This is a genomic window from uncultured Maribacter sp. (assembly GCF_947495965.1).
Classification (GTDB): Bacteria; Bacteroidota; Bacteroidia; order Flavobacteriales; family Flavobacteriaceae; genus Maribacter_B.
On sequence record NZ_CANMBB010000005.1, the window covers coordinates 115,344 to 173,014 of the forward strand.

Annotated in this window: 51 protein-coding genes and 2 tRNA genes (2 of these 53 cut by a window edge); 23 read left to right on the forward strand and 30 right to left on the reverse strand. The window is 32.6% G+C overall.

All coding sequences use genetic code 11. The features are described from left to right. The 3 genes in view from Q0820_RS11460 to Q0820_RS11470 are tightly spaced (at most 14 nt apart) and all read right to left on the reverse strand, a layout consistent with a single transcriptional unit that may run on beyond the window. A protein-coding gene (locus tag Q0820_RS11460; RefSeq protein ID WP_298487776.1) for a family 43 glycosylhydrolase crosses the window boundary here: on the reverse strand, positions 1–380 show its start. The gene continues 886 nt to the left of window position 1, outside the view; 380 of the gene's 1,266 nt are visible here — the first part of the coding sequence; the start codon lies at positions 378–380; its stop codon lies off the left edge, out of view. Between the two features lie 14 nt (positions 381–394). Next, a complete protein-coding gene (locus Q0820_RS11465; RefSeq protein ID WP_298487777.1) occupies positions 395–2,662 on the reverse strand; it encodes a family 43 glycosylhydrolase in 2,268 nt (755 codons plus the stop codon). 3 nt (positions 2,663–2,665) lie between these two features. Continuing rightward, entirely contained in the window at positions 2,666–4,429 is a 1,764-nt protein-coding gene (locus Q0820_RS11470) for an arylsulfatase (RefSeq protein WP_298487778.1), read from the reverse strand. 452 nt (positions 4,430–4,881) lie between these two features. Between Q0820_RS11470 and Q0820_RS11475 the strand changes: the two genes are divergently transcribed. From Q0820_RS11475 to Q0820_RS11490, 4 genes are all read left to right on the forward strand, one after another. Continuing rightward, positions 4,882–6,501, forward strand: coding sequence for a hypothetical protein (locus tag Q0820_RS11475; protein WP_298487779.1), 1,620 nt, complete (start codon positions 4,882–4,884; stop codon positions 6,499–6,501). Between the two features lie 299 nt (positions 6,502–6,800). Beyond that, positions 6,801–7,022 carry a hypothetical protein gene (locus tag Q0820_RS11480; protein WP_298487780.1) on the forward strand — a complete coding sequence of 74 codons (222 nt, stop codon included), beginning with the start codon at positions 6,801–6,803 and terminating at the stop codon, positions 7,020–7,022. Between the two features lie 105 nt (positions 7,023–7,127). After that, positions 7,128–7,685, forward strand: a complete 558-nt coding sequence (locus Q0820_RS11485; RefSeq protein ID WP_298487781.1) for a YeeE/YedE thiosulfate transporter family protein — start codon at positions 7,128–7,130, stop codon at positions 7,683–7,685. A gap of 3 nt (positions 7,686–7,688) precedes the next feature. Beyond that, positions 7,689–8,102, forward strand: a complete 414-nt coding sequence (locus tag Q0820_RS11490) for a DUF6691 family protein (protein WP_298487782.1) — start codon at positions 7,689–7,691, stop codon at positions 8,100–8,102. Positions 8,103–8,153: 51 nt separating this feature from the next. Here the strand turns inward: Q0820_RS11490 and bglX are convergent, their stop codons facing one another. The 12 genes from bglX to Q0820_RS11550 all read right to left on the reverse strand — a co-directional run bounded on the left by bglX (position 8,154) and on the right by Q0820_RS11550 (position 26,072). After that, a complete protein-coding gene (gene bglX, locus Q0820_RS11495; RefSeq protein WP_298487783.1) occupies positions 8,154–10,442 on the reverse strand; it encodes a beta-glucosidase BglX in 2,289 nt (762 codons plus the stop codon). A gap of 100 nt (positions 10,443–10,542) precedes the next feature. After that, the gene (locus tag Q0820_RS11500; protein ID WP_298487784.1) at positions 10,543–12,168 is read right to left on the reverse strand and encodes a glycoside hydrolase family 16 protein; all 1,626 of its coding nucleotides are present in this window, start codon (positions 12,166–12,168) and stop codon (positions 10,543–10,545) included. An 11-nt stretch (positions 12,169–12,179) separates the two neighbouring features. After that, entirely contained in the window at positions 12,180–14,273 is a 2,094-nt protein-coding gene (locus Q0820_RS11505) for a hypothetical protein (protein WP_298487785.1), read from the reverse strand. Positions 14,274–14,292: 19 nt separating this feature from the next. Continuing rightward, positions 14,293–15,762 carry a RagB/SusD family nutrient uptake outer membrane protein gene (locus Q0820_RS11510; RefSeq protein WP_298487786.1) on the reverse strand — a complete coding sequence of 490 codons (1,470 nt, stop codon included), beginning with the start codon at positions 15,760–15,762 and terminating at the stop codon, positions 14,293–14,295. Positions 15,763–15,773: 11 nt separating this feature from the next. Further along, on the reverse strand, positions 15,774–18,857 hold the full coding sequence (locus Q0820_RS11515) for a TonB-dependent receptor (protein WP_298487787.1): 3,084 nt from the start codon (positions 18,855–18,857) through the stop codon (positions 15,774–15,776). A 239-nt stretch (positions 18,858–19,096) separates the two neighbouring features. Continuing rightward, positions 19,097–21,901 carry a triple tyrosine motif-containing protein gene (locus Q0820_RS11520; RefSeq protein ID WP_298487788.1) on the reverse strand — a complete coding sequence of 935 codons (2,805 nt, stop codon included), beginning with the start codon at positions 21,899–21,901 and terminating at the stop codon, positions 19,097–19,099. Positions 21,902–21,956: 55 nt separating this feature from the next. Then, positions 21,957–22,232, reverse strand: a complete 276-nt coding sequence (locus Q0820_RS11525; RefSeq protein WP_298487789.1) for an ATP-dependent Clp protease adaptor ClpS — start codon at positions 22,230–22,232, stop codon at positions 21,957–21,959. A 21-nt stretch (positions 22,233–22,253) separates the two neighbouring features. Further along, a complete protein-coding gene (gene prmA, locus Q0820_RS11530) occupies positions 22,254–23,090 on the reverse strand; it encodes a 50S ribosomal protein L11 methyltransferase (RefSeq protein ID WP_298487790.1) in 837 nt (278 codons plus the stop codon). 78 nt (positions 23,091–23,168) lie between these two features. Continuing rightward, positions 23,169–23,918 carry a triose-phosphate isomerase gene (gene tpiA / locus Q0820_RS11535; protein ID WP_298487791.1) on the reverse strand — a complete coding sequence of 250 codons (750 nt, stop codon included), beginning with the start codon at positions 23,916–23,918 and terminating at the stop codon, positions 23,169–23,171. Positions 23,919–23,923: 5 nt separating this feature from the next. Then, entirely contained in the window at positions 23,924–24,418 is a 495-nt protein-coding gene (locus Q0820_RS11540) for a TlpA disulfide reductase family protein (protein WP_298487792.1), read from the reverse strand. A 6-nt stretch (positions 24,419–24,424) separates the two neighbouring features. Then, on the reverse strand, positions 24,425–25,522 hold the full coding sequence (locus Q0820_RS11545; RefSeq protein WP_298487793.1) for a BT_3928 family protein: 1,098 nt from the start codon (positions 25,520–25,522) through the stop codon (positions 24,425–24,427). A gap of 1 nt (position 25,523) precedes the next feature. Further along, on the reverse strand, positions 25,524–26,072 hold the full coding sequence (locus Q0820_RS11550; protein WP_298487794.1) for a DUF1599 domain-containing protein: 549 nt from the start codon (positions 26,070–26,072) through the stop codon (positions 25,524–25,526). Between the two features lie 102 nt (positions 26,073–26,174). Here Q0820_RS11550 and folP point away from each other — a divergent pair, with 102 nt between their 5' ends. Continuing rightward, the gene (gene folP / locus Q0820_RS11555; protein ID WP_298487795.1) at positions 26,175–27,002 is read left to right on the forward strand and encodes a dihydropteroate synthase; all 828 of its coding nucleotides are present in this window, start codon (positions 26,175–26,177) and stop codon (positions 27,000–27,002) included. A gap of 7 nt (positions 27,003–27,009) precedes the next feature. Here the strand turns inward: folP and Q0820_RS11560 are convergent, their stop codons facing one another. The 3 genes from Q0820_RS11560 to Q0820_RS11570 are packed head-to-tail and all read right to left on the reverse strand — an operon-like array spanning position 27,010 to position 28,850. Next, on the reverse strand, positions 27,010–27,423 hold the full coding sequence (locus tag Q0820_RS11560) for a VOC family protein (RefSeq protein ID WP_298487796.1): 414 nt from the start codon (positions 27,421–27,423) through the stop codon (positions 27,010–27,012). Between the two features lie 2 nt (positions 27,424–27,425). Further along, positions 27,426–28,355: a glyoxylate/hydroxypyruvate reductase A gene (locus Q0820_RS11565; protein ID WP_298487797.1), complete on the reverse strand. Its 930-nt coding sequence runs from the start codon at positions 28,353–28,355 to the stop codon at positions 27,426–27,428. Positions 28,356–28,394: 39 nt separating this feature from the next. Further along, positions 28,395–28,850 (reverse strand): GNAT family N-acetyltransferase, encoded by a 456-nt coding sequence (locus Q0820_RS11570; protein WP_298487798.1) that lies wholly within the window; start codon positions 28,848–28,850, stop codon positions 28,395–28,397. Positions 28,851–28,978: 128 nt separating this feature from the next. Here Q0820_RS11570 and Q0820_RS11575 point away from each other — a divergent pair, with 128 nt between their 5' ends. Next, complete coding sequence (locus Q0820_RS11575; protein WP_298487799.1) at positions 28,979–29,389, forward strand: Lrp/AsnC family transcriptional regulator; 411 nt, start codon at positions 28,979–28,981, stop codon at positions 29,387–29,389. 83 nt (positions 29,390–29,472) lie between these two features. Beyond that, positions 29,473–30,258, forward strand: coding sequence for a diadenylate cyclase (locus Q0820_RS11580; RefSeq protein ID WP_298487800.1), 786 nt, complete (start codon positions 29,473–29,475; stop codon positions 30,256–30,258). Positions 30,259–30,261: 3 nt separating this feature from the next. Here Q0820_RS11580 and Q0820_RS11585 read toward each other — a convergent pair whose 3' ends face one another. Beyond that, the gene (locus Q0820_RS11585) at positions 30,262–32,028 is read right to left on the reverse strand and encodes an ABC transporter ATP-binding protein (protein WP_298487801.1); all 1,767 of its coding nucleotides are present in this window, start codon (positions 32,026–32,028) and stop codon (positions 30,262–30,264) included. Between the two features lies 1 nt (position 32,029). Then, entirely contained in the window at positions 32,030–32,770 is a 741-nt protein-coding gene (gene truA / locus Q0820_RS11590) for a tRNA pseudouridine(38-40) synthase TruA (protein ID WP_298487802.1), read from the reverse strand. A gap of 79 nt (positions 32,771–32,849) precedes the next feature. Here truA and Q0820_RS11595 point away from each other — a divergent pair, with 79 nt between their 5' ends. The 3 genes from Q0820_RS11595 to Q0820_RS11605 all read left to right on the forward strand — a co-directional run bounded on the left by Q0820_RS11595 (position 32,850) and on the right by Q0820_RS11605 (position 35,807). Continuing rightward, positions 32,850–33,344 (forward strand): metallophosphoesterase family protein, encoded by a 495-nt coding sequence (locus tag Q0820_RS11595; RefSeq protein ID WP_298487803.1) that lies wholly within the window; start codon positions 32,850–32,852, stop codon positions 33,342–33,344. Positions 33,345–33,734: 390 nt separating this feature from the next. Beyond that, on the forward strand, positions 33,735–35,336 hold the full coding sequence (locus Q0820_RS11600) for a PIN-like domain-containing protein (protein ID WP_298487804.1): 1,602 nt from the start codon (positions 33,735–33,737) through the stop codon (positions 35,334–35,336). Between the two features lie 87 nt (positions 35,337–35,423). Further along, the gene (locus Q0820_RS11605; protein ID WP_298487805.1) at positions 35,424–35,807 is read left to right on the forward strand and encodes a hypothetical protein; all 384 of its coding nucleotides are present in this window, start codon (positions 35,424–35,426) and stop codon (positions 35,805–35,807) included. Between the two features lie 221 nt (positions 35,808–36,028). Here the strand turns inward: Q0820_RS11605 and Q0820_RS11610 are convergent, their stop codons facing one another. Continuing rightward, positions 36,029–37,468, reverse strand: coding sequence for an IS1182 family transposase (locus Q0820_RS11610; protein ID WP_298487806.1), 1,440 nt, complete (start codon positions 37,466–37,468; stop codon positions 36,029–36,031). Positions 37,469–37,745: 277 nt separating this feature from the next. Here Q0820_RS11610 and Q0820_RS11615 point away from each other — a divergent pair, with 277 nt between their 5' ends. The 3 genes from Q0820_RS11615 to Q0820_RS11625 all read left to right on the forward strand — a co-directional run bounded on the left by Q0820_RS11615 (position 37,746) and on the right by Q0820_RS11625 (position 39,656). Continuing rightward, complete coding sequence (locus tag Q0820_RS11615) at positions 37,746–38,246, forward strand: hypothetical protein (protein WP_298487807.1); 501 nt, start codon at positions 37,746–37,748, stop codon at positions 38,244–38,246. A gap of 24 nt (positions 38,247–38,270) precedes the next feature. Further along, entirely contained in the window at positions 38,271–39,086 is an 816-nt protein-coding gene (locus tag Q0820_RS11620; protein WP_298487808.1) for a helix-turn-helix domain-containing protein, read from the forward strand. 75 nt (positions 39,087–39,161) lie between these two features. Beyond that, positions 39,162–39,656, forward strand: a complete 495-nt coding sequence (locus Q0820_RS11625; RefSeq protein WP_298487809.1) for a VOC family protein — start codon at positions 39,162–39,164, stop codon at positions 39,654–39,656. 117 nt (positions 39,657–39,773) lie between these two features. Here the strand turns inward: Q0820_RS11625 and Q0820_RS11630 are convergent, their stop codons facing one another. After that, positions 39,774–40,184: a DUF4293 domain-containing protein gene (locus Q0820_RS11630; RefSeq protein WP_298487810.1), complete on the reverse strand. Its 411-nt coding sequence runs from the start codon at positions 40,182–40,184 to the stop codon at positions 39,774–39,776. Positions 40,185–40,387: 203 nt separating this feature from the next. Between Q0820_RS11630 and rho the strand changes: the two genes are divergently transcribed. Further along, a complete protein-coding gene (gene rho / locus Q0820_RS11635; RefSeq protein WP_298487811.1) occupies positions 40,388–42,076 on the forward strand; it encodes a transcription termination factor Rho in 1,689 nt (562 codons plus the stop codon). A gap of 85 nt (positions 42,077–42,161) precedes the next feature. Here the strand turns inward: rho and Q0820_RS11640 are convergent, their stop codons facing one another. The 5 genes from Q0820_RS11640 to proS all read right to left on the reverse strand — a co-directional run bounded on the left by Q0820_RS11640 (position 42,162) and on the right by proS (position 45,349). Beyond that, positions 42,162–43,145 carry a hypothetical protein gene (locus tag Q0820_RS11640; protein WP_298487812.1) on the reverse strand — a complete coding sequence of 328 codons (984 nt, stop codon included), beginning with the start codon at positions 43,143–43,145 and terminating at the stop codon, positions 42,162–42,164. Between the two features lie 170 nt (positions 43,146–43,315). Beyond that, a complete protein-coding gene (gene rpsT / locus Q0820_RS11645) occupies positions 43,316–43,567 on the reverse strand; it encodes a 30S ribosomal protein S20 (protein WP_298487813.1) in 252 nt (83 codons plus the stop codon). 47 nt (positions 43,568–43,614) lie between these two features. Further along, positions 43,615–43,686, reverse strand: a tRNA-Glu gene (locus Q0820_RS11650). 38 nt (positions 43,687–43,724) lie between these two features. Further along, a tRNA-Glu gene (locus Q0820_RS11655) sits at positions 43,725–43,796 on the reverse strand. Positions 43,797–43,873: 77 nt separating this feature from the next. Further along, positions 43,874–45,349, reverse strand: coding sequence for a proline--tRNA ligase (gene proS / locus Q0820_RS11660; protein WP_298487814.1), 1,476 nt, complete (start codon positions 45,347–45,349; stop codon positions 43,874–43,876). A 96-nt stretch (positions 45,350–45,445) separates the two neighbouring features. Between proS and Q0820_RS11665 the strand changes: the two genes are divergently transcribed. Next, positions 45,446–46,738 carry a hypothetical protein gene (locus Q0820_RS11665; protein WP_298487815.1) on the forward strand — a complete coding sequence of 431 codons (1,293 nt, stop codon included), beginning with the start codon at positions 45,446–45,448 and terminating at the stop codon, positions 46,736–46,738. A 34-nt stretch (positions 46,739–46,772) separates the two neighbouring features. Further along, positions 46,773–48,275, forward strand: coding sequence for an aromatic hydrocarbon degradation protein (locus Q0820_RS11670; protein ID WP_298487816.1), 1,503 nt, complete (start codon positions 46,773–46,775; stop codon positions 48,273–48,275). Between the two features lie 50 nt (positions 48,276–48,325). Here Q0820_RS11670 and Q0820_RS11675 read toward each other — a convergent pair whose 3' ends face one another. Both Q0820_RS11675 and Q0820_RS11680 read right to left on the reverse strand, forming a co-directional pair. Further along, entirely contained in the window at positions 48,326–49,792 is a 1,467-nt protein-coding gene (locus tag Q0820_RS11675; RefSeq protein ID WP_298487817.1) for a T9SS type B sorting domain-containing protein, read from the reverse strand. Positions 49,793–49,904: 112 nt separating this feature from the next. Continuing rightward, positions 49,905–51,710, reverse strand: a complete 1,806-nt coding sequence (locus tag Q0820_RS11680; protein ID WP_298487818.1) for a T9SS type B sorting domain-containing protein — start codon at positions 51,708–51,710, stop codon at positions 49,905–49,907. 137 nt (positions 51,711–51,847) lie between these two features. Here Q0820_RS11680 and folE point away from each other — a divergent pair, with 137 nt between their 5' ends. The 7 genes from folE to Q0820_RS11715 all read left to right on the forward strand — a co-directional run bounded on the left by folE (position 51,848) and on the right by Q0820_RS11715 (position 57,576). Further along, a complete protein-coding gene (gene folE / locus Q0820_RS11685) occupies positions 51,848–52,528 on the forward strand; it encodes a GTP cyclohydrolase I FolE (protein ID WP_298487819.1) in 681 nt (226 codons plus the stop codon). A gap of 18 nt (positions 52,529–52,546) precedes the next feature. After that, the gene (cysS, locus tag Q0820_RS11690) at positions 52,547–54,028 is read left to right on the forward strand and encodes a cysteine--tRNA ligase (protein WP_298487820.1); all 1,482 of its coding nucleotides are present in this window, start codon (positions 52,547–52,549) and stop codon (positions 54,026–54,028) included. Between the two features lie 8 nt (positions 54,029–54,036). Then, on the forward strand, positions 54,037–54,261 hold the full coding sequence (gene yidD / locus Q0820_RS11695) for a membrane protein insertion efficiency factor YidD (RefSeq protein ID WP_298487821.1): 225 nt from the start codon (positions 54,037–54,039) through the stop codon (positions 54,259–54,261). A gap of 85 nt (positions 54,262–54,346) precedes the next feature. Next, the gene (gene lgt / locus Q0820_RS11700; protein ID WP_298487822.1) at positions 54,347–55,312 is read left to right on the forward strand and encodes a prolipoprotein diacylglyceryl transferase; all 966 of its coding nucleotides are present in this window, start codon (positions 54,347–54,349) and stop codon (positions 55,310–55,312) included. Positions 55,313–55,320: 8 nt separating this feature from the next. After that, positions 55,321–55,812: a DUF192 domain-containing protein gene (locus tag Q0820_RS11705; protein WP_298487823.1), complete on the forward strand. Its 492-nt coding sequence runs from the start codon at positions 55,321–55,323 to the stop codon at positions 55,810–55,812. Between the two features lie 4 nt (positions 55,813–55,816). Then, positions 55,817–56,335, forward strand: coding sequence for a GNAT family N-acetyltransferase (locus Q0820_RS11710; RefSeq protein ID WP_298487824.1), 519 nt, complete (start codon positions 55,817–55,819; stop codon positions 56,333–56,335). After that, positions 56,332–57,576, forward strand: a complete 1,245-nt coding sequence (locus Q0820_RS11715) for an ATP-binding cassette domain-containing protein (protein ID WP_298487825.1) — start codon at positions 56,332–56,334, stop codon at positions 57,574–57,576. The genes Q0820_RS11710 and Q0820_RS11715 overlap by 4 nt, the downstream gene beginning before the upstream one ends. A gap of 67 nt (positions 57,577–57,643) precedes the next feature. Here Q0820_RS11715 and secDF read toward each other — a convergent pair whose 3' ends face one another. Next, positions 57,644–57,671, reverse strand: the 3' end of a protein-coding gene (gene secDF, locus Q0820_RS11720) for a protein translocase subunit SecDF (protein WP_298487826.1). It continues 2,969 nt past the right edge of the window; 28 of the gene's 2,997 nt are visible here — the last part of the coding sequence; its start codon lies beyond the right edge, outside the window; its stop codon occupies positions 57,644–57,646.

Consider the following 57,671-nt stretch of genomic DNA (forward strand, 5'->3'; position numbering starts at 1 on the left):
TCTGTAGATTTTTCTGCTCCTTGCGGTGGTGTTGGTGTATTTCTATACGTATACCACACGTAATACTTTCCGTTGTGAAAAATTATCTTTGATGGGTCTCTACGAGAAATAGTTCCATCATGATTGTTATAATCAAAACCTTTTAACTCTGTATATTTAAATTGACTAAAAAGCTCATTATGATTAGGTTGTGGCGCTTCATAGTCTGTATATATACGTTCCATGGCAGCACTCATTTTTCTATTGGGCTTTTCCTTTGGAAGCACAAAAGGAAATCCTCCTTGGTTTTTAGGTTGCTCAGTCGTTTCTGTTTCTTTTGTACCTTGTTGGCAAGCAACTAGTGCTAACGCTCCAACAATAGCTAAAAGTTTTAGTTTCATATTTTAATGTTTAGTTATTTAATAATTATTTCATCTATTTCCCAAGTACCATTATACGTGTTCACTGCTGGCTGAATTGCTAATTGCATCAACTTTTCGTTAACCGCTTTAAATTTTGATAATGGGATTGTGTAGGTTTTAAAATCGCCATCGTTTGAAGAGATAGGTATAGCTACCCAATCTTGGGTATTCCAGTCTACAACCGTAGCAGCATCTCTCCAAAAATTTTTATTATTAGTTTTATTTATAGTGAACAATGCAATTCTTAATAAACTAGCATGACTATTATTTTTTATTTTAATGATTACCTTAGAGGCTCCTTTTGTATTTGTAAATAACGATGGAGAGCTTTGAACAATAGCCTTTGGTTCTTGTATATTTCCTACTAAGGTACCATTGCTCATATAAATGTTAGTGCCGTTTAAAGCCTTCCAACCCATGGTACTATTTTCAAATTTAAATGGACGCCCTGGGCCAGGGTACCAACGATCGCTTTTAGGAATTCTAACACTACCATTTTCATTAAAAAATACAGGTTTTAAACTGGCGCCTCGATAAAAGGCACTAATATCATGGTTTTCTTGAAGCACATATTTTTGACCATGCCAATCAAAAAAGCTGGTATGCCCGCCATCTAAGAATTTACCTTTAAAATAATAAGGTCCGTAAAGGCTATTTGACATAGCATAACGGGATCCAAAAACAAGATAGTACTTCCCATTTTGTTTAAATAATGTGGGTTTATCTTCAGCGTGAAATGACTTCCCATTTTCATCTAAAAGTTGTAATACTTTTGGCTCTGATTTAAGTGATTTCATGTCCTCAGCAAGCGTTGCTATGTAATAAACGCCTGCTCCAAAAATGATGTAGTATTCTCCATCTTCAGCCTCAAAAATTTCTGGATCATAAGGGTGTCCTGGAATAATGTCTTTAGGTAATAGCGGTTTACCTAACAGGTCTTTATAATTGCCATTAATTTTATCTGCAACCGCTACACCTGTATTTATGTTCCTATTAGAAAAGAACCAATAATACTTTCCGTTTCGTTTTGTAATATCTCCTGCCCAACAGTTTGGTTTGTCTCCAATATAGAGGTCTTTTGGATGAATGCTATTATGGTATTTAAATGTTCTAAGATCAGTTGAAGACCAAATTTCCCAACGATCCATTGGGAAAGAACCCTCGGGTTCCCAACTTTTGTCATGACCTGCTATGAACCATAGCGTATCGTTTTCCACCCAAGCATGAGGGTCTGCCATACCATGCTCTGGAACCATTATATCTACTTTAATGGCATTAGGATTATACCCAGCAGCTGCATTAGATCGCCTTAATAGTTCATTACGCATATCTTTAGCACGAAGTGCAAAAGCTTTTTCGTTTTTTTCTTCTGTCTCAGGAAAGTTGAGCCCGTTGTTCGATATGTCAGTTAAGTTCACTCCATAATTTCCTAATAAAGCCCAATAGCAAGCACTATCTGAATCGTCTACACGGTTTTTATTAAATTTACCCTCTCTGAAAATAGCCCCTAAATTACTCTCATAAAATTGATTAAAATAGGCCTTTCCTTTTTGGCCGCCTTCAACAATACCATATTGCCCTATTCCTCCACATTCATAGAATTTGAAATCGCCATTTAGTGCCATTTTCTTTATATAATCGCAGGCAATTGGATCTCCTAAACAATTGTGAGTGTGTTCTGGGTTTTTAAGGGTTCCAACATGGAAGTTAGAACTTGTCCAGTGACTAATAAACCTTATTTTATCCAACAAATCAATGCGTCCTAAACGTTTGCAATAACTTACTAAAATGGCTTGTTCTGTAAGTGGCCCATAACATAGGATGTTTAAGGTACCTTTGGTTTTTTCTAACTCTTTATAGAGCGCAAGAATACTTGGGTAGTCTTTTAGGTTATAGTTTTCCTGCAACTGAAAATTTTCACCCATGCCTTTAACAGAAGATTCCATAAACCGGAAGCTTTTTTGATATCCTCCAATGTATTTATTAAGGTTTGGAAGATCTTTAGCATAGGCCTTTCCATAAGTTTCTTGTGCCCATTTACCTTGACTTGGTGTGTTCTTGTTCCATGGGTGCACTGTACTTGCCATTACAATAGCACGGGTATCAAAATGATTAGACATTAAGATATAACTTGCTACTGCAGAAATATCATCCGGATCGTTTATGTTATCTCCTCCATCACTTATTAACCATACTTTAGGTTTTTGTGCCATTGCAATTACAAAACCAAATAAAAAAAAAGTAATTATATTTTTTTTCATTACTTATTTTATAAGTTTTATATAAGTATAATACACTCCATATTTTTCTTTTCCTTCCATAAAATCATTGATTAAAAAAGTTTTTCCTTTTTCTAAATGAACATCAAAACTTATCTCTTCATCTTCATTAGTTATTTCTTTTTCTAAAATTTGATTTGCAATACTAATTCGTACTTTCTCAGGCGAAATTGCCTTATATGTAAACCAATTTTTAGGGTTAACTTGAGGAACACCTAGAATAGGACCGGAACATTCTACAGGCCATCTTCTACAAGATATTCTATATACTCCCTTTTTTTCTACTTTTAGAGCATGAGTATTGTTCTTACTCTTTAATCCCTCGGCTACTTGCTCGCTTTTCCAAAATCCGCCATGTTCCCCTATTGCATGTTGTATAGTTAGCTTTATATTTTTTTGATTATCATTTCCAATTATTGCAGTAGGAAATTCAAAGTATTCTGAATTAGTTTTAGATGCTTTTAAAAACGTAGCGTTGTCTTGTAACATTTGTTTCACTATAGCTGGGTATTTATTAGCCACATCATTTTCTTGCATTCTATCCTTCTCTATATCATATAATTCTGTACCATTTATAAGCCTCCATTTATCATTTATAATACAGGTGTTTTCTATATCTGTAGGGGGCCTCCAGTCTTGACGATTGTGTACAAAAATTGTTCTGTTTATTAATTTTTCCTCTTCTTTTAATAATAAAGATGAAACGTCTACACCATCTAAAATAGTAGTTTCAGGAATCTTAATATTACACAATTTTGCTAGTGTAGGCATAACATCTACATGCGCTGTGGTTACATTAATATCCCAGCCCCCTTTAATCTTACCATCTTTCCATCGAATAAAAAATGGCACTCTATGACCACCTTCAACTCTATCTCCTTTTCTTCCTCTAAGTCCCATATTATAACCCATTTTCTCATCTCTACTAATGCCACCAGTAGCGCCATTATCTGTCATGAAAATTAAAATGGTATTATCTGCTAATTTATTTTTCTTTAAAAATTTTTCTAGTTTTCCAAAATTCTCATCAATATTTGCCACCATTCCAAAATACTTTGCATTAGGAAACTCGATTCCTTCCAAAGCCTTATATGGTTGCGCATACTTATCTTCTACATAATGAGGACTATGAGGGGCATTGGTAGGCAAATACACAAAAAAAGGGTTATCTTTATTTTCAGCAATAAAGTGCATTGCTTCTTGAAACCAAACATCGGTACAATACCCTTTAAAAGGTTTAGGTTTATTATTTACATAATACGTATCATTAAAATAATTATTACCCCAATAATCTGATAATTCTCCAACACCACCAGCTTTATGATGTATTGCAACATCAAAACCAAAATCTGTAGCCCTTACAGGGTAATTATCTCCTAAATGCCATTTTCCAAAAATACCTGTTGTATAACCATTTTCTCTAAACAACTTAGCAATACTATTTGTTCCTTCAGAAAGAGCATCTCTACCTTTATATGTTGCCCAAGCACCATTATTTATAGGATATTTCCCTGTCATTAATGCACTTCTTGTTGGCGTACATACTGGACTTACATGAAAATCTGTAAAGCGAACAGCTTGCTTATAAAATTTATCAATATTTGGTGTCTTAAGCCAAGGGTTACCATGGCATCCTAAATCTCCAATACCTTGGTCATCTGTAAGTACTAAAATTATATTTGGTTGCTTTTGCGCGTAACAAAAACCTATTACACTAATAAATAGTATATATAATAATTTAATTTTCATTTTATTTTCAATGCTCATTTATTGTAATATTATTTAATGATTTCACTTATAAAAACACAACACCCATAACTAAATTCTATTTTATTTTCTATTGCGCAACTACTATTTTAAAAAAATAACACATAGAAATGACACAATAAAAGCCCTCAATATTTATACAATAATATTGATCTAATTTGCTGTATTAATGACTCTAGTATTAATTTTTCGCTGTTGACAAAAGATGGAAATACTGAGAATAAGTCTTCAATTATTACAAAAAACTACAACTAAAATTTGAGTATTTAATACCTCTCTCGCCTTTAAAAAATTAAAAAAATATTCCTACAAATTTACCTATAGTAACACAAGTATTTAAAAAAATAAACTATACAAATTATATACAAATCGTGAAAAACAATTAATTAATTATAAATTTATGATTCTGCAAAAACTAACACCAAACAACTACAATGAAACTAAAAAATAAGATATTATTTATTAATCTTCTTATACTAAGTTCCTATAACTTATATGCGAGTCCTATTTTTTTTCAAAAAAAACACCAAAAGGATTCTACAAAATATTATACAAGGCAAATAAAAAAAGTATTTGGAAAGGAATATACAAACTTGCAAGAATCGCAACGCATTTTAAAAGAAAGCCTTGCATTCTTTAACGCTAAAAAGGACACAAATAAAATAATTCAATGTTATTTACTATTATCTAACCTACAAACAAAAAAAGGAAATTATAGCAAGTCTTTTGATTATTTATGGGATGCCAAAAACATGAGTTCTAATAATAGTAAAACACTACAGGTAAATTCTAGATTAATGCTGGCAAGACTCTATGATGAATTTAATATGACCAAACTAGCTTTAGCAAATACAGAGGAAGCTTTAAAAATTTCAAAATCTTCTTCAAATTATAATACTACAATTTCTAGTTATATGTATTTAGCGGTTAGGCAACGTACATCAGGTAACTACAAAAAAGCACTAAAATATTTAGACTCTTGCCTAACTGTAAATTCAAAATCCTCAACGAAAAACTTTGAAATGCCTTTTTGGGATGCAGAGCATGGTATTCTACTTCAAAAACTTGGTCAATATAAGGAATCTCAAAGATATTTACATAAAGCAAGAAACGCTACAAAACACCTAAATATAGATTACAGACCTTATATTTCTATGTATTTAGGCGATTTAAAGCAAAGTCAAAAACAACTAGATAGTGCTGCTCTATACTACAAAGAAAGTTTAAAATTAATTCACAACCTTGGCTTAAAAAATGATAAAGAAATTTACACTTTAGATAAATTAGCACAAGTTTATAAGAAAAGAGGCAACATAAGAGTAGCATACAATTACATGGAAGAAGCCAGAACTTTAGAAAGTAAAAAAATAGCTATAAAAAACCGCACCATTAGTGAATTGTTTGAGATTAAAAGTACGTATCTAAAAGACATATTTGAAAAAGACGCAAAATTAGAGCAACAAAATTTACTAATTGAAAAAAATGAACAAATACAGTTTCGTCTTAAAGTAATTTTAGGACTATTAATTCTTCTTAGTATTGTTTCTTATACTTTTATACAAATGCGCTTAAAACTAAAAAAAACCTTATTAGATAAAAAAGAAGCCCAAATAAAAGCGGAGAGTATTAAGAAAAAGAGTGAGAATGAAATAGAATTAAAAAGTAAAGAGCTTACATCTTATGCACTACAATTAGTAGATAAAGATTCTGCTATTGATGAACTTTTAGATGTATTAAAAACAGAAACTTCTCAAAAATATAAAAACCTTTATTACAAATATAAAAAAGGATCTAAAGATTTATGGGACGATTTTAATATGCAATTTACAAGTATTAACTCTGCCTTTTACAATAAGTTAGAAACTTTACACCCAAAATTAAGTGTTACAGAACAAAAACACTGCGCTCTTATAAAACTAAATTTAGGCACAAAAGAAATGGCCAGGATTTTAAATATTGAAGCGCATAGTGTACACGTATCTCGCTCCAGAATACGTAAAAAAATTGGATTACAACGTTCAGAAAATTTAGAAAAATATATTGCTTCCCTTTAAAAAAACTCAATAAACGCAAAAAAACCTATTTTTTAATCATTTCTTAACGCAAAACTCTTTCCTATAAAATAGAAAAATCTTTTATCAACATCTATTGTTTATAACAAAAAAGAATGCAAAAAACACCCCAAAAAATACATAAACAACTAAAAAACAGTAAATTAAAATCAAATTCACACAACTGCAATACCCTTAAAAAAACCTTAAATATAAAAACCTAATAGCTTTATAAGAAGTAACAATTACAATGATATTTGGAAATGTTCTATATTATATTAACTTTAGCAAAAATTTAATTTATGGATTTAACGGAAAGAGCTCTTGAGTTTGAAACCAGAAAAATGAGCAACATGTCTACTAGTGACCGTGTTGAAGCATCAAGAGAGGCAAAGGCTTTAATATTAGAAATTAACGAAATTTATAAGGAAACTAAAGATTCTGAGTTAATGGATATGATGAAGCGTTTAACAGAAAAGAAAAAGAAAATAGAGAAACGCCTTAAAGGTGCGCCTTTAGTATAACACATTAAAACAATTATTTTATTTTTACATTGAAATGTAAAATATAAAAGGTGTATAGTTTAAACTATACACCTTTTATATTTTAAGATAAACCCTAGTAAAATTATGGAGTATATATTAAATCCTTGGCCATGGTATATTTCTGGACCTTTAATTACTCTTGTAATGGTAATTCTAATTCTCTTTGGAAAGAATTTTGGAATGTCATCTAACCTAAGAACACTTTGTACTATTGGTGGTGCAGATAAATATGCCGATTTTTTTAAAATAGACTGGAAATCTTACAGCTGGAATTTAGTAGTTGTATTAGGAGCAATTATTGGTGGCTTTATTGCTACGCAATTTTTATCTAACGGAGCACCAATAGATTTAAGCATAGAAACAATAAAAGACTTAAATACATTAGGATTTTCTAACGCTGGGGAAACTTTATTACCACCAGAAATATATAGCTGGGATGCCATTTTATCTTTAAAAGGTATGAGCATTTTAATTATAGGAGGTTTTTTAGTTGGTTTTGGAGCTCGCTACGCGGGAGGGTGCACATCTGGACACGCCATTAGCGGACTTAGTAATCTACAAATCCCTTCTTTAATTGCTGTAATTGGATTTTTTATTGGTGGATTGGTAATGACACATTTTATTTTACCCTTAATTTTTTAAAATATGAATTTTTTAAAATTTTTATTTGTTGGAATTCTTTTTGGAATAATTTTAGTAAAGTCTGAAGCCGTTTCTTGGTATAGAATTTTTGAAATGTTTAAATTTCAATCCTTTCATATGTATGGCATTATTGGTTCAGCAGTAGGTTTGGGCATTGTATCTGTTTACCTTATTAAAAAATATAAAATTAAAAGCATAGAAGGGCAGAAAATAAACATACTTGCTAAGAACAAAAGTTTTATAAATTACTTGCTAGGAGGTACTATATTTGGATTAGGATGGGCTTTAGCAGGTGCTTGCCCAGGGCCAATGTATATTCTTTTAGGAACTGGTGTTTTTAGTATGCTCATTGTTATTGCTGCAGCAACACTAGGAACTTTTGTATATGGCTTACTAAAAAGTAAATTACCACATTAAAAAAGGCATAAAAAATAAATTTAGATGCCTTTTAAAACTTAAAAAAAACGATTAATTAATTAACTTAAAATTATCTTCCAATACTGTTTTAGAGCTTCCTCCTAAAAAGACAGTAAACTCTCCTTTTTCTGCTTCCCATTTATTATTTGCAGAATAAAATTGAAGCAGTTTTTCGTCTATAACAAAACTTACATCTTTAGATTCTCCAGGTTTTAAAGAAATTATTTTAAAACCTTTTAATTCCTTCACAGGTCTTGTAATACTTGCAAATTTGTCTTGAATATATAATTGCACTACTTCTTTACCTTCATATTTTCCAGTATTAGTAAGCGTACAAGAAACTGTAATATTTTCTCCTTTTTTAAAATAGGTTTTAGTTAATTTTAAATTACTGTATTTAAAATTTGTATAACTTAATCCATATCCAAATTCATATAAAGGAGTATTAGTTTCATCTATATAATGCGACCAAAAAACCATATTTGGAGCAGGAATTTTTGGTCTTCCAGTGCTTTTATAATTATAATAAATAGGAATTTGCCCAACACTCTTAGGAAAAGTCATTGGTAACTTACCACTTGGGTTATAATCGCCATACAACACTTGAGCAATTGCATTACCACTTTGCGTACCTAAATGCCATGCTTCTACAATGGAAGGTATATTTTCATTAGCCCAATTAATAGCTAACGGACGACCGTTCATTAAGACCAAAACTATATTTTTATTTACTTTATAAACAGCTTCTAAAAGTTCCTGTTGTAATCCTGGCAAATCTAAATTTGTTCTACTTCTTCCTTCTCCAGATTGAAAACCGTTTTCTCCTAAAACTAGTATAACCACATCATTTTTTGCAGCTAAAGCAACTGCTTCTTTTATACCCGCTCTGTCCGTTTTATTTATTTTTGTTTCTAATGTAAAATCTGTTTTTCCATGGGCTAAGACTACCCCTTTTTCATAAGAAATTTTATTTCCTTTATACGCATTTAAACCTTCTAAAACAGATACTGCTGTATTATCATCTGCAGCTATTCGCCAACTTCCAAGTGGACTATTCTTATCTTGAGCTAAGTCTCCTATTACTGCAATTTTTTGCCCTTTTTTAGGCAAAGGAAGTAATTGTTTTTCATTTTTTAAAAGAACAATAGATTTCTTAGCCATGTCTAATACCTCAGCTTGGTTTTTAGCACTCCCAATTTCCTCCTTCTCTCTTTTTTCATCACAATACAAATATGGATTATCAAAAAGCCCTAACTCATACTTAACAGTTAAAATTCTTTTTACCGCATCGTTTATCTTTTCTACATCTACTTTTCCACTACATACTAAAGCTTCTAAATGATTTACGTACGCATAGGATTCCATATCCATATCAGAACCGGCATTTACTGCAATTGCACTTGCTTGAGTTTTATTTTCTGCATATCCATGCTCTATCATCTCATTAATAGATCCCCAGTCCGAAACTACAAACCCTTTATAATTCCATTCTCCTTTTAAAACATCTCTTTGTAAAAAAGAATTACCAGTTGCTGGCACTCCATTAAGCTCATTAAAAGAATTCATAAAAGTTTTTACATCTGCATCAATTGCCGCTTTAAATGGAGGAAAAATCACATTACGTAATGTTGCTGTACCAACATCTACGGTATTGTAGTCTCTACCAGATTCTGAAAAACCATAGCCAGCAAAATGTTTAGCACAAGCAGCAATAGTATACACAGCACTTAAATTATCTCCCTGAAAACCTTTTACTCGTGCATATGCAATTTTACTTGCTAAATAAGTGTCTTCTCCTGCACCTTCCATTACACGTCCCCAACGAGCATCTCTAGAAATATCTACCATTGGTGCAAATGTCCAATTTATACCACTTGCAGCAGCTTCTCTTGCAGCAACCTCAGCCGATTTTTTAATAGCATCCATATCCCAACTAGCAGCTTCTGCTAAAGGAATTGGGCTAATTGTTTTATAGCCATGAATAACATCAAAACCAATGATTAAAGGAATGCCTAATCTTGTTTCTTCTACGGCTATTTTTTGTACACGCCTTACTTCTTCTACACCACGAACATTTAGCATAGAACCTACTTGCCCAGATTTTAAATTGTCGTATTTTTTTGCTCCATCTCCTTCTTTTGGGCTAGGCCCTGTAACATTCCAAAAGCCATTGTACTGGTTCATTTGACCAATTTTTTCTTTTAGAGTCATCTTACTTAAAAGAGATGCCACTTTTTGTTTAATTTCTTCTTTAGAATCCTTATTGCCTCCCCTTTTTTCTTGTGCATTTATATTGCATAATAAAAATATAAAACACAGTGTTACAATTTTTTTTTTCATTGCTTTTATTCTTAAAAACTACTATAAATTAAAAAGGAGAAATCTTAAACATTACAGAAAGATTCCTCCTCTTTTAGGAATATATTAGATACCCATTTTTTTATTGGTATACCCTTACATAATCTATCTCCATCGAATCTTCAATAAAACCAGGATCAACAGTACCTCCTAAAGTTCCTCCCATAGCAACATTAAGAATCATAAAAAAGTCTAGGTTAAATGGTAAATCTTCGGAGTTATTTTGTGTAAAGAAAACCTCATTATCTACTAACACCGTGAGCTCTTTTGTAGTCCACTCTACAGTGTAATTATGAAATTCACTTGTAGATGTTGTATTTTCTATAGAAGCTGTTGGCGCATTACCACCTGAATTAGCTGGATAATGAGCAGCTGCAGAAGTTCTGTTTTTATCTCCTCCTGTTTGTTCCATAATATCTAATTCTCCACAGGCTGGCCAACCCACTGTATCAAAATTAGCTCCTAGCATCCATAAAGCTGGCCAAGTACCTTGCGAAGCTGGTAACTTTGCTCTAATCTCTACTCTACCATACGTAAACTCATATAAATTTTCTGATTTTAATCGTGCAGATGTGTATCCTCCAGAACCGTCTGCTTTAGCAATTATCTTAAGCACCCCGTCTTCTACAATTACATTTTCTGCATTGTCTGTATAGGTTTGCAACTCATTATTACCCCAACCACCAGCACCAAGGTCATAACCCCATTTTGCAGCATTAGGCGCACCATTAACATCAAACTCATCAGACCAAATTAAATCATCAAAAATAGATTCAAAATCTTCTGGCTCTGCCGTTGCTTTGGTAGTAGAAAAAATATGATACCAAGCTAAATCTGAATTTAAAGCATCGTAAGTACGTACGTAAAGTCTATCATTTGTAAGTTCTAAAATTTCATAGGACGAAGAACCTACATAATACCCCATAAAGCCACCGTCTGAAAAAGTCATTTGCGTACCTCTTGTTTCTGCTTCCGGCACCGTACCATCTGAAGGTCCTATAGACACATTTCTAGTCCCTGAAGTATCAAAATCATAACAAAAATCAAAACCTTCTGACCCTCCAGCTACAGCTTCATGTGCACCATTAAAATAGGTTTGCCCATTATTATCTAACTCATAGGTTAATTGGCCTGCGGCATCTACAGAGAATGTTAGTTCATCATCACACAAACAATCCGAATCTTCTGTTCCGCATTTTTCAAATGCCGCTGCAGCATACCATTTAGCATACCACCAATCTCCATCTATACCTTCCCGTGCAGGTCCTACGCCTAAATGACCAGGTTCTGATGCTGCTAAATACCACGTTTTTGTAGTGCCTCCTGTTAAAATTTCAATTGCTTCTGGATCCGAAAAATCGCTTCTTACAGTTACCTCAATAGTTTGTGAAGAGCTTATACCGCCAGTGCCGTAGGCAACTACAGTAACTAGATAGGTATTTAAACCTGTTTTTGTAAACCTTTTAATTAATTGACCATCAGAATCTATATCCGCATCGGTACCATCGTCATACACAAACTTGTAGTTAATAACATTAGTAGCGGTTGCATTAAAACTAACCATTCCAGAACCATCCTCTGTTGGTGTAGCGACAATAGAAAGTCCTGTAGGAATCTCTAAAATATCTAGGTTAGGTTCTTCTTCTTGACAAGCAATACATAAAATTGCTAATATAAATGTGTACATAATTTTATTAAATGTTTTCATATGCCTTTAATTTATTCTTTAACAAGTTTATACTGCCAAAACACACCTGAACCCGTACCTGACTCTACATAAGCATTCATGGTATTGTTGTTGTCTGAAAGCGTTACCATGTATGTTATTGTTGTTGGAACCGCTACATTTGGAAGTTCTCCTTCATTGTTAGCTTTTGGTATTCCTAAATATGCTCCTTCTCCTGAAATAGTTAAAGTTCCTGCTGTTTCGTCATAAGAATAAGTTGCCGTTATACTACCATCATGAGGAGCAACAGGAACTCCACAAGCATCACTTCCTCCTTGCCAAGACTCTATCCAAGTATCTGCACCTAAAACATTAGTAAATGAACCGTTTTCTGAGAAAACAAAGGTGTCATCAAAATAACATGCGCGATCTATAAGGCCTTGTTCATCTACAGAAAACCAACTTGTATCTCCTACTGCAGGCCCAACTCCTAAGGAACCAACCTCCGGAGCCATTTTCCATGTACCAGAAATTGGAGAAGCTTCTGGAGCAACATATCTAATTAATTTATACTGCCAAAAAACACCAGAACCTGTTCCTGTTTCTATATAAATATTCATCGTATCATTATCTTCAAAAGAAACTGTATACATAATTGATGCTGGTACTGGTACATTTGGTAATTCTCCTGCGTTATTAGCTTTTGGTATACCAACATAAGCACCTGATCCGCTAACCGTTAAAGCACCTGTAGAAGCATCATACATATAGGTTGCATTTGCTACTCCATCATGAGGAGCAACAGGAGCTCCGCAAGCATCGCTTCCTCCTTGCCAAGACTCTAACCAAGTATCTGTACCTAAAACATTTAAAAATGAGCCATCTGCCCCAAATATATATGTATCATCAAAATAACATGCACGTTCTACAACTCCTTCATCATCTATTGCAAACCAGCTTGTATCTCCTATTGCTGGACCAACTCCTAAAGAACCTGCCTCTGGAGCCATTACCCATGTTCCAATGATTGGGGACGGTACATCTTTTACTAATTTATATTGCCAAAAAACTCCTGCGCCCGACTCTATATAAACATTCATTGTATTCTTATCTTCTGATAAAGAAGCAGTATAGGTTATAGAGGCTGGAACTGCTACATTGGGAAGCTCCCCTTCATTATTAGCTTTTGCAAGCCCTAAATAAGAACCTTCACCAGTAAGTGTTAATGTTCCCGCAGACTCATCATAAGAATATGTTGCTGGTATAGTACCATCATGAGGTGCAACAGGAGCTCCACAAGCATCTCCTCCTCCTTGCCATGGCTCTATCCAAGACTCTACTCCTAAAACATTCATAAAAGACCCATTTTCTCCAAAAACATAAGCATCATCAAAATAACAAGCACGATCTATTAACCCTTGTTCATCTACAGAAAACCAACTTATATCTCCTACTGCTGGACCTACTCCTAAAGAACCTGCTTCTGATGCCATTTTCCATGTACCAATAAAATCACTAGCACTTGCTGTATTGGGTGCTTCTAAAATAATATCTTTTGTTCCTTCTACAGTTGCTGCTCCTGCTCCCTTTGCTACAACTCTTATTGTATACTCTCCAGCCATTTCATATTCATGAACTGCATTTTCTCCAACTAATATAGAAGTTGGTTCTTCATCTGCAACATCACCAAAATAAACATCAAACATAGTTGCGTTTGTAGCTTCTGGATTTACCGTTACTTCTAAAGAATTTGCGGTTACTAATGTACCTATAGTTAAATCTGTTGGTGCAGCAAAAGAAATAATAACTTCTTTACTTAATTCACTTGTTAACCCTGTTGCACCAATTGCAACGATTCTTAAATTATAAACTCCTTCGCTATACGTATGTGTTGTTGCATTTCCAGGGGATACTTCTGTAGCGGTTTCACTATCTGTATCTCCAAAATAAACTTCAAAAGTTGTTGCTCCTTCTGCGGTTGGAGACACACTTATATTTCCCGAATCATCTTGAGCTATATTAAAAGTGGCCTGCACATTAACTGGTGCAGAAATATTTTGAAGTGCATACGATGTTTCTTCTTCTGTACATGCATTAAATACAGTCGTTACTATAATAAATATTAGTATTTGTTTTATATGTTTCATTTTTTCTTAGTTTAGAATATTAATAGCCAGTGTTTTGATTCCATCTATTTCCCGCCAACTCTATCTCTATAGATGGTATCGGGAAAACTTCATTTTTTCCTGCAGTAAACCCATCTATTTCTTGCGCTGCCCTACCTGTACGAACTAAATCAAAAAAACGATGCCCTTCGCCAACCAATTCTACTCTACGTTCATTATAAATATCTGTTGTTAAATTAGTTCCCGTAGTGGTAACATTATCTAAGGTAGCTCTTGTACGCACTCTGTTTAAATAGGCTTGGGCTTGTGTATCATTTGGTGCGGCTTTTCTATTATGTGCTTCTGCTGCCATTAATAATACATCTGCAAAACGAATAGCCCTATAGTTATTTGGGTTAGTTAAATTAGCATCCCCCGTATTTAAATCTCCTACACGAGAAATATATTTACGGTTATAATAACCCGTATGCTCATTACCTTCTACATAAGAAACTCCTGCATTTTGTGCTGCCCAAGATTCAATATCTAATATGGCAACATCTTCTCTAATATCTCCTTCTTCAAAAGCATTAACCACTTCTTGTGTTGGAACATTAAAGCTAAAACCAGATTCGAAAAACGGCCCCGTATAATTACGAATACCATTAAAACCTACGGCAATATTACCTTCACTACACTGCAAACAGTCAAAGCCTGCACCTTCTTCATCTGTATATTGCACTTCAAAAACAGATTCTATATTATTCTCTCCTTCAAACTCGAACATAGCGTTATAATCTGTTACTAAATCATAAGGCCCAGTAGCAATAACTTCGTCCAGAACATCTGCAGCTTCTGTAAATTTATCTTGGTACAAGTAAACTTTACCTAATAAAGCTTGTGCAGCACCTTTTGTAGCCCTGCCTACATCTGTTTGGGTACTTGGTAAGTTTTGTGCTGCAAAAATTAAATCTATTTCAATCTGAGCATAAACATCTGCCTTAGGTGTTCTTTCTACTGTATTTTGGTCTCCAAAAAGTAAACGCTCATCTACAGACAAAGGAACATCTCCAAACCATTTTACAAGTTCAAAATAATAGTAGGCTCTTAAAAATGTAGCCTCGGCAATTACGCTCTCTTTTCCTGAAAAATCTGTTTTATCCTTAAACTCTAATACATAATTTGCTCTATTAACACCAGCAAACATCCATCCCCAAATGTCTCTTATTTGAGAATTCACTGGTGTATGTATCATGTCATCAACCTCTTGTATTCCAGGTACATCGGTAGCACTTTCACCACCTGCCAAAGTATTATCTGAAGCTATTTCTCCTAACATCACATTTAAGTAGGTAGATTGTAATAAATCATAAGCTGCTACTAAGGCGTCTTGATAATCTTCTTCGGAATTAAAAAAGTCTTCGGAATTTTCATCAAAAGCATCTACATCTACAAAATCATCCCCACAGGATATAGCTATACAAGCTGATACAAAAAGGACAACTAAAGATTTTATTGTTTTATATCTCATTTTCATCGCTTTTAAAATTTAAGGTTAAGTCCTAATAAATAAGTTCTTGGAACAGGATAAAACCCTTGATCAATACCCGCACCAATTGGTGAACCAGAGGATGCACTTGGGTCGTAGCCTGTATATTTTGTAAAGGTGTAAAGGTTATTTACAGATACGTAAAACCTAAGTTTATCTATACCAACCCGATCTATTGTTTTTTGTGATAACGTATACCCTAATTGCACATTTTGAATACGAGCAAAAGAACCATCTTCTACATAAAAGCTAGAAAAGTTAGTGTTAGATGTTGCACCAGTAGTTACTCTTGGGTGGGTGTTTGTAGACCCCTCGCCTGTCCATCTATTTAATGTGTATACAGATTTGTTTACTAAGGCCTGGTTACGTTCATAATTACGAACAATATCATTTCCGATAGATGCAAATGTATAAGCACTAAAATCAAAATTTTTATAGGAAGCGGATAAACTTAATCCCATAGTTACATCAGCAATTGGATCTCCAATATCTGTTCTATCATCTGTATCTATAACACCGTCGTTATTAATATCTACAAACTTTAAATCTCCAGGAGCAGCATTAGCTTGAACAGCATGTGTGTCTACTTCTGCCTGGTTTTGAAAAATTCCATCGGTTTGTAATCCAAAGAAATACCCTATTGGTTTACCAACTTCCATTCTTGCAGGAAAGTCTTGACCAACCCCAAAAGAGCCCCCTGGAACAAATGAAACCCCTTCTGGTAAATTGGTTACTTCATTCTTTAAAAAAGTAAAGTTATAATTTATTCCAAAAGAAAAATCGTTTACAGGTTTTGGAGAATATCCTACAGCAAATTCAACCCCTGTATTTTCCATACTACCAGCGTTTATTATGGGGGAACTATTTCCGGGAGCAGCAGCTCCTAAAATACCAGAAACCGGAGTTTCAATTAATAAATCGTCTGTTCTTCTTTTAAAATAATCTGCAGTAATATCTACAGTACTATTAAACAGTTTAATATCTATACCAAAATCTAGTGTTTTTTGTTCTTCCCATTTTACTTCTGGGTTTGCTAACCTTGAAGCAGCAATACCAAATACTCTTGTGCCGTTTAAAACATAAACACCCTCTCCTCCTAATACAGATTGAAAAGCATTACTTTCTATTCTGTCATTTCCTATTACACCATAACTACCTCTTAATTTTAAGAAATTAATAAGTTTATTATTGGTAAGAAATTTTTCCTCAGACACTACCCATCCTAAAGAGGCAGAAGGAAAATATCCAAATTTATTTTCTGGACCAAAATTACTAGAAGCATCTCTACGCATAACTCCGGAAAAAATATATTTTCCTTCATAGTTATATTGTAGTCTTGTAAAATAAGATAATAATGTATTTCTATATTTACCACTAGCGCCAGATAATTGTAAACCGTTTTCTACATCTTCCGCATCTTCTATATTTGCGGTAACTAAATTAACGTCTTGGTTTTCATCATAAAAACCAACTGTATCCCCTGAGAATTGACCACTATTATCAAAAGTAGACATACCCAATAACACGGCTATATTGTGCTTTTGGTTTAAGGTTTTTTGATACTTTAAAAGGTTATCCCAAGTATTATCTCTAAAAATATTTTTATTGATAGATAATCTGCTTGTATTTAATCCGGCTTCATTTACTCTTATGTTATTAAATACTTTACCTGAACCATAAAACAATATTGGTGTAAAGGTTCTATTCTGAGTTTCGGAGTAATTAAACTGAAAGTTAGACTCGAATGAAAAATCATTTAAAAAAGTATATGCTGCTCCAATTTTACCACTAATTCTATTTACTGTATTAGAATTAAAAGTATCCTCTATTTGCGCAAGAGGATTAATTACTTCATTCCCTAAACCTTCTGCTAAAGTAAATGCCCCAAAAGTATCTTTTACCGCAAAGGTTGGGGCGTTATTTAAGGCATTAAATAATACAGACCCTATAGCATTTTCTGAAAGTGTTCTTCTGTTAGTTCCTGTATACATACCACTAGCAGTGATTTTAAAATCTTTAAACAAATCATGCACAACATTAAAACGTGTAGTATACCTTTTAAAATTTGCTTTTGCACCACCCACAATACCATCTTGAGTTAATAAAGAGGCCGATGCAGAATAGGTAGATTTTTTGGTACCTCCGTTTACAGATAAATTATGACTAAAAATTGGTGCTTTTTGAAAAACTTGATTTTGCCAATTTGTACCTTCATCTAAACCTGATAAATTAGGATAAACTATAGGCTCTCCATTGGCAGCAGAAGATTCATTTATAATTACAGCATATTCTGTTGCATTTAAAACCGGAATAGTTCTAGAAGTTTCTTGGTAACCACCATAGGCATCATAATTAAATTTTAGTGGCGTAGATTTTCTACCCGTTTTAGTTTTTATTAGAATAACACCATTTGCAGCTCTAACACCGTATATACCAGCTGTTGCATCTTTAAGTACATTAATACTTTCAATGTCATTTGGGTTAATAACAGATAAGTCTTCTATAACATTACCATCTACTAAAATTAATGGTCTACTTGTAGATTTACCAGAGTCATCTACATTGTTAGATGAAATACCTCTTATATTAATAGAAAGACCTGAACCTGGAGAACCAGAGTTAGAGGTTATATTAACCCCAGCTACTTGTCCTTGCAAAGCTTGCTCTACTTGCGTAGGGTTTAAATCCTGAATAGTTTCTGACCCAACAACGGTAACAGCTCCTGTAACTTCTTTTTTGCTTTGCGTACCATACCCAATTACCACAACTTCTTCTAATGCACTAACATCTTCATTTAAATTAATGTTTAGTACCAAGTTATCTTTAACAACAACTTCTTTTGTAACAAAACCTAAATAAGAAAATACAATAGTGTCTCCTATATTTACATTAGATAGTATGTAATTCCCATCAAAATCTGTTGTAGTACCATTTACCGTATTTTTAACAATTACGTTAACCCCTGGTAAAGGTTCTTTATAAGCCAAGTCTTTTACATTTCCAGTAATTTTAAGATCTTGACTATAAATAAGATTAGTGCAAAACACTAATAAAATTAATAATACAATATGCTTCATATAAGTTTAGTTTTGAAGTAGCAATATATATATTGTTGTATTTAAAACTTAATAATTCACCACTACATAAAATATACATATCTCAAAAATTATAGTTTTAAAATACGAATATGCTAAAATAAGCCCAAAATAAAAGGAACTTTGCAATTTTAAGCACAACTTAAAAAAAGAAAAAAATAACCCTATTTAGTCATTTGTATGGGTAATGTTGTGGTAAAATTACAGTATGTAGAGGTTAGTTATATTTCTAAAATATAGTTTACTAAGCTTTTTTCATGCTCTAAGCCCATTTTTTTACGAAGACGATATCTTTTTACCTCTACACTACGTCCAGATATGTTTAATAATGGTGCTATTTCCTTAGAAGAAAGGTTTAGTCTTAAGTAAGCACATAAACGTAAATCGTTAGGAGTAAGTTCTGGGTGAAGTTCTTTTATTCTTTTAAGAAAATCTTTATCTGCATTATTAAATGCTTCTTCAAAAGTTTTCCAATCATCTGCATTATTAATGTTACGATCTATAGTTCTTATAACACCTTTTATTTGTTGCGGCGTTTTTGCTTCAATTAATTGCGATTTAACAACATTTAAAAATTCGTTCTTTTTAATAATACTCATTGTAGAAGATGCTAATTCTCTATTCTTAGATTTTATTTCATCTTTTAGTTTTTCATTCTTAATTTCTACAATCTTTCTTTCTGACTTTTGTTTTTTCTTTTTTAATTTTCTTTTATTTTCCTTTAGCAATAATGCTTCTTGTCTTTTATAATAGCGCTTATATTGTTTGTGAACAATTATAACAACTAAAGCAAAAAATAGGGTATAAACCATATATGCTATATATGATAAATACCACGGCCTATTCACTATAAAAGTTTTATTTACTGCTTCCGTTATATCGTTATTTACCTTTGCTTTTACACTAAAAGTATATTCCCCATAGGGCAAGTTTTCAAAACTTATATCTGTTTTTTTTGTCCACATACTCCACTCTGCATGTTCCTTTGAGAGTTTATATTTGTACGTAACCTCTTCATATTTATTATACTCCGGCACATTGTAGGAAAAAGAAATGTTATTTTCTTTAAAGTCTAATTCTTGTATACTGTTAAGAGGCAAATTTTGTTGAAGAACATCTCCTGGATTTTTTTGCATTTTGGTTATGCTTACAGTATATGTTTTTTCTTTTAATTTATTAAGATCTAGAGTTACATAACCATTTGATGTTCCTATTATATAGTTATTTTTTGAAATTGGTGTAATAGATTCAAAACCATATACTCCCATATTTTTTCTAAAATAGGCTGGAACAGGAATTTCTACAACCTCATACCCATTATTTAGTTGTGATTGGGTTAAACTTAGAATATTATTATCTGAAAAACCCCATAAACGATTATTTGTAGTATCTGAAATTAAAACTCCAAAAGGAGCAAACTCTCTCTCAAAAAATTTTGGATTTAATTCTTTATCTAAATCAAAGCTCTCTTTATCCTTATTAAAAGAAAACATACCATCACTAGTAGTGTATATAATTTTATTATTAAAACTTACTAGGCTTGCACCACTACCAAAGGGTACTTGACTCGTTGTTTTCACTACCTTTTTAAAGTCTTTATCTAACTGTAATACAAATACCCCTTTATTCTCATGATTAACTACAATTTTAGTGTTATTAACCCATTCAAAAAAACGAGTAGCAATATCAAAACCTTCAATTTTATTTCTAAAAATCCAAGAATTATCTTTTTTTTCTAAAACACTTATACCTTGGTAATTTCCTTGTAATAATAAATTGGGATTATGCTTAAATGCTTTAATATCCCATGTGCCAGGTATATTTGAAATTAATTTGGCTTTCTTATTTGTAATTTGATAAGTGCCATTATTATGTCCACAAAATAAATTATCCTCAATTATACGTAATGCCCAAACTTGCCCTTGTGTATTAGGCATAAATTTATATTCCTCTTCTTCATTATTTTTCTTATAAAATACACCTTGGTTGGTTCCTAAGTATAAATAATTTTTATAAACAATAGAGGAATATACCTGGCCAAGGTTACCTACCTTGTCTATATACTCTTTAAAAGGAGAATTTAAATTTATAACACAAATACCATTATCTAATGCCAACCACAAGTTATTTTCTTGATCCTCAAAAATGGATAAAACCGTATTATTATTTAATCCTTTTTGCTGATTTATAGCATTAACTAGCTTTCCATCTTTATTAACCTGGTAAATACCGTTAGATATAGTACCCAAAACAAAACTTTCATCTTGTAACTGTAACGTACTATATATATTTATTTTTTTCTTTTTGGAAAGTTTATCTAAATCTGTAACCCAAGGCTCTAATTTTCCATTTTTTACAGAATAAAATTTTCCTTTTTCCGAAACAAGTGTTAGCACATTATCTTTTAAATAAACACCTACAATACTATTCTCTTTAATTACAGAATCGTCTGAAACTAATACCGCAGTTCCGTTATCTATTTTAAAGAGTCCTACTCCACTTTTTTGAAAATAAATAGATTTACCAACTTTAAAAATTTGTGCTCTTTTAGAATTCGAAGCTATTGTTCTTACAGAAGAATCTTTTGTGTTATATATATAAATTTGATTTAATGACTGAAATAATATCCAATTTTGATATTCCACAATATTCCAAAACTGCTCGTCTTCTATTAAAGAAATGTTAGACTTAGAAGAAATAGATTGATACTCTAAAACTCCTAGGTTATTTTTTTTCCAGAAGCCAAATTCCATATAGCAACCCGTATATATTTTATCCCCTATTGCTTTAACAGAACGTATAACAGAACCGTTTGGCGAACTATAAAGTTCCCAAGTAGCGCCATTAAAAACTAATAGACCACTATTATTAGCAACATAAATATATTTTTCTTTAGATTGTGTAATAGACCAGTTCTGGTTGGCCCCACCATAAGTAACCGCAGAATAATTTTGAATAGGTGGTAACTCTTGTGAGAAGCCACAAACAAAAAGAAAATAAAAAAGTAAGAAAGTCTTATGCTTCAAAGAAAATATATTTTCTTAAAAGTATAGCTTTTATCTGTAAATAAAACAAAAAAGATTACACAATTTCGGCATTTAGTCCTGCTTGCAAAAGGCGTGTACACCGCGGTTTTAAATCTTTAAACTCTCCAGTTTTAACCGTGCATTTTCCATTATAATGCACTATTAATGAACATTGCTCAGCTTGTTCCGAAGTGTGGTCACAAACAGCAATTAGAGTATCTATTACATGATCAAAAGTATTTACTTCATCATTAAATAGAACAATTTCGTTTTGCTTTACCGTTTCTTCTTCTAGTAATAATTCTTCTGATAGTTCTTCTCTAGTGCTCATAATAATAGAGTTTTATTACAACTAAAATACATATTTTGCAGCTACCCAATTATTTTTTTCCAGGTTTTTTTCAAACTTTAACGAATATTCATGGCACCTAGAAGTAATCCTATCTAAATCTTCTAAATAAAAACCACTAAGAAATAAAGTACCGCCAGAGTTTAAACTTTTTACATAAGCAGGAATATCTTCTAGTAAGATATTTCTATTAATATTCGCTATAATAACATCAAACTTTTTGTCTGTTAATAGACTAGCATTCCCTTCAAAAACCTGAATGTTAGGAAAACCGTTACGTTCTACATTTTCTTTAGCATTTAAATAACACCAATTGTCTATATCTATAGCTTCTACAGGAGAAGCCCCTTTCATAGCTGCTAAGATTGCTAATACACCTGTACCACTACCCATATCTAAAACCGATTTTCCCATAAAATCATTTTCTAATATATGAGAAAGCATCATAAATGTAGTTTCATGATGTCCTGTTCCAAAACTCATCTTAGGCTCAATAACAATATCATATTCTACTTTAGGTGCATCATGAAAAGGAGCTCTAACTACACAAGCGTCTCCTACCTGTATGGGTTTAAAATTCTCTTCCCAAGTAGCATTCCAATTTTCTTGTTCTATTTCTTTTACTTTATACGCTATTTTAAAGTTTTCATTTTTTAAAATAGAAATAGCATCTACCATAGCTTCTTTCCAATCTGTTTTTTGTATGTATGCTAAAACGCCATTTTCATTTTCCACAAAACTTTCAAAGCCTATTTCTCCTAATTCTGCAATTAAAATATCGGATGTTGGTTGTACAGGAAAAACTGTAAAAGCGTATTCTATATATATGATATTTGCCATACTTATGTACATGAAGTGTATTAAAAAAAGCTGTTTAGAAGATAGCTCCTAAACAGCTTTTACATATTTATTCTAAAACTAAATAGCTTTAATGATATCTACAAAATTATCGGCAACTAATGCAGCTCCTCCAATTAAACCACCATCTACATCTGGTTTAGAAAATATCTCTTCTGCGTTCGCTGGTTTTACACTTCCGCCATATAAAATAGAAACATTGTTTGCTATTTCTTCATTATACGCCTCTGTTATTGTTTTACGAATAAAAGCATGCATTTCTTGTGCTTGATCTGCAGAAGCTGTTTCTCCTGTACCAATAGCCCATACTGGCTCATAAGCCAATATAATAGAACTCCAAGCACTAGCATCTAAAGAAAATAATGCGTTTTTAATTTGGCTTTCTACAACTTTAAAATGGTTTTCAGACTTTCTATCTGCTAACTCTTCTCCAAAGCAAAACATTACACGCAAATTCTTAGCTAAAGCTGCTTTTACTTTTTTCTCTAAAATTTCATCCGTCTCTCCAAAATAAGCTCTTCTTTCTGAGTGTCCTAAAATAACCGTATCTACTCCAATACTTACTAACATATCTCCAGAAATTTCTCCTGTATATGCACCACTTTCTGCAAAATGCATGTTTTGTGCTATAGCGTTAATTGTAGAAGACTCTAAGCTATGTACTGCAGATGCTAAATTTACAAAAGTAGGTGCTACCATAACTTCTGCATTAGTATCTGGTAATTTAGCTGCAAGCTCTGTTAATAAAGCTTCTGTTTCTGCTAAATTTTTATTCATTTTCCAATTTCCGGCTACTATTTTACTTCTCATTTTATTTATTTTGTAAGTTGTTTTATAATCTCTTTATCTCCTGCCTTAATGGCTTTATATAACTTTATGGTACCATCCTTATCTATCACCATATAACGAGGAATCCAATCCAAATCTATAGCAGTAAACAAATCGGACTTCCATCCTTTACTTGCCCAATAATGGGTTCCATCTTCTATTCCTAATTTTTTTATTCCTTTCTTCCAACTTTCTTTTGTTCTATCTAAAGATATATATAGAAAAGGCACCTCCTTAAAATCATTTTTCAGTTTCTTTACTGTAGGCATACCAACAACACAATCTTTACACCAAGAAGCCCAAATATCTATTAAAACAACTTTACCTTTAAATGCCTCTAAAACATCTTCAAAAGTATCTTCTCCTCCTTTTAAATTAACTAATTTATCTTGTAAAGCCTTTTCTGAAAAAGTTTTTTCTTGAGCATTAATGCTCATTAAATTTGCATATAAAAAAACAAGTCCTATTAAAATTTTTCTCATAAGTAATTAATTAAAAACTAGTTCTTCTAAATCGTTATAATGCACTTTCTGCTTTATTGTTCCTTTTTCTAAAACTAAAACTCCTGGATTAGAACGCACAATTGTTTTTAAAGTAATTTCATCTGTAAAGTAAAAAGGAAACTCTAAATTGTATGCTTTACTAATTTCCTGTGTTTGTTTTGGCCCAGAGGCAGACATACCTATAACCTTATACCCTTTTTTCTCTGCTGCAACAGACATTTCTTTTATTTCTACGTAAAAATCGGTATTCGTTTTTCTTAAATCATACGCAATTACCATTACCAATTTAGGTTCTTGCAATAAAGAATCTGCAAAATCCTCTCCATTTTGCTCTATAGTAAAATCGTGTATAGGTGGCTCATATCCTTTTTGAATTTCTGTTGTTTCTACATCTATAAAGTCTCCTGCAACAGTTGGATAATCTCCTTTGGTATGGTGTATTTCCTCTTCTCCATTAACCTTAAATTTCCAAGCATAATCAAAAACAGCTTCTGGAGCTCCTTTAGGAACCATCATACCTTCTTTAATATTTGCTCCTATTTTATATGGCCTAAAATCTATGACTGGTAAATGGTTTAAAACATAATATCCGTAACCAACACATAGTATTAAAGCTATTGCAACTGCAATTCTATTAGGGTAAGGTCTAAATAATGGCGTTATTAAATTTCTCTTTATAAAAAGAAATACTATTAAAATTAATAAAACAATATCTTTAGAAAAAGACTCCCAAGGGGTTAGTTTTATAGCGTCTCCAAAACAACCACAATCTGTAACTTTATTAAAATATGCAGAATAGAATGTTAAAAAAGTAAAGAAAACAATCATTAATAGAAGGTTCCACATGGTAAATTTTACACGAAAACCAACCAAGAGCATTACTCCCAGAAGTATTTCAAAAATAACTACACCTATAGATATCCATAATGCATAAGGTTCTAAAAAAGTTAAATTTAAAACTGCTTCGCTAAAATATTCTTGCAGTTTAAAAGAAAACCCTACGGGGTCATTTAACTTTATAAATCCACTTATTATAAAAAGAACCCCAACAAACAACCTACAAAAACCAACTAAATATTTCATATTATTTAGCCTTGTTTTCGTTAATATGAATCATAGCAAATACTGCATAATTAACCATATCTTGGTAATTAGCATCTATACCCTCGCTAACTATAGTTTTCCCTTTATTATCTTCTATTTGTTTTACACGCAATAGTTTTTGCAAAATTAAATCGGTTAAAGAGCTTACACGCATATCTCTCCAAGCTTCTCCATAATCATGATTTTTATTTTCCATCAACGTTTTCGTTTCCGAAATATGTTTATCATAAAGAGCTACTGCTTTTTCTAACTGCAAATCTGGTTGTTCTACCACACCAAGTTCTAATTGAATTAATGCCATAATACTATAATTAATTATGCCAATAAATTCTGAAGCTTCTCCCTCATCTACTTTACGAACCGAGTTTTGTTGTAAACTTCGTATTCTTTGTGCCTTTATAAAAATTTGGTCTGTTAAAGATGAAAGTCTAAGAATACGCCATGCGCTGCCGTAATCTTTCATCTTTTTCTGAAATAAATCTCTACAAATTTTTATAACCTCATTATATTGCTCCGAAGTATGCTGCATGTAAATCTAATTTCCGTAAATTTCGCTTAAAATATTGTAAACGTCAAAGTTCTCGATTTAATCTTTCTTTGTCAAGTAATTACAACGCTATTATTTAGTAAAATGACTATTAATTGTAACGAAAACCTTATAGATTTATCTACTCCCAAAATTATGGGTATTTTAAATGTTACTCCAGACTCTTTTTTTGATGGTGGTAAGTTTAAAAATATAGAAGATGCCCTTTTACAAACCAATAAAATGCTGCAAGATGGCGCTACTTTTATAGATATTGGCGCTTACAGCTCTAAACCTGGAGCAAATCCTGTTTCCGAAGAAGAAGAGTTAGCACGTATACTGCCTATTGTTACTCAAATACAAAGCGCTTTTCCTAATTGTATTTTATCTATAGATACTTTTAGAAGTTCTGTTGCTAAAGCATGCGTAGAAGCTGGCGCTGCTATAGTAAACGATATTTCTGGCGGAAAATTAGACCCTAATATGTTTACAACCGTTGCCGAATTGAAAATACCTTATATTTTAATGCATATGCGTGGCACTCCACAAAATATGCAGCAAAACACCACTTATGATAATTTAATAAAAGATATTATTTTTTATTTTTCGGAACAAATATATAAAGCTAAGGAAGCTGGTATTAACGATATTATTATTGACCCTGGTTTTGGTTTTGCAAAAACCGTAGAACAAAATTATGAACTTCTAAATAAGTTAGATTTACTACAAAACCTAGATGCTCCTATTTTAGCGGGACTAAGTAGAAAGTCTATGATTTACAAAACACTAAAGACCGATGCTAAAAATGCACTAAATGGAACTACGGCGCTAAACATGGTATGTTTAAACCATGGAGCCAATATTTTACGAGTACACGATGTTAAAGAAGCTGTGGAATGTGTTCAATTATTTAATGCTTTAAATAAAAACTAGAAATAGCTTATTCAAAAATAGCAGCATTACTCTCAAAGCTTTTAAACTCTAGTGCATTATTACTATAATCTAACACAAACATAGTCTGTTGTTCTCCTTTTTTGCCTTTATATCTAGTTTGGGGTTTCACTAAAAAAGTAATGTCTTTACTTTCCATTTTTTCTTGTATTTTTTTAAACTCTTCCTTTTCTAAAATACATCCAAAATGAGGAATAGGAACTTTAAGATTTTCTACCTTACCACAATAATCTAAATCCGAAATATCTTTAGAGACATGTGCCGAAAGTTGATGTCCAAAAAAATTAAAATCGACCCAATCTTTAGTTTGTCTTCCTAAAGAACACCCCAAAATATCTTGATAAAACAAAATAGTACTCTCTATATCTTTTACTTTAAATGCAAAATGAAAAACTGTATCCATACTTAATATCCTTTTTTTAATGAAACTACATTTACTAAGTTTTTTTTGTTTAAAAAATTCTGATAGTTCTCTATAATTTGTTCTGCAGCACTTTCTATATTAGTAAGACTAGCTATGTGTGGCGTAATTTTAATTCTCTCATGTTCCCAAAATGGATGTTTTTCTGGTAATGGTTCTTCTCTAAAAACATCTAACAAGGCGCCAGATAACATAGAAGAATTTAATAGTTGCAGTAAATCTTCCTCGACCAAATGTTCTCCTCTACCTACATTAATTAAATATGCATTAGTGGCTAAACTTCCAAGTGTGTCCGTATTTAAAATATCTCTTGTCTCTTTGGTTAAAGGCAAAAGGTTAATTAAAAAATTAGTATCCCTTAAACAATCCTTAAACCCTTCTTTTCCATGAAAACTAGTAACACCAGAAAGCTGTTTTTTAGAATTACTCCAACCCTTTACTTTAAAACCAAGACCAGAAAAATTCTGAGCCACATACCCTCCTATACTACCCAAACCAAGTATTGTTACTGTAACATCTTTAAAAGAAGCATACCTATGCTGCTTCCACTTTTTTTCTTTTTGTTGGGCTAAATAAAGGCTTATATTCTTAAGTTCTCCTAAAACTACTGCCGCTAGAAACTCCCACATATCTTGCGTTAGTTTAGTATCAATAATTCTAGTAACTACAGTATTTGGCTGCAGCGTTTGCGTATTAGTTATATGATCTATAGAAGCCCCTACAGACTGTACTACTTTTACATTTGGATATTTATTAAATATGTCTTTTTTAGGTTTCCAACATACTATAAAATCTACCAAAGAAGCATCTTTCACCTCTGGATAAACTTCTATGGTTACCTCTGGTAATTTTTCTTTTAATAATGTATACCAAGGATCAGGGTTCTTATTTTCAAAAATTAAAAGTATACTCATTACTAATATATTTTAGGAAGCATAGCTAGTAGCCACTTTTCATTTTAATTCTTTTTTAAAACAGATGCTATTTTCTGCCTTTACATATTCTCCAAAATTTGGAAATTTCTGGTAATTGTTCTTCTCATAAAATGCAATAGCGTAAGGCTTTTCTTTTAAAGTTTCTAATATACATTTTGTAAACCCTAACTCTAAACTCCATTTTTCCAATGCTTTTAAAACTATAGTAGCTATTCCATTTCCACGGTATGCCGTAGGAACAAACATTCTTTTAATTTCCACTTCATTTTTAGAAAATTCTTTAATTCCACCACAACCAACTGGAATATCATTTTCATCATAAGCAACCACCACATGTTTAATAGGACTAATAGTATTTAGTTTATTATAAAAAGACTTTTCTCCTTTATAATAAATTCCTAAATCCACATCTAATTCTTTAACCAATTTTCGAAAATCTTGATTATTAGAATCTGTTCTTTTAACTGTTATCATTTTTTCTACTATCAAAAATTTAAAAGCAAAGGTATGTTGAATCCTAAATAACATAAAACAGATTCATTGGTTAAAACATGAAAATTAACCGTAAAAAGTTTATTTTTAAGTAAATTAAGACAGATTCCATGGTTGATGCTATTGATATGCAATTATTGCGCTTTTTAAAAGACAATTCTAGATTGTCTTTTGCAGATTTAGGAAGAAAAATAAATCTATCTCCTTCTGCAGTAAGAGAACGTGTTCAGAAAATGGAAGACACAGGAATTATACAAAAGTATAGTATTACTATAGACAATAAAAAACTAGGTTATGATTTAGAAGCCTTTATTTTACTTAAAATTTTTCCAGGCCAACTAAAACATATTCTAGAAATAATTAAAGATTTTCCAGAAGTTAAAGAAGCACATAGAATTACTGGTAGCCAGAACATACATTTAAAAGTAGTATTAAAGAACCAAATTGCTTTACAAAAACTTTTAGACCAACTTATGGTTTTTGGAGATACGAATACATTTCTTATTTTATCAGAAATTTAGTTCTTAACATAGCATTTTAGAAAAAATAGCGTTACACTAATAATAGATTTTATTTTCCCTAATTTTACAAAAACGATTATCCATTGGATTTTTTAAATTTTATAGACTTAAGAATAACAGACATTATAGATATTATCTTAGTGGCTATTCTGCTCTATTATATTTATAAATTAATTCGAGGTTCTGTAGCCATAAATATTTTTATTGGTATTGTTATAGTCTGGGCTTTCTGGAAACTTACGGAACTTCTTGGCATGGAAATGATAAGTAGCATGGTTGGTGCTTTTATGCAAGTTGGTTTAATTGCGCTTATTATAGTTTTTCAGCAAGAAATACGAAAATTCCTTTTAATGATTGGTTCTACCAATTTTTCTAACAAACGAAACTTTGTAAAGCATTTTAAATTCTTAAAACAAGAGAGTCTTTCTACAAATGTAAATGTAGACGGCCTTATAAGTGCTTGCGATAAAATGGCAACCACTAAAACTGGAGCAATTATAGTTTTAGAGCGCAACAACTCTTTAGATTTTGTAAAATCTTCTGGAGATACCATGCACATAGAAATTAATCAGCCAATAGTAGAAAGTATATTTTATAAAAATAGCACTTTACACGATGGTGCTGCCGTTGTCTCTGGTAATTACATTGTTGCTACTCGTGTTATATTACCAGTTTCTAATGAGCGTAATATTCCTTTACGTTTTGGATTAAGACATAGAGCTGCTGTTGGTATTACCGAAAAAACAGATGCACTTGCTATTGTTGTTAGCGAAGAAACTGGTCTTATTTCTTATATTAAAAACGGAGAATTTATTCTTTACAAAGACACCCAGGAACTTATAGAAATGATTAAAGAAGACTTAGTATAATAACTACGCTACTTCTTCCGATAAAAATTGTGCTTCGTACAAATTACTATAATAGCCATTTGCATTTAGTAACTCTTTATGTGTACCAGTCTCTACAATTTTACCAGCCTCCATTACAATAATTTTATCGGCTTGTTTTATCGTTGCTAAACGGTGCGCTATAATAATTGAGGTTCTACCTTCGGTAATTTTTTCTGTAGCTCTTTGTATTAATTGCTCCGAGTAGGTATCTACAGAAGACGTTGCTTCGTCTAAAATTAAAATACTAGGATTACTTACATAAGCCCTTAAAAAAGCTATTAATTGTCTTTGTCCGCTAGATAGCATTGCACCACGTTCCTTTACATCATAACTATAACCACCAGGCAAACTAGTAACAAAATCATGCACCCCTATTTCTTTGGCAGCTGCTTCTATTTTGTCTATCGTAACCAATTTTTCTTTTAAAGAAATATTATTCTCTATGGTATCTGCAAAAAGAAAAACATCTTGTAATACTACTGCTATTTTTGCTCTTAAAGAAGGTAATTTAAAGTCTTTAATATCTATACCATCTATTAAAATAGCTCCAGAATTAATTTCATAAAATCTATTTAGTAAATTAATGATGGTAGATTTTCCTGCGCCTGTAGCCCCAACAATAGCAACAGTTTCTCCTGCTTTTACATCAAAAGAAATACCGTGTAATACCTCTTCCTCTTCTACATAACTAAAATGTACATTTTTAAAAGAAATATCGCCCTTTACATCTTCCTTTTCAATAGTACCGGTATTAGCAATATTACTATCTGTATCTAATATTTTAAACACTCTATTAGCAGCAACCATTCCCATTTGTAGGGTGTTAAATTTATCTGCAATTTGGCGTAACGGTCTAAATAACAAATCTATTAGAAAGAAAAAAGCAAAAACATCACCAACTTCATTTGCTCCTATATGTACTACATTTTGTAAAATTCCAAACCAAACTACAAGACCTATTGCTATAGAAGAAACAATTTCTGCAATAGGAAAAAAGATAGAGTTATACCAAACCGTTTTTAACCATGCATTTTTATGCTTTTCATTTATGTCTCTAAACTTAGCACTCTCTATTTTCTCTCTTGTAAAAAGCTGCACAATTTTCATACCCGTAATACGCTCTTGTACAAAAGAGTTTAAATTAGATACCTGTGTTCTTACCTCATTAAAAGCTACTTTCATTGCTTTTTGAAAAACACGTGTTGCGTATAATATTATTGGCATTAAAGCAAAAACAATAAGTGCCAATTTCCAGTTAAGGTATAGCATAACTACTGCGGCAGCTAGCATCTTTAATACATCGGCCACAATAACAAAAAAACCTTGGCTAAAAATTTCTCCAATACGCTGCATATCTGCTACGGCGCGCGTTACTAAAACCCCTAAAGAAGAAGTATCAAAATACTGCATTTTAAAGCCTAGCATCTTTTTAAAAAGGTTTACTCTAATATCTTTTATTACAGATTCTCCTAACCAGTTAGCATAATAATTAAACAGTAGTTGGCAAGTTACTTGCGCTATAAGCACTCCTACTAATGCAAGTATATAAATTCCTAATAAATCTGCATCTTTTGCTTTTATCCCATCATTAATAACACGCCCTACTAGCATAGGGGTCATTACAGCAAAAACAGATACTAATATTGCTGCAAGCGCAACACCATAAAAAGTAACCCTATAGGGCTTGGTGTGGCTCATTAATCTATTAAAAAGGCTTTTGTCAAATGCTTTTCCGGAATCTTTATCCATACTACTCTACAATTGCTTTTGGGTATAAAACTTGGGTCAAATATAACCCTTTTGCGGGTACAGAAACGCCAGCATTAGCCCTATCCTTACTTTTTATAATAGTATTAACATCTTTAACCGTTAGTTTACCTTTTCCTACCTCTAAAAGGGTACCAACAATGGCTCTAACCATATTTCTAAGAAACCTATTTGCCGTAATTGTAAATACCAAATTCTCTTTATTCTGTGTCCATTCTGCCCTGGTTATAGCACACAAATAGGTATACACATCGGTATTACTTTTAGAAAAGCACTCAAAATCTTCTTCCATAAGTAAAATTTTAGCAGCAGTATTCATTGCTGCAATATCTAAAGGCTGTTTTATATAATGTGCCGTATCACTAGCAAAAGGGTCTTTCTCTTGCCTAATCCAATATTCATAGGTACGTGCCGTGGCATTAAACCTAGCATGTGCATCGTGCTGTACAGCTACTATCTTTTGCACAGCTATATCTTCTGGTAAATAAGAGTTTAATTTATATTCTAAATTTTCAATTTCTAAAGACGCTATATCAAAATGCGCATACATTTGCTTTGCATGCACCCCTGCATCTGTTCTACCAGCACCTGTTAAAACTATGGTTTGGTTTAGTATAGTGCTCATTGCTTTTTCTAGCACCTCTTGTACCGTAATAGCATTTGGTTGGCGTTGCCATCCGTGATACTGTTTCCCGAAGTATGAAAATTGAATAAAAAATCTCAAAAGAATAGGCTAATTTTGTAAAGCTACAAAGATACTTTTTATAACCCATTTTTGCAGTATTTAAAAATTAGCATATACTTTGACAAAAATTTTACTTCTTTCAGACACACATTCTCATATAGATGATACCATTTTAAAATACGCAAAACAGGCCGATGAAATTTGGCATGCCGGAGATATTGGCTCCCTAGAAGTTACCGATGCCTTACAGAAAATAAAACCACTACGGGCTGTTCATGGTAATATAGACGACCATGTACTACAAAAAGAGTTTCCAGAAAACAACCGTTTTATGTGCGAAGGGGTAGATGTGTACATGACCCATATTGGTGGGTACCCTCCTAAATACAACATAAGAACACGCGATATTATAAAGCAAAACCCGCCTAAAATATTTATTTCTGGGCATTCTCATATTTTAAAAGTTATGATGGATAAAAAACTTGGGGTGCTACATATGAACCCTGGTGCTTGTGGCAAACATGGTTTTCACCAAATGCGTACCATGCTTAGGTTTGTTATTAACGGGGACCAAATAAAAGATTTAGAAGTAATTGAAATAGGAAAGCGTTAAATTTTAGAATACCACAAAATTATACCAAGCTTACTACTGCAATTAACACCAAATAAATTGTAGCATATACCAAAGCTTTTATTTTATACTTTTCTATTTTGTGTGTATTAACCATTACTTACATTTTACTTTGACAAGGTACTTTTTAAACCTACAATACAAGGATACGTATTATCTAAAAAATAGCACATATGTTTAAAATATACTACCAGCTACAGCTAGTATACAAAGCCGTTATCTAAACAACTTTTTAAATACCTGTTAATAATTTCTTACAAACAAATGTAGTTTATACTATATCTTCTTTTATTTTTGAGGCGCTCCCCTAGTATATTAAATAGTAACTATTAAAACTCCTGTTATTCGGGAGTTAGGCGAAATTAAAACAAAATGGAAGACTCAATATTTAGACTAAATGAAGAGGACGAAAAAAAACTGTTTGAAAACGGTCACATTGTTTTTGACTCTTCTGCTTTATTGAGTTTTTATGGTTACACAGAAAGAATTTCTGAAGAGTATTTTAACAAGGTATTTGAAGCACTCAAAGGACGTCTATGGCTCCCAGCCCAAGTTATTTATGAATTCGAAAAAAATCGAGAAAAAGTAATTACCAAACCTAAAGGTGAATATCTAAGCTTAATTAAAAGCGAAAAAAAAGATGGGGGATATTTAAGCACTGTACAAAGTTATCTTGACCTAATTAGAAAAAACTCAAGTTCAATTAAGGGACAAATAAAGACCCTTTCGGAAAGAACAATAAAAGACGACAAACACCCGCACATAGAACAAAAAAGTATTACCGAATTTAAAGAGGTACTTAAAGTATTTGAAGCAAACATTGAGATTTTAAATGAGGGTTACCAAAACCTACTCAATAACATTCAAAACCAAATAGAAAAGAAAATTAAGGATTTAGATGAAAAAACTTCATCCGATAACTTTAGAGAAAGGTTAGACAGATATTTCACTCATGGAAAAGTCTATGCTTATGAGGAAATGCTAGAGATTATAAAAGAGGGGCGATTTAGATATGAAAATGAAATACCTCCAGGGTATAAAGATGAAAAAGACAAGATAGGTTTCCAGATGTATGGCGATTTATTGCTCTGGTTTCAAGTAATTGACTACGCAAAGAAAGAACAGAGACCAATAATCTTTGTCACTAATGATGTAAAGGAAGATTGGTGGCAGCAAGATGGATATGGTCAGAATAGCAATGTTCCAAGACACGAACTCTTGTATGAGTTCAAGGATAAGAGCGGCCAAAAGATTTGGTTCTATACTATTGACAATTTAATCTATAAGTCAAATCAATACCTAAATACTGAAGTTTCAGATGATGTAATTGAAGAAATTCAAAATGTCAATATTAGTAACATTGACCAAGAATGGCTCAACCTACTTCAAGATGCATTAGACTGCGATGAAGACGTTAGAGCAAATCATAGGTATAAATACGAAGGTAAATCTCTTGGTACATGGCTTGTAGGAATAGTTCAAGCGAATAAAAAAGATAAAAAGCTTGATATAAGAGCTGAAATCGAAGATCTCGGATTTGATTATAACTTACGTGGAAGAACTCCTGAAGCTTCAACAAAAAGATTTATCAGACAGTTAGCTGCGGATGATGAACCACTCAAAGTAAATTATCAGAATTGGTTTAATCAGATTGTCGCTCCTAAAAAAGAAGATTTGACAGAAGAAACAATAGAGCAATTAAATCAAGTTTGGGAGCTAAAATTTGATGAAGAAAGATATTGGGAAATTCCTACTAAAATTAAGGACAGAGTTGATGATTGGAAAGAATTCAGGTATAACTATAAAGCTAACCCAAGAGGAAAATGGTCTACGAATGATAGAGAAATGGGTAGTGACCTTTACACTTGGGTTCTTAAAAGAAGAAAAGAGGAGGAATTAATGAGTCTAATTTTAGACCATTTTAGTCAACAAGAATTAGATGAACTCGAAGCAGAAGGCTTTGAAATAAAATAACGAATGCCTAATAATGGCTAAAAAATCATAGCTGCCCTACGGGACAGCAACGCTTCATAACCGGTACGTTGTACCTAATGCAAAAAAATGAAAAAAATAATATCCTTAATAGCATTCCTAACTATATCTATAAACATTTATGCGCAAAAACCGGATTCAATAATAGGGAATTGGGTGTTTGCAAAAGCATTAAATAAAAATATTGATGAAGCTGGTTTAGAAACTTTAAATACGCAAGTAATTGGAAAATGGAAATTTGAGTTTAATTCCAATGGAAAATTTAGTAGTTATATTATGGGAGAAAAAACAAGTGGTGAATGGAAATTAATTATGGATTCTAAAACTCTAGTTCTAACAGGTATTGAAGGTGGGCCACAGGAGTTGAAAATTTTACAATCATCAGAGAATGAATTATCCCTAAAACTTGGGCTAGGTGAGTTTTTATTGACTAGGATAAAAGAAAATAACTAATACCAACATAAGTAACCGTTGCACAAGCCATTAATTCATAAAATATAGTACTACTATAAGCCTCACTAAGAGGCTTTATTTTTGTAATATTCCTAGCTTAGACTAAGTTTTGATGGTCTTACATCTATCAAAAATAGGTTCTGAAACGTCCTTTTGATATTTATAATAAAAGCACGCTGTCCTAGCCCACTATTGGAACGTTTTTGTTCAAATTTGAGATACTACTTGAGATTGTAAGCTATCGCGGATAGATGCATCACCTTGTTGGCCTGTTTAATACCTATGGTATTTATTTTACGCATGCCCATAAACTGGGTTAAAGTGCCAAAAACGGGCTCTACCGTACTCTGGCGCTTGCCTTTCATATATCTGCCTTGTGGACTATTTACTCGCTTTATATTACGCTCATATTCTGCTCTATAGTAGGTAACACTAAACTTCTTCTCCTGAGCACTCTTGCCCAAACATCTTGTTTTTAATGGACAAGCAATACAGACATGTTTTCTTGCGCGGTACTCCTTCTTCTTTGTGCCTGTACGGTAGTCGCTAAATATTTTGGTAAAGGGTATTACCTTACCTTGTGGGCAGGTATAGTTATCTTCTATTTCATTGTAAATGAAGTCTGTTGGCCCGCCTTTGTATGTACCGTGCGGTGGAATGAAACTCTGTAAACCTTGGGTTTCTAAAAATGCATAATTCTCTCCACTACTATATCCTGTATCTGCTACGCAGTTCTCCCAATACAAGCCCTGTTGCCATAAACGACTTTGTAAGCGATTTACAATATCCGGCAGTTGTTGGTTATCCTTACCATCCGCATGGTACGCTCTAATGTCTGTTATCACATGATGGGCTGTATCTACACTGAGTTGACTCAAGTAATTTAACTTTCTTGCCTTACCTGGCTTTACGCTAATTCTAGCATCTGGATCCGTAGGGCTGTAATGTGTCTTATTACTCGTATATTTAGAGCCTTTATTGCCTGCACCTGGTCTTTGGTCTTGCGCTTTGGACCACTTCTTATTTCTGCTTGCGATTGCTCCCAACTCTTTCTCACTGGCTGTCACACTACGCTGTGATGTATCCGATTTGTCGTTCTTAGATTTACGATGAGGCACTTCTTTGTCCATAGAACTTATCGCTCGTATCTTTTTTAGATGTTCTTCCAAATCTTGCTCTGGTACTTTGAGCTCCAAAGTATCCATACTGGCATTGGCCTTTACAGGTGCTGAATCTATGGCTTGCGTGTGACCACTTACCATTCCTTTGTCTACACACAACTGTAAAATATTCGTAAATACTGCTTCAAATACAGATGCTGGAAATAGTTGACGCGTTCTACTTATAGTGCTATGCCATGGTAATTCTTCATCTATATCATAACCTAGGAAATACAAAATATCCAAACGCATAGAACAATGCGATATCAGCTTACGGTCACTAATAAGATTTTCTAAATAACCCACTAAACAAAACTTAAAAAATACTACAGGGTCTATACTCTTTTGACCGCTTTCTCCATAATATTCTCTAGTAAGCTTATATAGAAAATGTAAATCTAAAACTCCTTTTAAACGCCTGTAGAAATTCGTCTCGGGGACACGCTCACTCAACTGAAAACTATTGAAAAGCTTCTCTTGATAATCTTTTTTACCCTGCATAAATAAAGTTAATCATTTTTACTATTTTTAGCAAATGACTTGTGCAACAGGCACATAACCTATAATTAATGCGTTGGTTTGGTGTTCATTAATAAGCTTGTGTAATTTTATAAAGTCGCCAAATTGAAAATTACCCGTTAGGGAAATATTCAAATTTGAGATTTTAAACAACAAAAAAAATGCAAACAAACAATTATAACTAAGTACAAAGACGAAAACAAAAGTGCTTTTTATTCTTATACTACTCTTATATAGAAATATTTACACATTTTATACAATGAAAAAAATTACAGGCTTCTTATTCGTTTTATTGGTCTCCTTAAATGTATTTTCACAAGACGCATATATTAAATTACCACAAGCAAAAACTAAAAATCTAAGCTATATATTCAACAAAAATGTAATTGGTAATGAATCTATATTTAAAAGTTTAGGAAATACAGAACAAGAAGTAAAAGATAAAGTGGAGCAACTATCTGTTTTAATAGACAAACCAAATAGAGAAACTGCCGACTATTATAACCAAACAGAACTAGGAATATTATTTATAGATTTAAAAGAAAAACTTACCTCTAAAACACAATGGGAACTAAATGAGTTTTTTGGTTTAGATAAGCAAACGGAGGTGTATGTGGATGGTTATTTATTAGAAAGCAAAAAGTACAAAATAGCCCTAAAGGCAATTGTTGCAATGGAAATTGTGGAGCCAAACACCACAAACAGCCTTAAAACTAGAGTTTTAAATGTTTGGACATTGAAAAAAAGTGAACGATATTAAGAATAAAAAACTTTTATCCTACCAATGAACTACCAAACATTTAAACCACACTCAGATTTAGAATCTCTTATAAGTTGTTACTGGACTTTGGAAGTTCCTATACAAAAAGACCCAGAAAAACAACGGATTATTCCAGATGGTTGTATTGAAATGGCTTTTATTCTTGGAGACGATATTAAACGATATACTTCTGAAGATGAATTTATACTGCAACCTCGGGCAATGGTTCTTGGGCAAACCATTGAACCCTTTTATATTAAACCCACTGGATATGTAAATACTTTTGCTATTCGTTTTTACCCTTATGGTTTTGCTAATTTTGTTACTATGCCCATTAAAAATTTGGCAAATAAAGAAACACCCTTAAAATTATTGTTTGGAGAGAGTACTGCTAAAGAATTGGAACAAAAAATAATTAATGCAACAGATACCAAACAACGAATTTCTATTATAGAAAACTTTCTTTTAAAAAAGCTAAACACCAAAACAACTATAGATACTATTGTAAAACAAACGGTTGATGCTCTTTTATCATCCAATGGAACAGAATCTATAAAAACAATTCTAAAAGAGGACTTGTCTAAAAGAAGACAACTCGAAAGAAATTTTAAACAACAAATTGGTGTTAGCCCAAAACAATTAGGCAAAGTAATACGACTACAAACTGCCTTAAAAATGTTGTTAAACAAAAAGACTGACAACCTTACCAAAATAGCATATCAAAGTGACTATTTTGACCAATCTCATTTCACAAAAGACTTTAAAGAGTTTACAGGAGTTAACCCTAAAGAATTTTTAGGGAATGAAAACATGATGCTCTCAGCACTCTTTTATAAATAAACAAAGTGTCGCATTTTTACAATTTTAATTTATAACAAAACGTAATATTTGTACCACAAACTTTAACAACAAAATATGAGAAGGACAATACTTTTAAGTACTGCTATTATTTCTTTCAGCATTTTAAGCTGTAAAAGTCAAGACAAATTAAATAACACTACCCAGCAACTTAGTTTAAAGGAAACCCAAGAAACAAACAACATGAAAAGTTTTATTTCCATTTTTGAAATTCCTGCTACAGAAATTACAAGAGCAATCCACTTTTACAAAGCAATTTTAGAGATTAATATTGAAAAAATGGAATTCCCAGAAATGCAAATGGGAATATTCCCTTATGAAGGACAAATGGTTACAGGAGTTATTATGAAAGCGGAAGGCTACACCCCATCGGCCAATGGTGTAACTATATATTTAAATGGAGGTAATAATCTTCAAATAATTCTGGACAAGGTCGAAAAAAATGGCGGAAAAATATTGGTTCCAAAATCACTTCACGCAGACGAAAGTGGGTATTATGCAATATTCCTTGACTCGGAAGGGAATAAAATTGGTTTACATTCTCCAAATTAAACCTGCCTTAGGTCTTAGTCTAAATTATACCTAATACCATCAAAAAAGAAAATAAGAAATTAAAAAACCCGGGAACAACCCCGGGTTTAACGCACTAATACTACTAAGATATAAGGTTTAACGTAAACGATCTACAGATTTTACAAGATCTTCATCCTTTTTTATAGCTCTATTGGCAAGAACTAAAAAAACGATAGAAAATACAGGAATCAACATCCCAATACCCTTCTCAGAAACCAAAGTTTCTCCGGATAAATTTAGCGACCGATAAACGAAAAATCCTAGTAAAAAAATATTAAATATCATATTCAATCTGTTTACTACAAATTGATTTTTTCTTTGTTTAAAAAGCATAATGGCTATGAACGCTAATGCTGCAATACTATAAAATGCAACTGCAATTAGAACGTCTTGTTTTGCAAAAAATTCTACTCCTTTGGCATCTTTCCATAAAGGGAATATAAATGGTAATACACCACTTAATAAGATAACAATAAATAAATAAACAGATTGTATTCTCTGAATCATACCCTAACTTGCCTTTATTATTTGCAAAAATAGGTGTCTTTTTTAAAAATAACCACGTATTCTTAAAAATAATTTGTATTATTGTTACGTTATTGAGAAATACTTACCTTTTTTCGGGAATTCTTTTCCCAAATAAATTTTCCAAGTATCAACACTTCTTTAAAATAGTCATAAAAAAGACATACTAATTTATTATACAATTAATGTTTGAGATTTCAGATTTAAAATCAAAAAAGCTCCCTGAGCTTCAAGAGATTGCAAAAGGATTAAATGTTCCTAAATACAAAACACAGAAAAAATTAGATTTGGTTTACCAAATTCTTGATGTACAAGCTGCCAACCCTAAAGCTGCTGCCGAGGTTATAAAAACAGAACCAAAAGCTAAAGCCGCTCCAGCGCCAAAAGCTAAAGCAGAAGCAGAAGCAACAGAAGAAAAACCTGCTGCAAAACCTGCCGCAAGAAAACCTAGACCAAAAATTACCAGAAAAGTGGTAGAACCTGCTAAAGATACAGAAGCAAAAACTGCCGCTCCTAGTAATGAAACAACAAATACTCCTAAAGCAGCAGAAGCTACTAAAACGGAAAGTACAGAAGAAAAAAGGCCTAGACCAAGACCAAGACCTGTACAAAACAATAATGGCGACAAGAAAGATTTTCAGAAAAAAACGCCACAACATAAAAATCAAAATACGCAAAGAAATCGTCCTAACAAGCACGAAAAAAATAACAACTTTGACAAGGATCTAAAAAATAGATACAAAGAACCAGAGTTTGAATTTGATAGTATTATTGCTAGTGAAGGCGTTTTAGATATAATGCAAGATGGGTACGGTTTTTTACGTTCCTCTGATTATAACTATTTATCTTCTCCTGATGATATTTATGTATCACAGTCTCAAATTCGTTTATTTGGTTTAAAAACTGGAGATACTGTTCTTGGTAACGTAAGACCTCCAAAAGAAGGAGAAAAATATTTTCCATTAATTAAAGTAAACAAAATTAATGGTATAGACCCTCAAATTGTAAGAGACCGTGTTTCTTTTGAGCATTTAACGCCATTATTCCCTCAAGAAAAATTTAGATTAGCAGAACGCCAAAGTTCTATATCTACGCGTATTATAGATTTGTTCTCTCCTATTGGTAAAGGGCAAAGAGGTATGATTGTTTCTCAGCCAAAAACTGGTAAAACAATGTTACTTAAAGATATTGCAAATGGTATTGCTGCAAACCACCCAGAAGTTTATCAAATTATATTATTAATAGATGAACGTCCTGAGGAAGTTACAGATATGCAACGTAATGTAAAAGGAGAAGTTGTTGCTTCTACTTTTGACAAAGAACCTTCAGAGCATGTTCGTATAGCCAATATAGTTTTAGAAAAAGCAAAACGTTTAGTAGAATGTGGCCATGATGTTGTTATTTTATTAGATTCTATAACAAGGTTAGCACGTGCGTACAACACGGTACAACCAGCTTCTGGTAAAGTATTAAGTGGTGGTGTAGATGCTAACGCATTAAACAAACCAAAACGTTTCTTTGGTGCGGCTCGTAACATTGAAGGCGGTGGTTCTCTTTCTATAATTGCTACTGCACTTACAGAAACTGGGTCTAAAATGGATGAAGTTATCTTTGAAGAATTTAAAGGTACTGGTAACATGGAATTACAATTAGATCGTAAAATATCTAACCGTAGAATATTCCCTGCAATTGACCTTACTTCTTCTAGTACACGTAGAGACGATTTACTGTTAGATAAAGACACTATACAACGTATGTGGATTATGCGTAAATATTTAGCAGATATGAACCCTGTAGAAGCTATGGAGTTTATAGAACAACGTTTTAAACAAACTAAAAACAACGAGGAGTTCTTAATGACTATGAACCAATAATAGTCTTAAGAATTTAAAATAATTTATATATAAAATCCCTAGTAGAAATTTCTACTAGGGATTTTTATTTTCCTTAATAAAATTTTTAATATGCTTCCGGATGATAAAAACCATAACTATTATCCGCAGTTTCTATAACAGTTTGCACTTCTTTAGTATCCACATTAATTTTTTTAATACGGAATGGCGTTTTAAAAACTTCTAAACTATGAAAGTATACATACTTACCATCTGGAGACCAACACATACTACCACCATTTGCATTAGCATTATCTAACAAAACAGATTCCTTTTTTGATACCAAATCATACAACAGTAAATCTACATTACTATATTCTGCATTACCTCCAGAAAAAACTATTTTAGTATTATCTGGAGAAAAATCTGGGTCATGATCACGAGTACTATTTTGTGTAAGCGATACTATATTGGTTACCATATTGCTTTCCTTATTATAAATTCCTTTTTGCAATTCTAATTTTGTTAGATCAAAGGAAAGCTCATTATTAGCAAAACCCATAAATACAACACTAGAATTATCTGTAGAATAATTACAATCTATAGCCCAATGGTTAGACAAAATTTTAGGATTTTTGCCTAAAGCATTAGTTTCTACTAAACGCCATTGCAAACCTACATTTGTTTCCACCTCAGCACACATTAAAATTTTTGTTCCATCCTTATTCCACCTACAAACTCCTTGTGCATTCCACCCGTTAGCGTTTTTAGGAAGTAATACTTGCGGATTAGTCCCATCTATATTCACAACCAATAATTCTGCATTTAGATAATCATCATGGTTTTTCTCTGGATTAACAGCAGACCTATATACCAATATTTTAGAGGCATCTGGACTTACCTTAGGCCACCAAAAATCATATTTTGAGTCGCTTAACAAAAGTGTTTCCTCTCCTTTATGCAATTTATAGAGTTCATTATATCCCTTAGGGTTCTTAGAATAAAGCAATGTAACATCTGCTTCCTTAGGTATACTAGTCTCCTGAGAATCATTACTACATGAAAACATTAGGAAGACAAAAGATACAAGTAGTAATTTAATTATTGCCATAAAACTATTTTTGTCTTGGTGCATACATTTTACTTTAAAAGAGTAAACTCCTTACAACATTAACGATTAAAAAGCATCGTATTATATACTACATTTATAATTTTAAAAGCAGAAAACAAAAAAAGCCCTAACCAATGGTTAGAGCTCTTAAATTTTATAAAAAGAGTAAATTATAAAGCCGCTACGTGCTTTGCTAATTTACTTTTTAAGTTAGCTGCTTTATTAGAATGAATAATGTTACGCTTAGCTAAACGATCTATCATACTAACAACACTAGGAAAAAGTGCCTCAGCATCTTTCTTCGTTTCTTGTGCACGTAACTTTCTTAATGCATTACGCATTGTTTTATGTTGGTATCTGTTACGTAAACGTACTGCCTCGTTTCTTCTAATTCTCTTTAATGCTGACTTGTGATTTGCCATCTTCTTTTTATTATTATGTTGTTGTTAGGGATATTATCCCAATTTTGTAGTCCGTAGGGGAATCGAACCCCTGTTACCAGGATGAAAACCTGGCGTCCTAACCCCTAGACGAACGGACCGTTAAGACATTTAAATTCAATATTTCAGAACTTATTTGTAGTCCGTAGGGGAATCGAACCCCTGTTACCAGGATGAAAACCTGGCGTCCTAACCCCTAGACGAACGGACCATACATTGTGCAAATGCGGATGCAAAAATACAATTATTTTTTACTATCGCAACACCTGTACTTATTTTTTTTTAAAATTAATATGCTTTTGCAAATAACACCCTTCTTTTAGAGGGTTTTCCAGATATTATATCTACTCCATTTTCTTCTTTCGCATCCATAGGAATACAACGAATAGTTGCTTTTGTTTCTTCTTTTATCTTATCTTCTGTTTCCGTAGTACCATCCCAATGCACAGAAACAAAGCCTCCTTTGTTTTCTAAAACATCTTTAAACTCTTCATAAGTATCTACCTCTGTTATATGGTCTTCTCTATGTTTTAATGCTTTTTGATGTATGTTTTTCTGAATATCTTCCATCAAAAATTCAATTTTAGAAATTACCGCATCAGCAGCAACGGTTTCTTTCTCAAAAGTATCTCTTCTTGCAACTTCATAAGTACCATTTTCTAAATCTCTAGGGCCAATTGCCAAACGTACTGGAACACCTTTTAATTCGTACTCATTAAATTTAAATCCTGGCTTGTGTGTATCTCTATTATCAAACTTAACAGAAAACCCTTTTGCACGTAATTCTTTTACTAAAGGGTTTACTTTTTCAGAAATAGCATCTAATTGCTCTATCCCTTTATAAATTGGAACAATCACAACTTGTATTGGAGCTAACATAGGAGGTAACACCAAACCACTATCATCACTATGCGTCATAATTAATGCCCCCATTAAACGTGTAGAAACGCCCCAAGAAGTAGCCCATACATGTTCTTTTTTTCCTTCTTTAGTAGCAAATTTAACATCAAAAGCTTTTGCAAAATTTTGACCCAAGAAGTGAGAGGTACCTGCCTGTAAGGCTTTACCATCTTGCATTAAAGCTTCTATACAATACGTTTCTACAGCACCAGCAAAACGTTCACTTTCTGTTTTTACCCCTTTAATAACAGGAACAGCCATGTGGTTCTCGGCAAAATCTGCATATACATGCATCATTTGTTCCGCCTCTTCAATAGCCTCCTTTTCTGTAGCGTGCGCAGTATGCCCCTCTTGCCATAAAAATTCTGCTGTTCTTAAGAAAAGACGCGTACGCATTTCCCAACGCACTACATTTGCCCATTGGTTTATTAATAATGGCAAATCTCTATAAGATTGTATCCATTTACGGTACGTATCCCAAATAATAGTTTCAGATGTTGGCCTAACTATTAATTCCTCTTCTAATTTAGCTTCTGGATCCACAATAACACCAGAACCATCTTCAGCATTTTTAAGTCTGTAATGCGTTACCACAGCACACTCTTTAGCAAAACCTTCTACATGGCTAGCTTCTTTACTTAAATAGGATTTTGGTATAAAAAGTGGAAAATAAGCATTCTCATGCCCGGTTTCCTTAAACATTTTATCTAATGCCGCTTGCATTTTTTCCCATATTGCGTAACCGTATGGCTTAATAACCATACACCCACGAACTCCTGAATTTTCTGCTAAATCGGCTTTTACTACAAGTTCATTATACCATTTAGAATAATCCTCGCTTCTCTTCGTTAATTTTTTACTCATTATATGTAGTTTGGCACAAAACTTGTGTTTATGTTATTGAAAATAATTCGGTAAAACTAATTATTTTTACTATGTTCAACAATTAATTTTACAACGATGATATATTCTAGACCCCTCTATTCTTTTAACAAAGTACTTTCCTTTGCTATTTTAGGTGTTTTTGCCGTTTCTTGTGGATCTTACCAACAAGCCTCTTATTACGATAATGATGGCATTTACTCATCTGGTAATGAAACCACTACAGAAACTCGCACACCAAATAGAACTGTCGTAAAAAAACAAAAAGAGAACAATACTTACGCAGATTACTTTGGTGAAAAAGCAAATCAATATAACGAAATATTAGATGAAGAAATTTTTACAGATGTAGATTCTTATTCTAGTAAAGTTGTTAATGATAGCATAAGCGAAGCACAACTAACAGATTATTACACATCTAACAATGATTACGAAGGGTATGGTAATTGGGGCGACAATACTTCTGATGTAAACATTACAGTATATAACAACGGATGGAATAACGGCTGGAATAATTGGGGTTGGAACAATGGATGGAATAATTGGGGCTGGGGAGGCTATGGATATGGATGGAACAACTTTGGATGGAATAATTGGGGCTGGGGAGGCTATGGATATGGCTGGAACAACTTTGGATGGAATTACGGTTGGGGCTTTAACAACCCTTGGAGATGGGGCGGCTACGGATTCGCAAACCGCTGGAACTCTCCTTACTATTATGCTTATGGAGGATATTATGGTAATAGATATAACAGATTTAACAGATACAATAGAAGCTACGCATACAATAACTCTAGAAGAGGATATTACTTAAGAGGTAATGTAACAAATAGATCTAGCAGAACAACCACTAGATCTAGTTATTCTGGTAGAACAAGTTCACCTAGATACAGAAGTACAAGTACGCGTACTTCCAATACTAGAGGTACTACCTCTAGAAGTTATAGAAGTGGAAGCTCTAGCAGATCCGTTGGTGTAGATCAAAACAGAGCCTACAGAACAAGCAGAAGCACTAGAGCTACTCCTAGATACAATAGTTCTTCTAGAACTAGCCAAACTAGTAGAAGTTCTTCTCCTAGATCAAGTACTTATAGAAGCGGAAACTCTACCTCTAGAAGCACAAGTACTGCACCTAGAACATCTTCGTACAGAAGTTCTAGATCCAGAACAAGTAGTCCTAGAACAAGTAGCTCTAGATCTAGTAGTTCTAGATCCAACCAATCCTACAGAAGTTCTTCTCCACGTAGCAGCAATTACAGCTCTGGAAGAAGTAGTTCATCTAGCAGAAGCAGTGGTAGCTATAGAAGCTCTAGTAGTTCTTCTAGCAGAAGTAGTGGTTCTAGGTCCTCTAGTAGTAGAGGCAGAAACTAGTATTTTAAGCTTTTAATTGATAAAAAAAAATTCTATGAAACATATATATACTTCATTATGTCTTTTGGCATGCATTACATTAAGCGCCCAAAGTAGCGCCGATGCATTACGATATAGCACAGAAAACACCACAGGAACAGCTCGTTACAATGCAATGAGTGGTGCATTTGGAGCCTTAGGCGGAGACTTATCTGCTTTAAATACTAACCCTGCTGGATCCGCAGTATTTACAAACAGTCTTTTCACTATATCTGGCAGCAACTACAATAGAGACAATTACGCTAGTTATTTTAACACAGGCAACGGAACAAAATTAAATAGCTTAAATATAAACCAAGCTGGAGGTGTTTTTGTTCTTAAAAGTAATAGCGATAGTGATTGGAAAAAAATTACACTTGCCATAAATTATGATTTAGCTACAAATTTTGATAATGAGTTTTTTGCATCAGGAGAAAGTAGACAAGGGATAGATAATTATTTTTTAAATTTTGCACAAGGAGTCCCTTTTGGGTCTATATTAAAACAAGATGGCGAATTTTTAGAAGATGCTTATTTGGATATAGGTGCTAATGCAGGTTTTGGTAGCCAGCAAGCATTTCTAGGATATTATGGAGGTATATTAGACCCTGTTAACGAAAATAATGATACAGATCAATATACAAGGAATGCTAATTACACCACTGTAAACCAATCTTACTTAAAAAATACTTCTGGATACAACAGCAAAATAACTTTAAATATAGGTACACAATACCAAGAGAACTTATACTTAGGAGCTTCTTTAAACTTTCATAGTATTGTGTATGATGAACTTAAAGAATTTACAGAAAGAGGTTATGATAATGACTCTCCTATACAAGAAACAATTTTTGATAGTTTTTTACATACAGAAGGAAATGGAGTCTCATTAAATATTGGCGCTATTGCAAAACTTAATCAATTTATACGTATTGGTGGTAGTTATCAAACTCCTACTTGGTACAGAATTAATGATGAATTTTCGCAAAAAGTAGATTCAGACTTAGGGGATGACGATATAGGTTTTATTAATTTTAATGTTGTAAATATATTTGACACCTACACCCTTAAAACCCCTAGTAAACTTACCGGAAGTTTAGCCGTTATTTTTGGCAAGCAAGGACTTCTTAGTTTTGACTATGGCTACCAAGATATGTCTAAAGCAGAATTTAGACCCACAAATGACCCTAATTTTTCTATTGAAAACGACAACATAAGCAACACTCTTGGAGGTGTTTCCACATTAAGAATTGGTGGCGAATATAGAATAGCATTAGTTAGCTTAAGAGCTGGATACCGTTACGAACAAAGCCCATATAGCAACAACAATTTCACTGGAGATTTAAGTGGATTCTCTGGAGGAATAGGATTTAACTTTGGAGGAAGTAAATTAGATTTTGGATTAAGCAGAACAGACCAAGATGTGAGCGAATTGTTATTTACAACAGGACTTACAACCCCTACTGTAGTAAATAGAATTAATACTACGGCAACTCTTAGCTATACATTAAACTTTTAAAAAACACAGATAAAACAAAAAAGAGCCTTTTTATAAGGCTCTTTTTTGTTTTATCTCTTTAATGTAAAATGAGTTTTTCTATTCTTAGCAACTATTAGGCCACTTTCATCCTCTGTATATTCTAACCTAAACCAGTAATCTGTTGAAGGTAATTGCCTGCCATTATAGGTACCATCCCAACCAATTGTATTAGCATCTAATTGTTTTAGCAATTTACCATATCGGTCAAAAATAAATACTCTTGCATCGGTTAACATATCAATACCCAAAACATTCCAAGAATCATGAAATCCATCACTATTTGGTGTAAAGAATTTTGGATACCCTATTATAAAAAAGTCTATAGGCTCCGTAATTCCACAACCATTCTTATCATTTATAATTAACGTATTTAAACCAGGTGGAATATCTGTAAAAATTGGATCATCTTGAAAATCCCCTCCATTTATAGCAAATTCATATTTACTATTACCTACTACAAAAATCTCTATATTATTTTTATCAGGATCCGCTGATAAATTAGTTTCCAAAATTTCTACCCTGTCTAGCACTGGCTCTCCATGAAAAGTAATAAGTACCCCTCCATCATCAGCAACTGTAGGAGGCGTACCACTAGCAGTAGTAATTACCGCAAAATACCTACCCGAATTAGGGCTTGCCACTACTAATTCCGCTCCAAAATCTCCAGAACCTGGCAAAGTAGCATCTACTTGCCCATCATCTTCATAATCTACCGTCCACTCTACACTTCCTATATCTGAACCCGCAGGGGAATTAAGTGCACTTAATGTAATATCTGGATCCCCTTCACAAGCAACAATGTCTAATCCTAAAAATTCATCACGCAAAGTGCAATCTAAAGCTGTATTTTGATCTGCTTCTACAGAGCTCCCCGTAAATGTTAATGAATAAGGCTCAGGGTCACCATCAAAATTAGTATTAAAATTATTTATTAAGATATAATATATTTCCCCAGGTTGCACATCTAACCATTCGTCATAGGTATTTTGGCTACCAGTTAAAAATGGTGCTCCTTCTTGACCGTTTTCTGGATTTACCCCTACTCCTGTAAAATTAGTATTATTTACCTCGTAATTACATCTAATTGGTTGCGCTACTCCACTACCAATATCTCCACAATCTACGTCTGGACCATATACCGCAAAATCCCATTCTGCAGTTGGTGTTCCACTACCACCGCCAATTGCTAAAGATTCTATATCAAAACCAACTTGTCCGCCAGTACCAGCTCTAAAAACATACCAAGATGTATTGTTTTCTATGTTTGCAGAAGAAATACTTCCTTTTTCTAAACAGCCGGATTCCCTGACTACATCTGGGTCAAAATCATCTATATCTCCACCTCCATCAGCTTCAGAAAAAATAGGAGCATCTGCACAGACTGGAATTGCAGTCCTACAGTCTGCCGAATTTTGTTGTGCATTTGTATTAAACAAAATAAATAAAAAACAAATAATCGTTAAATAAGGTAATCGCATAGATTGTGGTGCTAACATTACATTAGAGATTACTACTATAACTAGTACACCATCAGTTTAGTATATTAAACGTAAAAATTAGACACTTAATCGATGAATAACATAAAATCTCCTATCCAAGGCTAGAAAATTATCGTTTTAAAGAAAAATGATTATTTATATATTTTGCAGTTTTAGTTTGCCCATTTTCATCTGTATAATCTAATTTAAACCAATAATCTGCTGCAGGTAAAGGCACTCCATTATAGGTACCATCCCAACCTTTTGAAGCACTTCCAAATTGGTATAAAAATTTACCAAAACGGTCATAAATATATACCTGAGGATTTTGCAATTCTGCAATTTCATTTATTTGCCAGTAATCATTAATAGTATCTCCGTTTGGTGTAAAGAATTTTTCAAAACCTATCACTATAATTTCTTCGGCTACTTCTCCACAACCTTTAGGGTCTATCACTTTTACTGTATGCCTACCTGGTAACACATTACTAAATCGTCTGGATTGTTGCACTGTTTCTTCATCCATTTGATACTCATAATCTCCTTCTAAATTTATAAACACTTCTACAGTATTACTACTTTGCAAGTCCTCTATTTTAACATCTATTATTTCTGGTAGATCCGACTTAACAACAGTAACACTTCTTGCATTTGTGCAACTTACACCATTGCTTGTATGTGTTGCTGTTAAAGTATAAACCCCAGCCTCACTTGCAACAATACTAGAAGAAGTTTCTCCTGTATCCCAACTATATACATAATTAGAATTTGGAGACAGATCTCCTATAGTTCCAGAAGTTTCGTTAGCACATAAAAACAATTCTTCCTCAAAAGTTAAAACAGGAGTTTCTACACTTGTATACCTAAAACTCTCAGAGACATCAAAACACTTAGGATTTTCTATTGAAGTTGTGCGAACATATATGGTTTGCGAACCTGTTAAAACTGTATTTTCTTTCTCTAATGGATTTACACCATTTGTTGCATCATTTTGTGATGCATAATAACTAACTCTAAAATCACTAGAACTTTGTGTTCCTAAAGCTTCCGAATCTTTTAATTCTAAATTAATTTGTGCATTTCCCGAACAAGAAACTTCATCTTGCATAGGATATGTAACTGGCGATGGCGAAAAAGCCACCTGTGCCTCACTAACAATATTATTTCCTAAAGGCATTACAACAAGAACACGATATAATGCAGAAACCGCAACATTTAAAGTCGGGCCACTTTCACCAGGTATCCTAGAAAAACCTGTTCCTAAATCTAAATACCATTCATAACCAATAGCGGTAGCCGTTGTAGCATCTAAAATAACCGTATCCGTATCACATGCAGATACAGGCGGTCCTAATAAATTATTAATTATAGAACAATCTAAAGCATCGTTAGGATTTGTAACAAAAATATGCCCCGAAAACTGAATAGAAAAACCTGAGTTAGTATTACTAAAATTGTTTATCAGCAACAAATAATCTTCTCCTGGTTCTACCTGTAACCAGTCTTCATACAAAAAAGTATCTTCATCTCCTGTTGGATCTTCTCCAACTCCCATATAAGTATTGGCATCGGCGTTATCAAAAAAATTGCAACGAACAGGCATTCCTAAATTAGTACAATCTGATGTTTTATATAATGCAAAATCCCAATCTTCAGAAGTATCAAAACCTATATTAAAACCCAACTGTCCGCTAGCACCAGTTCTAAACTTATACCAAGCAGAATTAGTTTCTATTACTCCAGATGTTGTTTGTCGCAAACAACCACTTTCTGTAGCGCCATTAAAATCATCTACACCATAACCTGTTGTACCACCATTTACTGGCGTATCATTACATATTGGAATAGCATTAGAGCAATCTGGAGAAACTTGCGCATTTAGCAACAAACCAGAAGCAAAAAAAAGAAAACATATTATAGCACCTAAACGGTTCATAAACCTATACAAATTTGTAATTTCTAAAAATAACCAACCTGTTTTCTTAACACTAATTTATGTTGTGTAAGCACTAGAATATAGTATAAAGTGCCATATTATGTATATCTTTGCGCTTCCATTAAAGTTGAATTTAAATGAAAATCGACACAACATTAGAAGAGCAATTTGATAACATGGGAGACGATCATATATCCTCTACAGAAGACACTCCTATGCGAGAAGATGCATTTGCTCTAAATGACAAAGAGAAAATAGAAAAGATTAAAGCTAGCGTTACCGATATTTTGCACACCTTAGGTTTAGATTTAAATGATGATAGTTTAAAGGGAACTCCTAATAGAGTAGCAAAAATGTTTGTTAATGAAATTTTTGGTGGATTACACCCAGACCGCAAGCCTAAAGCATCTACTTTTGATAATAAATACAAGTATGGAGAAATGCTTGTAGAAAAAAATATTACCCTTTATTCTACCTGCGAACATCACTTATTACCAATTGTTGGTAGGGCTCATATTGCCTATATTTCTAATGGGTCTGTAGTTGGCCTTTCTAAAATGAATCGTATTGTAGATTATTACGCAAAAAGACCTCAAGTACAGGAAAGACTTACTATCCAGGTTGTAAAAGAATTGCAAAAAGTTTTAGGCACGGATGATGTTGCTTGCATTATTGACGCTAAGCATTTATGCGTAAATTCTCGAGGAATTAGCGATATAGAAAGCAGTACAGTTACTGCAGAATATGGTGGAAAATTTAAAGAAGAAGCCGTACGCAGAGAATTTTTAAATTTTATTCAACTAGAAACTAAATTTTAATACCATTCCCTTTCCAAAATGCAAGCATTTAAAAATCAGACTTTAAAAATATATAATTCCCTTAGTGGAAAAAAAGAAGTTTTTAAACCCATAAATGAAGGTCACATAGGTATGTATGTTTGTGGCCCAACAGTTTACAGCAATGTCCACTTAGGAAACTGCAGAACATTTATGTCCTTTGATATGATTTTTAGATACTTTAAGCATCTAGGCTTTAAAGTAAGGTATGTAAGGAACATTACAGATGCTGGCCATTTAGTAGATGATGCAGATGATGGAGAAGACAAAATTGCCAAAAAAGCACGTTTAGAGCAATTAGAACCAATGGAAGTTGTACAGCGTTACACGGTTGACTTTCATAATATTTTAGAAAAATTTAATTTTCTTCCTCCAAGCATAGAACCTACTGCTACTGGACATATAATTGAACAAATAGAAATCATTAAAACAATTATAAGCAATGGCTATGCTTATGAAGTAAACGGCTCTGTTTATTTTGATGTAACTACTTTTAATGAAAAAAAGGAGTACGGAAAACTTAGCGGGAGAAAACTAGAAGACATGATTGCTAATACTCGCGAATTAGCAGCACAAAGTGAAAAAAGAAATCCGCAAGATTTTGCTTTATGGAAAAAAGCAGAACCAGAACACATTATGCGTTGGCCTTCTCCTTGGGGAGATGGTTTTCCTGGCTGGCATTTAGAGTGTACAGCAATGAGTACAAAATATTTGGGAGAAACTTTTGATATACATGGTGGCGGAATGGATTTAAAATTCCCACATCATGAATGTGAAATTGCACAAGCAGAAGCTTGCAATGGTCCCTCTCCTGTTAATTATTGGCTACATGCCAACATGCTTACCCTAAATGGTAAGAAAATGGCAAAATCTACTGGAAACAGTATATTACCAAATGAAATTTTTACTGGAGAAAACACTTTCTTAAGTAAAGCTTTTTCACCTTCTGTGGTTCGTTTTTTTATGATGCAAGCACATTATACTAGTATTTTAGATATTAGTAATGATGCCCTTTTAGCATCCGAAAAAGGGTTTAACAAACTTATGGAAGCTATAGAAAGCTTAAATAAATTACCTGTACAAGACAACTCTACTTTTAATGTAGAACAATGGCAGCAACAATGTTATGATGCCATGAACGATGATTTTAACAGCCCAATACTAATTGCAAAATTATTTGAAGCTGTAAAACAAATTAATCTTATTAAAGAAGAAAAAGGAACTATCACGCAAGAAGACAAAACAACATTAACCGAAACACTTAACAATTTTGTTTTTGATGTTCTTGGTTTAGAAGACAAAAAAACTACAGATAATAGTAGCAATAAAATAGACGGCGTAGTAGAACTTTTAATTGAACTAAGAAAAGAAGCAAGAGAAAATAAAGATTTTGCTACATCAGACAAAATTAGAAACCAATTAGCTGAAATGGGAATAGAATTAAAGGATGGAAAAGAAGGCACTACTTTTAATATTCTGTAAATAAAAGTATGGTAAAAAAAATACTAATAGCACCTTTTGTTTTTTTAGTTAAGTTTTACCAAACTGCAATATCCCCCTTTACGCCTGCAACATGTCGCTACTCCCCTACATGTTCGCAGTACACTTTAGAAGCCTTGAAAAAACATGGCCTTTTTAAAGGCGGGTGGTTAGCAACAAAAAGAATATTTAGCTGCCATCCATGGGGAGGAAAAGGATATGACCCTGTACCATAAATTTAAAAAAATACTAACATTTAACTCCTAAATAGCTAATACTAATTACTTATCTTAGGCATTCATTTAAAAATAAAACACAACTATGTTTTTCTTAGGCTTTACTTGGAATCCCAATGAAACTCTTTTTAATATAGGTTTCATTCAGATTAAATATTACAATTTATTATGGATTACCTCTTTTGCTTTAGGATGGTATTTAATGAAGAAAATATTTTTGAATGAAAAGAAAACTGTAGAGCAGTTAGATTCTCTTTTTATTTATACAGTATTAGCCACAATGCTTGGCGCTCGTCTAGGCCATGTTTTCTTTTATGATTGGCCGTATTACAAAAACCATATAATTGAAATCTTGTTACCAATAAGAGAATCTGCAAATAGTGCTTTATTTGGTTTTATTAATGGTTATGAATTTACTGGATTTACAGGTTTAGCTAGTCATGGCGCTACTATTGGTATTATTATTGGCATGTATTTATACACTAGAAAATTTCCAGAATTTAAAATTTTATGGATACTAGATAGGTTGGTTGTTCCTGTATCTATAGGCGCTTTTTGTGTGCGTTTAGGAAACTTCTTTAATTCTGAAATCAACGGAAAACCTGTGGAAAAATCATTTGCATTTGCCACTCGTTTTATAAGAGATTCAGATGATTTACACCCGTCTAAAGCACTCGCAATAACAAAAGAAAAAACATTAAACGCAGCGTACGCAGCCATAGAAAACAATCCTAAGTTTGCACAATATTTAGAAGAAATTCCATATCGTCATCCTGCACAATTATATGAAGGAATAAGCTACGTTTTTGTTTTTATAATTCTTTACTTTTTATATTGGAAAACAGATAAGAAAGATAAACCTGGTTATTTATTAGGCTTATTTTTAGTTCTTCTTTGGAGTATTAGATTTATCGTAGAATTTGTTAAGAAAAGTCAAGGTGGTTTTGAAGAATCTTTAGGATTACTATCTACTGGCCAATGGCTAAGTATTCCTTTTATAATTATTGGTTTTTATTTTATGTTTAAACCATCTAAATTAAGTTCTAAATAATATTTAAGATGAAATCTTTACGACACTCTTTATTGTTCTTTGTATGTATAGCTGCAACGTTATTTTCCTGCAAAACAGAAAACAAAAAAATAGTTAAAACTGCTGCAATAGAATTTAAGAAAGAAGGTACACTAACCATACGTAAAGGTGATAAAGATTCCGTCTTAACAAAAATAAATATTGAGATTGCGGAAACAGAATATGAGACCCAAACGGGTCTTATGTACAGAAAAGGTATGGCTACCAATGAAGGAATGCTTTTTATTTTTCCAGATGTAAGAATGCATTCTTTCTACATGAAAAACACACAATTTCCATTAGATATAATATATATTGATGAAAATTTAAAAATTGCTAGTTTTCAAGAAAATGCAAAACCATTAGACGAAACTTCATTATCCTCTATTGTTCCTGTAAAATACGTTTTAGAAGTAAATGCAGGATTAGCCGAAAAATGGATTTTAGAAGTGGGAGATACCGTAGAGTTTACCAAACTTTAAATCTGTGAAGCTACTTTTAGAAGAAAAAGAAACGGAACGCCTAATATTTAGAAAAATAATTCCTTCTGATTTTAATTCATGGCTACCTTTTTACAAAGACCCAACAAGCACCCAATTTTGGGAAGGGATAGATAAAGACCCTGAAATTGCTTGTAATAACCACTTTAAAGGAGTATTTCATAGATATAATAATAATCTAGGAGGAATGAATGCCTTACTAGAAAAAGAGTCCTTAGAATTTATAGGAATGTGCGGCCTTCTAGTACAAACAGTAGACGCTATAAAAGAAATAGAAATTGGTTACTCTATACTTCCTAAATATAGAAAATTAGGTTATGCTACAGAAGCTGCTAAAAAATGTAAAGCTCATGCATTAGAAAATAAAATTGCAACTTCTATTATTTCCATTATACAAATAGATAATATTCCTTCACAAAAAGTTGCCATAGCTAATGGCATGTATTTAGACAAGACTACTACGTACAAAAATAATCCTGTACATATATTTAGAGTATTATTATGAAAAATAACCAACATTGGGGAATATATATTACTAATACATCTAACAAAAAGAAATTAATACAGGAGTTCTTAAAAAACAGCTTCTATCAAAACATAACATCTTATACTGGCCATAAAATAGCATTATTTTCCAAAATAACTATTGCGCAGCTAATTGAAGACGAAGACCGTTATGAGTTTAAAACAATTGCTAAAGAAAACAACCAATCTTTAAAATCCATGTCTAGTGGAGAACAAAAAAAGGCACTTTTAAAACATCTTTTTAGCACCGATAATAAAGTAATTATCTTAGATAATGTTTTTGATAACCTAGACGTAGAGTCGCAAAAAAACATAAAAAAAACACTTACAGAGAAAGCCAATACCATTTCTTTTATACAACTAATAAGCAGGAAAAAAGACAAACTGCCATTTCTTACGCATTATGCAGCCTTAGAAAAGGAAACTCTAAAAACATACACTTCCTTAAATGATATTCCTCTTTTTAAAAACAAAAATAATCTAACAGGTAATATTCCTCCTCCAATCCAAAAATCTGATTTTATTGAGAAAACAATAATTAAGTTAAATAACATTACTGTTTCATTTGGAGAAAAAACCGTTCTAAAAAATATTAACTGGCAAATAGACCGTGGTTCTTTTTGGGAATTAATTGGGGCAAACGGTAGCGGAAAAACTACAATACTCTCTATGCTAACAGGAGAAAATCCTAAAGGCTACGGACAAGATTTATACATTTTTGGGAAGAAAAAAGGTAGCGGAGAAAGCATCTGGGATATAAAAAAACGTATTGGATATTTTACCCCTTCTATGACCGATAAATTTAAGGGCAACCACACTATAGAAAATATGCTAATCTCTGGTTTTAATGATTCTATAGGTCTTTATGTAAAACCAACAGATGTTCAAAAACAACTAGCAAAACAATGGTTAAAACTCTTGCAAATGGAAGGTTTAAAAGATACTTTATTTAGAGAATTGTCTATGGGGCAAAAAAGAGTAATTATGACCACTAGAGCTATGGTTAAGCATCCAGAATTACTTATTCTAGACGAACCAACGGCAGGATTAGATGATTTTTCTGCCAGCTTATTAGTTTCTCTTGTGAATAAAATGGCTCAAGAATCGCAAACTACTATTCTATTTGTTTCCCATAGAAAAGAACGTAATTTAACACCACAATACCAGTATTTATTAACTCCTTCTACCACAGGATCCAAAGGATCAATAACCCGTTTATGATACTTTATTAGTAAAAAAAAGGCTTAAGTAAAATTACTTAAGCCTTTTTCATAGTTATAAAAATATACTATTCTTTTTCTTTACTATCTTTTATA

Bases quoted from the DNA above. Each gene is read 5' to 3' on its own strand.
- Q0820_RS11540 (WP_298487792.1), bottom strand. From the start codon at position 24,418: ATGAGAAAAATTTTAATAGGACTTGTTTTTTTATATGCAAATTTAATG.
- Q0820_RS11715 (WP_298487825.1), top strand. From the start codon at position 56,332: ATGAAAAATAACCAACATTGGGGAATATATATTACTAATACATCTAAC.
- Q0820_RS11550 (WP_298487794.1), bottom strand. From the start codon at position 26,072: ATGCAGCATACTTCGGAGCAATATAATGAGGTTATAAAAATTTGTAGA.
- proS (WP_298487814.1), bottom strand. From the start codon at position 45,349: ATGAGTAAAAAATTAACGAAGAGAAGCGAGGATTATTCTAAATGGTAT.
- prmA (WP_298487790.1), bottom strand. From the start codon at position 23,090: ATGGCAAATATCATATATATAGAATACGCTTTTACAGTTTTTCCTGTA.
- Q0820_RS11630 (WP_298487810.1), bottom strand. From the start codon at position 40,184: ATGATTCAGAGAATACAATCTGTTTATTTATTTATTGTTATCTTATTA.
- tpiA (WP_298487791.1), bottom strand. From the start codon at position 23,918: ATGAGAAGTAAAATAGTAGCCGGAAATTGGAAAATGAATAAAAATTTA.
- Q0820_RS11480 (WP_298487780.1), top strand. From the start codon at position 6,801: ATGGATTTAACGGAAAGAGCTCTTGAGTTTGAAACCAGAAAAATGAGC.
- rpsT (WP_298487813.1), bottom strand. From the start codon at position 43,567: ATGGCAAATCACAAGTCAGCATTAAAGAGAATTAGAAGAAACGAGGCA.
- folE (WP_298487819.1), top strand. From the start codon at position 51,848: ATGAAAATCGACACAACATTAGAAGAGCAATTTGATAACATGGGAGAC.
- Q0820_RS11505 (WP_298487785.1), bottom strand. From the start codon at position 14,273: ATGAAACATATAAAACAAATACTAATATTTATTATAGTAACGACTGTA.
- cysS (WP_298487820.1), top strand. From the start codon at position 52,547: ATGCAAGCATTTAAAAATCAGACTTTAAAAATATATAATTCCCTTAGT.
- yidD (WP_298487821.1), top strand. From the start codon at position 54,037: ATGGTAAAAAAAATACTAATAGCACCTTTTGTTTTTTTAGTTAAGTTT.
- Q0820_RS11600 (WP_298487804.1), top strand. From the start codon at position 33,735: ATGGAAGACTCAATATTTAGACTAAATGAAGAGGACGAAAAAAAACTG.
- Q0820_RS11525 (WP_298487789.1), bottom strand. From the start codon at position 22,232: ATGAGCACTAGAGAAGAACTATCAGAAGAATTATTACTAGAAGAAGAA.
- Q0820_RS11570 (WP_298487798.1), bottom strand. From the start codon at position 28,850: ATGATAACAGTTAAAAGAACAGATTCTAATAATCAAGATTTTCGAAAA.
- Q0820_RS11680 (WP_298487818.1), bottom strand. From the start codon at position 51,710: ATGAACCGTTTAGGTGCTATAATATGTTTTCTTTTTTTTGCTTCTGGT.
- Q0820_RS11625 (WP_298487809.1), top strand. From the start codon at position 39,162: ATGAGAAGGACAATACTTTTAAGTACTGCTATTATTTCTTTCAGCATT.
- Q0820_RS11605 (WP_298487805.1), top strand. From the start codon at position 35,424: ATGAAAAAAATAATATCCTTAATAGCATTCCTAACTATATCTATAAAC.
- Q0820_RS11515 (WP_298487787.1), bottom strand. From the start codon at position 18,857: ATGAAGCATATTGTATTATTAATTTTATTAGTGTTTTGCACTAATCTT.
- Q0820_RS11665 (WP_298487815.1), top strand. From the start codon at position 45,446: ATGATATATTCTAGACCCCTCTATTCTTTTAACAAAGTACTTTCCTTT.
- folP (WP_298487795.1), top strand. From the start codon at position 26,175: ATGACTATTAATTGTAACGAAAACCTTATAGATTTATCTACTCCCAAA.
- Q0820_RS11705 (WP_298487823.1), top strand. From the start codon at position 55,321: ATGAAATCTTTACGACACTCTTTATTGTTCTTTGTATGTATAGCTGCA.
- Q0820_RS11485 (WP_298487781.1), top strand. From the start codon at position 7,128: ATGGAGTATATATTAAATCCTTGGCCATGGTATATTTCTGGACCTTTA.
- rho (WP_298487811.1), top strand. From the start codon at position 40,388: ATGTTTGAGATTTCAGATTTAAAATCAAAAAAGCTCCCTGAGCTTCAA.
- Q0820_RS11675 (WP_298487817.1), bottom strand. From the start codon at position 49,792: ATGTTAGCACCACAATCTATGCGATTACCTTATTTAACGATTATTTGT.
- bglX (WP_298487783.1), bottom strand. From the start codon at position 10,442: ATGAAAAAAAAAATTGTAACACTGTGTTTTATATTTTTATTATGCAAT.
- Q0820_RS11575 (WP_298487799.1), top strand. From the start codon at position 28,979: ATGGTTGATGCTATTGATATGCAATTATTGCGCTTTTTAAAAGACAAT.
- Q0820_RS11475 (WP_298487779.1), top strand. From the start codon at position 4,882: ATGAAACTAAAAAATAAGATATTATTTATTAATCTTCTTATACTAAGT.
- Q0820_RS11640 (WP_298487812.1), bottom strand. From the start codon at position 43,145: ATGGCAATAATTAAATTACTACTTGTATCTTTTGTCTTCCTAATGTTT.
- Q0820_RS11560 (WP_298487796.1), bottom strand. From the start codon at position 27,423: ATGGATACAGTTTTTCATTTTGCATTTAAAGTAAAAGATATAGAGAGT.
- Q0820_RS11545 (WP_298487793.1), bottom strand. From the start codon at position 25,522: ATGAAATATTTAGTTGGTTTTTGTAGGTTGTTTGTTGGGGTTCTTTTT.
- Q0820_RS11500 (WP_298487784.1), bottom strand. From the start codon at position 12,168: ATGAAAACATTTAATAAAATTATGTACACATTTATATTAGCAATTTTA.
- Q0820_RS11615 (WP_298487807.1), top strand. From the start codon at position 37,746: ATGAAAAAAATTACAGGCTTCTTATTCGTTTTATTGGTCTCCTTAAAT.
- Q0820_RS11565 (WP_298487797.1), bottom strand. From the start codon at position 28,355: ATGAGTATACTTTTAATTTTTGAAAATAAGAACCCTGATCCTTGGTAT.
- lgt (WP_298487822.1), top strand. From the start codon at position 54,347: ATGTTTTTCTTAGGCTTTACTTGGAATCCCAATGAAACTCTTTTTAAT.
- Q0820_RS11490 (WP_298487782.1), top strand. From the start codon at position 7,689: ATGAATTTTTTAAAATTTTTATTTGTTGGAATTCTTTTTGGAATAATT.
- Q0820_RS11610 (WP_298487806.1), bottom strand. From the start codon at position 37,468: ATGCAGGGTAAAAAAGATTATCAAGAGAAGCTTTTCAATAGTTTTCAG.
- Q0820_RS11465 (WP_298487777.1), bottom strand. From the start codon at position 2,662: ATGAAAAAAAATATAATTACTTTTTTTTTATTTGGTTTTGTAATTGCA.
- Q0820_RS11670 (WP_298487816.1), top strand. From the start codon at position 46,773: ATGAAACATATATATACTTCATTATGTCTTTTGGCATGCATTACATTA.
- Q0820_RS11510 (WP_298487786.1), bottom strand. From the start codon at position 15,762: ATGAGATATAAAACAATAAAATCTTTAGTTGTCCTTTTTGTATCAGCT.
- Q0820_RS11470 (WP_298487778.1), bottom strand. From the start codon at position 4,429: ATGAAAATTAAATTATTATATATACTATTTATTAGTGTAATAGGTTTT.
- Q0820_RS11620 (WP_298487808.1), top strand. From the start codon at position 38,271: ATGAACTACCAAACATTTAAACCACACTCAGATTTAGAATCTCTTATA.
- Q0820_RS11585 (WP_298487801.1), bottom strand. From the start codon at position 32,028: ATGGATAAAGATTCCGGAAAAGCATTTGACAAAAGCCTTTTTAATAGA.